Origin of the sequence: Mesorhizobium sp. M0317 (genome assembly GCF_040321555.1) — a bacterium.
Lineage (GTDB): Bacteria > Pseudomonadota > Alphaproteobacteria > Rhizobiales > Rhizobiaceae > Mesorhizobium.
Map to the genome: position 1 here is coordinate 115,344 of NZ_JAMYRV010000007.1, position 43,551 is coordinate 158,894.

Consider the following 43,551-nt stretch of genomic DNA (forward strand, 5'->3'; position numbering starts at 1 on the left):
TCTTCAGCTTGCGGGTCGCGATCCATTCGGCGTTGGCTTCCGGATTGGCCGCGAGATAGGCGGCCAGCACACGTTCGCCGTCTTCGACCATGGTGCGGAACTTGAGGCAGGGGAAAATCCGCCCACCGCGTCCGATGCGCTTGTGGCCGTAGAAGATCGAGCCGCCGTCGGAAAGCTTGACCAGAAGGGCCACCATCAGGAACAGCGGGCTAAGCGCCACCAGGCCGACAAGTGAACCGAAAATATCGAAACTGCGCTTCAGCAGCCCGCCGATGGGTGGCGGAAAATCTACGCCGACATGCGAAAATGCCGCATTAGCCGACTTGGCAACGTCCCTCATGCAAAAGCTCCATACGTTGAACGGATGGTTTATGCCACGATACCAAAAAAATGCTGCAGCGCAACACACAATTTCCCATATGGCTGAAATAGTCACGTCAGGAATTGACTAAATAATAAACCCTCCTTGCCCAAATTTTGCCCTTTATGGCGGGTTTGTGACGAATAATTAGCAACCGTAGGAAATGTAAAGCCTTTTTTCGGCGGGTTCTGGGCAAATCGTCCTTTGCCGCAGAGGGAACGGCTTTAACTGATTTTCGAATCACTGGCTTTGCTAAATTAATCAAGTAAAATACTAATCAACATTGCAGATTCTACTGTAGTATAAAGCGCATGACGAGTTAGGCCACCACCCCTGCGTGTGCATCGCAGCATGGCGGAGTCCAAGCCGCCGCCAAGCCGAAAATTATTGCTGGTTGCCCTTGCCGTCAGTTTCGCGCCTTAATAGAGTCGCAAATTATTCCTGATAGAGTCTGGATGGGTTGGGAAGGCCGGAAGCAACCGGCCGAAAAAGAGCAGCTAAATAAGCTCGCATGGCGAATGGGGAGATACTCGGGTGGGTAAGTCATCGCTTTTGCATGCTCGGGCCGGTTGACGGGCCGCCGAACATGTCATTACCAAAATTCGTCATTGGAATGGTTTTCGCCCTCGCGATCGTGGTCGCGTGGTCCTATGTCGACGGCGCGACAGTCACCACAACGGTGCTTCGCGTCATCGGCTGCGCTGTCCTCATCCAAATCGGTTATTTCCTGCTGGTGTATGTGATGATCGCCAGGAGCGCGCCGACATCGGCCGACAGGGCTCGCGACGCCGAAAGAAGCCTCGGCGCCGACAAGGCGGTTGAAGGCGAGAAGCTCTCGGCGAGGCGCAGCGTGCATTGAGCAGTCTGAAGCCGCAAGGTCGGCCTCGGATCATCTTGCAGCCGGACTCAGCCTGCTTCGGCCGGCTCGGGTTCCGATTGCTCGCCTGAAAGCATTTTCGACAGGCGGCTGCCGGCCTTCGCTTTCAACCTCTGATATTGCCCCACTTCGACGATTCGTCCGTTTTCGACTGCAACCACCCAGTCGGCGAAGGCGATCATCGATGGCCTGTGCGCAATGGTCAGGATCGTCATCGATCCGCGCAAGCCGTCGATCGACTTGGCGATCAGGGATTGGTTCTGCCAGTCGAGCGCGCTGGTCGCCTCGTCGAGAATGAGCAGCGAAGGTTTGCGCAGCAGCGCGCGCGCCAGCGCGATGCGCTGGCGTTCGCCGCCCGAGAGCCGGACGCCGCGGTCGCCGACCACCGTGTCGAGCCGCAACTCCAGCCGCTCGACGAAGTCGGCGCCATGCGCAGCGCGCAGTGCAGTCCACAGCTCCGCGTCAGTGGCTTGCGGCGCGGCAAGGCGCAGATTGGCGGCGATCGTATCGTGCAGCAGGAACACGTCTTGCGGCACATACGCCACCTGGTCGCGCCAGCGCCGGCGGTTGGCCGCGCCGATCTCGACGCCATCGGCCAGGATTTTGCCCTCGCTCGGTTCGAGCAGGCCAAGCAGCATGTCGGCAAGCGTGCTCTTGCCCGAGCCTGACGGACCGATCAGCGCCGTTACCTTGCCGGCGGGAAGGCCAAACGTCACATCGCTCACCACCGGCTTGCCGCCGGCCTCATAGGCAAAGGAGACGTTGCGGATGTTGAGCCCGACATCGAGCGACAGCTTGGCATCCGATTCGAGGTTTGCCGGCTCGCTTTCGGCATCGAAACGCGCCTGCATGTCGCGCATCGAGGCATAGGCCGGCAGATTGATCAGCACCTGCTGCGCCTGCATCTGCATGTCCATGAAACGCGGCGCGATGCGCATGAACACCAGAAGCAAGACTACGATCTCGGCCAGTGAGAGGTTGAAGCGGACCAGGGCGACATAGATGAACAGGCTCAGACCAATGACGCTGGCGACCTGGAACAGCGCGGTGCCGATGGTGCTGTTGCGCACATAGTTGATGTTGTCGGCCTTCATCTTCTCCAGCGTCGCGCGAAGCTGCGCGTAATAGGTCGCCTCGACATTCAGGCTCTTGGCCACCTTGATGCCGCCGAGGAACTCCGAGACCGTTCGGTACTGCTCCTGGCGATTGCTGGTCAAGACCCGGCCGAAGGCGCTGGCTCGTGCCCGAAACGGCTGCAGTGCCAGGAAGGTGACGATGCCGACGACAATGGCAAACGCCGTCATCACTGGCGAAATGAACAGCGAGACAACGAGATAACCCGCCAGAAGCACGGCGATCTGCACCAGCATCAGCAGCGAGAACGCCGCCGACTGCACGCGGTCGATATCGCCGGTCAGCGCATGGTCGAGATCGGAGCTGCGCATGCGCGCGAATATCCCCCACCGCGCCTTGCCGATGCTCTCGAACAGGTTCATGCGCAGGCGATTGATGAAGTCGAGCAGCAGTCGCGCCATGTAGACGGATTTATAGCGGTTGAACGCTGCCTGCAGCGCGACAAGCCCGACCAGCAGGCAAAGCACCGTGGTCAATTGCAGCGTTCCGTCCGGAGCCAGCCAGCGCACCCAGTCGCGGTCAGGCAACCTGACCGCGAAATTCTGCTCGGGTCGCCCGACCAGATGCAGCAGCGGCACCAGAAGCAGGATCGAGATGCCTTCGGTCAGGCTTCCCAGGATCAGGAACAGCAATGCCGTGAAGGTCCTGCGCCCGCCGATCCGGGCCATGGCGGCGCCGAAACCGGCGACATCGCGGTAAAACGAAAAGCGCAGGATCTGCGATGCGGACATGTCAGTCACCGCGGCCCTTTGTCGGCCGCCAGATCGTTTTCGATCAGGGCGACGGCTTCGCCGATACGGTCGAGCCCGGTGGGCACTTCGAGGCGACAGACGCCGATCTGGCTGGCCAGGGCCGCGCATTGGCGAAGATGTGTCGTGGCAAAATCGCCGACCAGGGCTGGACGGCCGAAACGCGTCACATAGGAAAATTTGATGATGGCCGGCAGGGCGCCGATGCCTGGCAGCGGCGTGATCGCTGCCTTATCGCCGCGCTCGAGGATATAGATCCGGGTCGCCGGCACCGCGTCTGCCGCAAATCCGGCGTGCAGGCGATGCTGCATCTTGTCGATCGCCGCATGCACCTGCGGGCGTATTTCTGCCTGGCGGATGGGAAACGCGGCGGCGGCATCGGCGGCGAGCTTCAACTGCGGAAAACCCGGAACGATCATCGGCCGGTCCGTGAGATCGAGCGCCACGACATCGTCGGTCAGCAATCGATGCCCGGCACGGATCATCGCGCTCGCCGTCGTCGATTTGCCGGCGCCCTTGTCGCCCATGAAGACAGCGCTCTTGCCGCCGACCGCAATGGCGCTGGCGTGCAGGATGAGCAGGCCGCGCTGGTGCAGGAGCAGTGCCATGACCGGACCGAGCAGCGGAAACGCCAGCAGTGCATCGTCGACATCAGGCGCCGGCTCCACCTCGATGCGGCAGGCATCGGTAATCAGGAACGCGCCGACCGTCTGCCATGCCAGATATTGCTGCCGCGCCTCGAAGCGGAAAGCAGTTCCGGTCTCGGGCGAGGGTTTTGGCAAGTCGATCGGGCCGACTGTAATCACCACATCGACCGCCGCCGGCGCGCTCGGCTCCAGCTCGGGCAATTCGACCTGCGAACCGATCGTCAGGCCATAAGCCCTGTAGAAGCGTTGCGCGCGAGCCTTGGGATGGCCGGCATCGCGGATCGCATCGGCGGTGAGTGGCATGTTGGCCAGTGTCATGCTTGGCTCCCGCGCTGTTGCACCTGCCTTAGCCACAGCGACAACGCGATCGAACGCCAGACATACTGGACATCGGGCAGGGTGGCTTCGTCCGGTTGCCGCGCGATGCGGCCATAGGCGGCTGTCACTTCGGGCAAATTGACATAGGGCGCGATCAGCGCCGCATCCGCTACCAGCACCTTGTCGAGGAGATCACGGTGATTGCCGAGCATGCCTTTGACCAGGTTCGAGGTGAAATCGATCTTGTCGCGCCGCCACTGCACCGCCGGGGGCAAAATTCCTTCCATGGCACGGCGCAACACCGAGCGGCCAAAGCCCTGGTTCAGCTTTTCCGCGCCGGGCAGTGCCAGGCAGAACTCGACCAGAGGCTTGTCCCAGAAGGGGTAGCGCGGCTCGACGCCGAAATTCGCCGCCGCCTTGTCGAGCACCTCGAAGGCGTGCGGCACCATGCCGTTCGACAGCAGCCAGCGATGGGTCAAGGTCTCGCTGGCGCTGACCGCGGGCGGCATATAGCCGGCCCTGCGGAACCGTTCGACGAGGTCGGTACGCATCGCCAGGTCCGGATTGATCAGGGCGCGCCAGCTCGTCGCCGGCCGCCCAGTGGGATGGCGCCGCAATTTGCCAAGCACGCGGTTCGCGAACCGCTTGATTCTCGCGATGCGCCAGGCCGGCCCGTAAAGGGTAAGGAACTGGTAGTAGAGGCCGAGCATGCCATCGCCATAGGTGTTGGAGGCGCTGCGCAGCTCGCGCCACAGCTCCATCCATTTGCCGGCATAGGCGAGTTCGTGCAGATGGCCGTGGCCCTGCGAAACCACCTCGTCGCCGCCATGGCCGTCCAGCAGCACCTTCATGCCCTTGGCGCCGGCCGTCCTGTAGATGTCGCGGGTCAGCGACAGGCCGGGGGCCAGGAACGTTTCTTCCTGCTCCTCCAGGATGCGTTCGAACTCCGCGAAAGGCGCGTAGTTGCCGACGGAAATCAAAGTGCCGTCGACCTTCTCCTGTCCAAGCACTGCCTCGATGAAAGGCCGCTCGTCCATCGGCGAACCCTTTTCGAACACCAGCGAGAAGGTCGGCAGCCTCGGCTTTCGCTGCGCGGCATTCTGCAGGCCCGCCACGCAGGCGATCGACGAGGAATCGAGGCCTCCGCTCAGCATAGCACCGACCGCAGGCGTGCCGCGCATACGGTTGCGGACCGATTGCGAAAACAGATGCCGGAATTCCTCGGCCGTATCCGATCGCATCGGCCTTGGCGAGGGTTCGATCTGCCAGTAGCGGCGCAGCACCACCTGGTTGCCGGTCACTGTCAGACTGTGGCGCGCCGGCAGGCGGAAGATATCGGCATAGGCTGTCGACTGCGGATCGTCGGGCAGCCCGGCCAGGAATCCCGAAATCTGGTGTTCGCTGATGCGCATGTCGACGCTGCCGGCATCGAGGATCGGCCCGATCTCCGAGGCAAAGACGAAGCGCCGGTCGCTCGAATGATAGTAGAACGGTTTGACGCCGAAATGGTCGCGCACGCAAAACAGCTGCCGGCGCTCGCCATCCCAGATGGCAAAGGCGAAGTCGCCTTGCAGATGCTCGGGGCAGGCTTCGCCCCAGCGCAGATAGGCGCGCATCACAAGCACGGCGTCGGCAACCGAACTGTCCCGGATGCCGAGCCTGGCCAGCAATTCGTCGCGATTGTCCAGCCGGCAGTCCGCGGTGATCGCGAGCTTGCCGCCGGCCATGGTCAGCGGGCCGGGGCCGGCTTCATCGGTGGTGTTGAGCCAGGCGTGCCCAAGAACGACGCCCTCGTCCATCCACCACGAACTGCCGTCAGGCGCGCGATGTTGCATGCGGGCAAGCATGCGCTGAATGTCGGCCGCGGCGGCCGGCTTGCCTTCCTGCCTCAGCAGAATTCCGGCGACGCCGCTCATCGCTCACTGGCCGTGGTCGACGAGATGGTTAAACCCGCCAAGCGAGCCGCCGAGCACGATGTGGTCGCCGCTGACCAGCCAGGCATGCGCCTTCAACTCGGTGCCGGTATCGCGCTCGATGCCGATGCGGATTTTTGAGGCGTTGCCCTGGCGGGCAAGCAAATACTGGCCGGAAAGCGCTTGGGTCAGACAGCTTGCGCCAGGCACCAGGCGGGCAGCCGCAGCCACGCCCCAGGCGACACGCCTGAGATCGCCGATGTCGGCCGGTTCGCGCGCGTCGAACCGGGTCACCATGCCGCGAATCCTGTTATAGGAAAGCAGCGTCAGCCCCAGCCGCACCACCACGACCACCGCAAGGCAGTGCGCGAGAAAGAGCATCTCCGGCCCGCTCAGCGAGAAAGCTCTAGACAAGTTCCTCATCATGGAGCCTCGCAAGCCCGGCGTCCGCCAAGCCCTTCAACAATCCATCGACATCGGCCTTGCAGCGTTCCGGATCGACATTGTAGCGGTCCAGCACGGCGCTGCGGATTTCGGAAATCGGCCGCGGCTCCTGGATCAGCTCCCAGATATAGGCGCCGACGCTGTTCAGGCTGTAATAGATGTTGGACCTCATATCGAGCAGCGCCAGGCCGTTGCCAAATTCGCAGGCCACGGCATCCTTGCTCGCGCTCACCCGATCATGGTCCGAGGGGTTCCAGTCCATTCCTAAACCTCACTCACAACACCAACGCTTCGGCAATTCCGGACAAAGACGCGAGAGCCGGGGTTTGACCCCCGACTCTCCTTAGTGCGCTCTGTTTGCAGAGTCCGGACTTTGTCACCCCAACGAGAGAAGACTCAGGAGAAGGTGAGTTCGCCGACCGGCGTATGTGCCGGAAACGAGGCGTCGAGTGCCGTAGTACCGCTACCGCCTTGCGTGATGGTCTCGATCGAGCCGTGGACCGTCAGGCTAGGGGTTTCGTACTCATGCTTTTCAACATTCTGTTCCAATTTACTCTCCACTTGTGGACTGGAAGCGGCCTGTCGATTGCCGGCAGCGAGCTATTGCTGCACCGCAATAGCTGCATGGCAGCATTTATGAGTCAAGCCTGATTTACCCGCCGTTAATCAATTCTCGGTTGCGGTTGCCTTCAATGGTGATCAAAACCGCTTGCATTTTCACAGCCTAGGCGATTTCAGCGCAGTGTCCGTGGTGCTTAACTAAGCAACTGATTCTATTAGATTAAATTTTCTAGTCGAATGCTCGTCATTTGGGCGCCAGCGCGTTCCCACAAGATTGTTGCTGACGTGTCGGGCAGAGGCTCCGATCAGGCGACGACTTGCATCACGTTGTACGACTGTGTCGTTAGAGGTCCAGGTTGCAGGAAAATTGTCTCCAAGGAAAAAACTGGACGCGGCGCATGAATTTGGCGATGCTTTGCTTCGCACTTGCAATATAACGCGCCTGGCGAATTTTTGCGGAGATGCTGCAGCATATGGCCTTGCAGGAAGGGACCTTCGAAAGGTTGCGCGCCGCTGGCTGCGCCGACGAAGTGGCCTATGTGCAGGCGTGCCTGCGGCTGTTCTTCGCCTCCGGGGCGAGCCCCAGCACCGCGCCTGCACCGGCCATCTCCGTTGCCGATGTTTGCGATATCGCCAGGCTGAACAAGGTCGCCACCTTCATGCTGAAGGCGCTGTCGCGCCCACCGGCGGGCGAGACGCCGCCGGGATTGCTCGAGTGGCTCGACACCTATCGCCGGCGCACGATTGCGATGAACTCGTCCGGCATCATGGATTCGATGGCCATCGACAAGGCGCTGCGCGGCAGCGGCATCGATTTCGTCTTCCTGAAGGGGCCCCTCCAGCAGCAACTGCTCTATGGCGACCATTTCATGAAGCCGTCCGGAGATGTCGACATATTGGTGTCGCCGACCGGCTTCTTTAGAGCTCGTGATGCGCTGCGCTCGATCGGCTACGAGGTCGCCGGCAAGTCCCGCTCCGTCTGGTGGGTGCGCTTTCTGGGCGAGCAGCACATGGTTCGCAGCCAAGGTCGGAAATTGTCCACCGTCGATCTCCATTACCGGCTCCAGCAGCCGGGATCGCCGAGCCCGCGCGATACGGAAGGGTTCCTGCGCCGCAAGCGCGCGCTTGCGATCGCCGGCTCCAGCGTGCCGTTCATCTCGGCCTCCGACACTTTGCTTCTGTCCTGCATCAGTGTCGCAAAGGCGCTGTTCAACCGCGAGCCATGCGCGGGCTATGTCTGCGATATCCGGGCCGCTGCCGGTCGGCTGAGCGAGGCCGAGCAGCAGACTGTGCTCGACTACGCGGCCGAGCAGGGGCTGGCTGACACCCTGCTGCTGGGCCTGCGCGCCGCCGATGTGCTGCTTGGTGGCGCCGGCACGCTGCTGTCGGATCGGGCCACCAGGATCCTGTCACGCATCGGCAATGAAGACCTGTTCCACATGGTCATCGCGCCGTGGCTGTCGTCGCTCAGATGGCCGCAACGGCGCACCGTTTTGTGGGAATTGTGCGGCCGCGAACCTGTCCGCTATCTGACCGAGGCCGGCTGGGCCGCGTCAGCCGACCTCAGCCGGCGGATTTTCGAGCGGGAAAGCCGGTGACGATGAGGGTCGTCATGCAGCAGGCAGATAACGTTCCGTCCCGATCCGCTGGGGATGGATCGGGGGATGGATCGGGGTCCGGCGCCGCGCGCCGGGAGGGCGAGGGGCCTCGCGACACTTTATGCAATCGAAAGGCCACCCTATGTCCATGACAGAATCTCGGGTCTGCGTGATCATCGCGGCGCGCAACGCGGCCCGGACCATTCCCGCAGCCATCGCCTCGGCGCTGCGCGAGCCGGAGGTGGCGGAAGTCGTCGTCGTCGACGACGCCTCCACCGATGACACCGCAAAGGTGGCCAGCGCTGCCGATGATGGCAGCGGCCGGCTTTCGGTCATCCGGCTCGACGCCAATCGCGGCCCGTCCTTCGCCCGCAATACCGCCATTGCCGGGTCGAAATCACCTTTCATCAGCATTCTCGACGCCGACGATTTCTTCCTTCAGGGACGGTTTCACCAGCTGTTTGCCGGCACCGACTGGGATTTCGCCGCCGACAACATCATGCTGATCCGTGACGATACGGCGACCGATGTCTCGAAGATCGTCGCCCCGTCCTTTTCGGCGGACCCGGAATTCCTCGACTTCGAGCGGTTCATCGACGGCAACATCTCCAGACGGCGTGTCCAGCGCGGCGAACTCGGCTTTCTCAAGCCGGTGATATCAAGAGCTTTCCTCGACAGGCATGGGCTGCGTTACGACGAGAACCTGCGTCTCGGCGAAGATTACGAACTCTACGCCCGCGCCTTTGCCCTTGGCGCACGCTTCAAGGTCATCCGTTCCTGCGGCTATGGCGCGATCGTGCGCGCCGATTCGTTGAGCGGGCGCCACAAGACACAGGATCTGAAGCGCCTCGCCGATGCGGATCTGGCACTGCTCGAGATCGACAGCCTGCCGGAAGGCTCCAAGGCCCTGCTGCGCAAGCACGAGCGGCATGTGCGTGACAAATACCGGCTGCGCAATTTTCTCGATGTGAAGGCCGAGCGCGGCATCGCGTCTGCCGCCGCCTATGCGCTGGCCAGCCAGTCGAATCTCATTCCCATCGTTGTCGGCGTGGCCGCCGACAAGCTCGATGCGTTGTTCCGCCACGCCGGTCTGCCCCCGCGGCAGCAGCCGGTGCCGCCCTTGAGCTTCCTCATGGCCGGTACCAGCACGGCGGCGGAAAAGTAGGCTTCGCCAAGTCCGGGACCGCGGCCGCAAGGCTGAAAAAATTGCCTTTCTGAAACTCGGAGGTTGCCTACACGCCCCGACGATGGCACTGTATGTTGCGGTGCAGCAATTTTGGAAGGCCAACCGGATGGCTTCAATTTTCGGCTTCAGGTCCAGGGACCCGGCACGCGACAAGCAGACCGATCTGGCGCGTTTCGACCGTCTGGCAAAGCTGTTGGATCAGATCACGGCCGAGATTGCGGCCGAGAAGACCGGGTTGGAGGCCCGCTACCGGTCGAAGTCCACCAACGCGGCCTTCCTGGTCGAGTCGATGGAGAACGGCTCGGCGTCGGCAAGCAAGCTGTCGGAAGTCGGCGAGCTGACGAAGTCCATCCTGAACTGCGAACAGCGCATCGCCGAGCTGGTGCGCCAGACGAGCCGGATGAAGGAACTGCGTCATTCACTCGACGCGATCGTCGGCGAGGATGGCCAGGGTTCTGATTCGCACGGGGAATATGTCAAACCCGCAGGTCGCTTCGGCTGAACACGGTCACACGAGACACAGAAGAGAAAGTTCGGGGACGGAGGATCGGGATCGGCCCGTTAGCAATGTGGGCCAATCGGTGACTTTGGGTTGGGGCGGAACAGCACAAAGGTGAATTGATATGAACGCAGATCCGAAGACGACGCCCATCGCGGCAATCGATGCCATGATTTCGACGCGGCCAAATCGGCCAATGCGTCTTGTAAACCCAACGCGTCTTCTATCCGTTGGTGCGCTTCTGTTGGCGGCAGCCGCAGGTCTGCTCGGCGCCGCCCACCCCTCCCGCGCCCAGGACGCCTCCCCGGAGATGCAAAGCGCACCGTCCTTCGTCGACGATTTCAAGAGTTTCGATCGTTCGCGCTGGTATGTCTCCGACGGTTGGTCGAACGGCAATCACCAGAACTGCACCTGGTCGAAAAGCCTGGTAAAATTTTCCGACAACATGCTGACGCTCGGCTTCGAAAAGCGCAAACTGAAGGACCGCGAGTTCGCCTGCGCCGAGATCCAGACCAAGCAGCGCTTCGGCTATGGGACCTATGAAGCACGGATGAAGACCGACACCGGATCCGGTCTCAACGCCGCTTTCTTCACCTATATCGGCCCTGCCGACAAACAGCCCTGGTATGAGATCGACTTCGAGGTGCTGACCAAGGATACATCCAAGGTGCAGGTCAACAGCTACATCGCCGGCAAGCCCAAGAACGAGAAGCTGGCCGAGGTCGAAGGCGGCGCCGACAAGGGCTTCAACGACTATGCCTTTATCTGGGAAAAGGACCGGCTGCGCTGGTACGTCAACGGCAAGCTGGTCCAGGAGGTGACCAATCCCGAGCAATTGCCGACCCACTCGCAGAAGATATTCTTCAGCCTCTGGGGCAGCGACACGCTGAAAAACTGGATGGGCGCCTTTTCCGACCCCGGCCGCCAGGTGACGATGCAGGTGCAGCGCGTCGCCTTCACCGCGCTCGGCCAGCCGTGCCAGTTTCCGGAATCGCTGGCATGCAGTGTAAGCAGCATAAAGTAGATCTGAACCGGCCCGGCTATATAAGGCCAAAGGGCGTGAACAGGAATTAACCCGAATGAATTTGACGGTCTTTGGAATTGGCTATGTCGGTCTCGTGCAGGCCGCGGTGCTGGCGGAGGTCGGGCACCAGGTGGTGTGCGTCGATGTCGATGAAAAGAAGGTCGAGCGGCTCAACCAGGGCCTGGTGCCGATTTTCGAACCGGGACTGGAGGCCCTGGTCAAGGAGAACCACGCCGCCGGCCGCATCAAGTTCACCACCGATGCCGCCGCCGGCGTCAAGCATGGCGAGATCCAGATGATTGCGGTCGGCACGCCACCCGGCGAAGATGGTTCGGCCGACCTCAAATATGTGCTGGCGGTGGCCGAGACCATCGGCCGCGAGATGGACAGTCCCAAGATCGTCGTCGGCAAGTCGACCGTGCCGGTCGGCACCTGCGAAAAGGTGAAGGCCAAAATCGCCGCGACGCTGAAGGCGCGCGGGCGCCAGGACCTGGCTTTCGACGTCGCTTCCAATCCTGAGTTCCTCAAGGAGGGTTCCGCCGTCGCCGACTGCATGAAGCCTGACCGCATCATTGTCGGCACCAACAGCGAGGGCACCGAGGCGGTGATGCGGGAGCTCTACGCGCCGTTCAACCGCAACCACGAGAAGATGATCGTGATGGACGTGCGCAGCGCCGAATTCACGAAGTACGCCGCCAACTGCATGCTGGCGACCAAGATCTCCTTCATGAACGAAATGGCCAATCTGGCCGAGCAGCTCGGCGCCGACATCGAGGAGGTACGCAAGGGCATCGGCTCGGATCCGCGCATCGGCTACCACTTCATCTATCCCGGCCTCGGCTATGGCGGTTCGTGCTTTCCCAAGGATGTCCGCGCGTTGATCAAGACCGCCGAAGGTGTCAAGTTCGACGCCAAGCTGCTGCGCGCCGTGGAGGAGCGCAACAATGCCCAGAAGTCGGTGCTGTTCGACAAGGTGCACCGTTATTTCAAGGGCAGTCTCAAGGGCAAGACCTTCGCGCTCTGGGGCCTCGCCTTCAAGCCCAACACCGACGACATGCGCGAGGCGCCGGCGCGCGTCCTGATGGAGGCGCTGTGGCAGGCCGGCGCCAATGTGCAGGCCTACGATCCCGAGGCGATGCAGGAATGCCAGGCCATCTACGGCCTGCGCGACGATCTGCTTTTGTGCGGCACCAAGGAGGCGGCGTTGCGCGGCGCCGACGCGTTGCTGATCGCCACCGAGTGGAAGAGTTTCCGCGCCCCGTCCTTCGACGCGGTGAAGGATGCCCTGACCACGCCGGTCATCTTCGATGGCCGCAACCTCTATGATCCCAAGGTCATCGCCCGTCACGGCATCGAGTATTTCTCGATCGGCAGGATGGCGGCGTGAAGGCAGGGCGGCACAACGCGGAGCCAGGTTCATGAAAGTTCTGTTTGCAGGCGGCACCGGCTACACGCCGCAATTCAGCGGGGGCGTCCAGTCGAGCACCCACCACTTGGTCGAGCAATTGCGCGAAAACGGTCACGAGGCATCCGTTCTGGCAGCGCTGTTCGGCGACGGCATGTTCGGCTTCCGGGCGCGCGCCAAGATGAAGCTCCTTCGTCAGCGCGCGGTCATCGACAATTTCCCGGGCTATCCGGTTGTACGGGCGTGGTTCCCCTGGGAAGCGGCCGACTTCGCCGTCAAAAAGTTGAGGCCGGATGTCGCGGTCGTGCAGTGCCACAATTCGGTGCCGATCGGCAGAGAGTTGCAGAGGCTTGGCGTGCCGCTGACCGTCTATCTGAGGAATGTCGAATTCGACGAATTGGCCGGCGATCTGCGTGAGCTCCATTCGGCGGTCTATATCGCCAACTCCGAGTTCACCGCGCGCGCCTATAAGGCAAAATTCGATATCGATTCGACGGTTATTCCGCCGACCATCAATCCCGCGTTCTACAGCACACCGACGACCGGTGAATTTGTCACGCTCATCAATCCATATGAGGAAAAAGGCTTCGATCTTGCGGTGCGCATTGCTGCCGCCTGTCCCGAGATCCCGTTCCTGTTCGTCGAAAGCTGGAAGCTCGACGACGATCATCGAGCCCGGATCGAAGCAACAATCTCTCCCCTCCAGAACGTCAAGCTGGAAAGCCGCACCAGCGACATGAAGACGGTCTACGGCCGCACGAAAATCCTGCTTGCGCCCAGCAAATGGGAAGAAGCCTGGGGCCGGGTGGCCTCGGAAGCGCATTGTAGTGGCATTCCCGTGGTCGGCTCGCGGCGCGGCGGTCTGCCGGAAGCGATCGGCGCCGGCGGCGTGGTACTGGACTACGACGCCCCGCTCGCCGACTGGGTCGCAACGGTCAGGCGGCTGTGGAGCGATGAGGCCGAGTACAAGCGGCTGTCAGCGACAGCACGTCAGTTTTCGGAGCGGCGGCAAATGAACCCCGACAGCCAGTTCGCAACGTTCATGGGCGTTCTCGACCGCGCAAGACGTGTCGGTTTGGAGCGCGCAGCCTAAACGCGTCGTGTTGCAGTTCAGCTGAGACGCTGCACGACCGTGGTCGCGCAAAGTTCCCGTTAGCCAGGTCCAGGCGTCGTGCGCCCGTCCGGATCACTTTTAATTGCTGCAGTGCAATATTTTGTGGCACTGCAGCAATCAACGTGTATTCTGCCTGTCTACATTAGGGCTTGTGCGATATGGACCGCTTGGTCCGAGCAAGCCCCAACCTTATGGGCGGGTCATGCGCGTGGGCTTTGTCGTCGGCGAATTCCCTCTGCTTTCGGAAACCTTCGTCGTGGACCAGATGGCTGGGCTGCTGGCGCGGGGCTTTCAGGTCGAAGTGGTCTGCGAAAAGATGCAAGGTGACCACCGAATTGACCGGCAAAGCGAGCCGATGGCGACGCTGCTCGCCAGAACCCGACATTGGTGGCGATGGGCCGCTGTAATCAGCAAATTTGTACAGCGTCTGCCGCCGCGTCTGCGATACAAGGCCTCGACCGTTCTCGACATCGCCTTTGCACGCCGCCTGAACCGCTGCGACGTGATTGTCGCCCACTTCGGACAGAACGGCGAGAGAGCAGCCGCACTGAAGAAATGGAAGGTGCTCAAACCACCGATCATAACCATCTTTCACGGCGCGGACGTGGCGATCCCGGCGCGGCAGGCAGTGCTCGCGACACAATATGCCGGGCTGACCAGGCATGGGACCCTGAACCTGCCCGTCAACGATTACTTCCGCACGATGCTGCTGGAAGCCGGCCTGTCCCAGGCGAGCACGACGGTCCACCATATGGGAATTGACACCCGCGAAATCGGCTATCGCTGGGAATCGTGGGAAGGCACCCAACTGGTCGTGACGACGGTTTGCCGCCTGGTCGAAAAGAAAGGCGTCGAGTTCGCCTTGCGAGCCCTGGCCTCCCTCAAGGCCTCCCAGCCGCAGCTAGACTGGCGTTACGACATTGTTGGCGACGGTCCTCTGCGGATGAATTTGGAAAAGCTGGCCGTAGAGCTGGGCTTGGCTGGTCGCGTAACATTCCTTGGCAGCCTCCCTCACGCAGAGGTGAAACGACGGCTTCGCATGGCGCATCTCTTTTTGCTGCCAAGTATCACTGCCAGCGACGGGGATATGGAAGGCATTCCGGTCGCGCTCATGGAGGCCATGGCCGCCGGATTGATTGCGGTCAGCACGTATCATTCGGGAATCCCGGAGCTCATCAAGGATGGGGAGACGGGGTTGCTTGCGCCCGAGCGAGATATTTCAGCGCTTGCCGGCAAGCTTGCCTGGGCCGGGGAGCACCCGACCGAATGCGAGCGTATCGCGCTTGCCGCACGCCGCAAAGTCGAGGAGGACTTCAACGCAGATGTTCTGAATGAACGTTTTGCGCAGATCGTTACCCAACTGGTCACATCGAGCCCTGCGCATGAACCTGCCGGTCATGTCGGCGTTTCCGATGGCTTGGCGGATCCTTCCTCTGCCGGCTGACACTGCTCCTCTGCGTTTGATCGGCAGGCACGCCAAGTCGAGAGAAATCTTGCTACACTGCACCAAAAATGTTGCAGTGCAGCAAGACCTGTACTAACGTTCCTGCGGGTGGGCCAACAGCGGTAGAGTTCCATGCTGCATGTCTTGTGCTTCCGCCACCCTGTCTTCGGCCCGGCTTTTGTCAAAGGGACACCGGCTCCCCGGACGAGCGCATCCTGCCGATGAAGATCTGCTTTGTAGTCGACAAGTTTCCCTCATTGTCCGAAACCTTTGTTCTCGACCAGATAGCCGGATGCCTTGAGCGCGGCATGGAAGTCGGCGTCGTCTGCAACGAGACGTCCTTCGGCAGGGACAGCAACATCGATGATCCGCGCTGGCAGGCGTTGCCAGGAAAGGTCGTATGCTGGTGGGGTGGCCTGGGTCGCTATCGCCCGCTGCTCAGGAAGTGGTCCGGCAGGTTCTGGGACAAGCTCTCGACCGCCATCGACATTGCTCATGCGCGAAAACTGCAGGGCGCCGACGTCATCGTTGCCCATTTCGGCAACAACGGCATGCGCGTGGCCCGCGCCATCAAGCGCGGGAGGATTTCCGCTCCCCTGGTGACGATATTTCACGGCCGTGATGTCGGCGAACCGCTGCATGACGATACGCTCGCGCGCTACAAAGTTGTGTTCGAAAAGGGCGTTCTTCAACTGCCGGTGAATGCGTTTTTCCGCGACGCCTTGATTGAGGTCGGTGCATCACCGGAGCAGGTTGTGGTTCACCACATGGGGGTGCGGCCGAGTGAGATCGACTATCGGTGGCGTTCATGGGAGCAGGCCACGCTCTCTTTCATCTCGGTCTGCCGCCTGACTGAAAAGAAGGGCATCGAATATGCGCTTCGCGCGCTTGCTGGCCTGCCGCGGCGAGACTGGATCTACTCGGTGATCGGCGGCGGAGAACTTCTCGAGGAGCTGAAGGGGATCGCCGCAGAGCTCGGCATTGCCGACAGGGTGAATTTTCTTGGGCCCCGGCCGCACAGCGAAGTCAAACAGCGTCTGCGCGACGCGCATGTGTTCCTGCTGCCCAGCGTCGGCGCCCGCGATGGCGATCTGGAAGGCATTCCGGTTTCCCTGATGGAAGCGATGGCCGCCGGCCTGACGGTGGTCAGCACGTATCATTCCGGGATCCCTGAACTGATCGATGATCACAAGACGGGTTTTCTCGTGGCTGAGCGGGACGTTGCGGCGCTGACCGGCAAGCTTGCCTGGATCGCCGAGAATCCGAAGCCGTGTGAAGGGATCGCTCTCGCGGCGCGCAAGAAGATCGAGGCCGAGTTCAACTCCGATCTGCTGAACCAACATTTCGTGGAAATCGCCATGCGGCTTGGCGAAACGAGGTCGCTTGCATGAACGCCAATCCGCCCCCCCAGTTCGGTCGTGTCGCCCTGCGCGGCGGGCTGGTAACCATCGGCGCCCAGGGCTTCAAGATGGCGATCCAGTTTCTCTCCGTCATCGTGCTGGCCCGTCTGCTGGTCCCCGAGGATTTCGGTCTGGTGGCTTCCGTCGGGCCGATCGTGGCCTTCGTCGGGCTGCTTCAGAATCTGGGCCTGCAGCAGGCTGTGGTTCAGCGCAAGGACATCAGCAACCAGCAGCTCAACCAGGTGTTCTGGATCAGCGCGCTCGTCGGGCTGGGTAGTGCCGTGGTAGTGGCCGGCCTGGCGCCTGCCATCGCCGCGTTCTATGGCGATCAACGTATGTCCGGCATCACCCTTGGCTCCGCCCTGCCGCTGCTTCTCGGCAGTCTCGCCGCAGTGCCGCTGGCGTTGATGAACCGGCACCTGCAGTTCGGCCAGCTCGCACTGAACGACGTGATAAGCGCCGCCGCCGGACTTCTGGCCGCCGCGATCGCGGCCTATGCGGGGTTGGGCTACTGGTCGCTGGTCATCGGCCCGGCGGTTTCGGCAGCTATCGCCCTGGCTGCCGCCTGGCTGGTGGCGCGTTGGACGCCTTTGCGGCCGGACCTGAAGGTCGATGCCGATATATTGTCGTTCGGCGCCAACCTGACCGGCTTCAACCTAGCCAACTTCTTCTCGCGCAATCTCGACAACATTCTCATCGGAAAATATTCCGGTGCGATCGAACTCGGCTATTACGACCGCGCCTACAAGCTCCTGTTGTTCCCGCTGCAGAACATCAACCAGCCGCTGACACGGGTCATGGTGCCGCTGCTCAGCCGCATCCACGATGATAAGGCCCGCTTTCGCGATATCTATGTGCGCACCAACTGGATGCTGGCGGCCGTCACCATGCCTGGCATCGCGGCGCTGACGCTGACCTCCAATCAGATCGTCGGACTTCTCTTCGGCGCGGGCTGGGCACCGGTCGCACCGATCTTTGCCTGGCTGGGCATCGCCAGCCTGGTCCAGTCCGTTTCAAGCACGACGGGATGGATATTCATCTGTCAGGGCAAGACGAAGACCATGTTCCATTGGGGCATCTATTCGTCGCTGACGACCGTCGCTGCCTTCGTCGTTGGCCTGCACTGGGGCGCCGTCGGCGTTGCCGCGGCCTATGCCATCAGCGGTTACGTGCTGCGCGTTCCCGTGCTGGCGCTACTGGTCCATCGCGTCGGTCCGGTGACCGCCGCCGACTTCCTGCTCATGCAGGGGCTTTTCATCGCCTCGTCCCTGCTTGCCTGGTTCCTGTACCTGTGGTTGCCGGCGTCTCTAACGGGCCAGTCAGACCTGCTCGCGGTCTTTTTGGCGCTTGCCCTCAACTACGGCATCGGTCTCGTTTTCATGCTTGCCGTCCCGCAGTCGCGACGCGCTTTGTTCACCACCCTGTCCAACGCCGCGCGCAATATCCGCTGAGCGGCCGGCGATCAGCGGCGCCAGCAGGTTTGTGGCCGACATTGCCGAAGCATGTTCTTCGAGCACGGCCTGAAGGCTTGTCTTGCGATAGCGGTCAAGATTTCCCGCAAACCGGCCGAGCTTTTCGCGCGCCTCTTCGGGCGTCACGGTGTCGATGTCGAGCAGCACATCGTCGACACCGATTCGCTTGGCCACTTCCTTGGTTTTGAACTCGTAGGCGATCGGCAGCACCGGCGTGCCGACGCAAAGCGACATGATCATCATATGCATGCGCGTCGCGACGACGAAGTCGAAGCCCTTCACCAGCGCCATCAACTGGTCCGGCGTGTGGAACGAAGCGTCCACCGTTACGTGGCTGGCGATCTCAGGATCGAGCTCGGCAACGATGGCCTGCGCGGTCTTGGAATCGTCATGGGCATATTCCGGCACGCCCTGACACGTGGAGACGAAGGTCACCTCCTTGCCAAGGTCCCTGACAAGAATTGTGGCGATCTCGCGGACCGAATCCAGATAGCGGCGCATGCCGCCCTCACCGTCGCTGACGTAGTTCCAGTGGCGGACCGAAATAGCGACGCGGCCCGTCGACGCCGGCGGCTGGCTGGAAGCGAGACGCTTGCCGATCCTGTCGGTATCCGCCAAGGCGAATACGGCATCGGCCACCACGTGGCACTTGCCGAGATCCTTCACCAAATCCCGGATATGGGTCCGCGACCGTTCGTCGCGCAGCAGGATGAGCGGGCTGCGGTCGAAGATCGGGCCGAGCTCCTGGCGGTTGTAACTTTTGTCGAACGGGCCGAGGGATTGCGTGAAGAAGACCGGATCCTTGCCAAATACGGCATCGAGCCTGAACTGATTGAGGCGTCGTTCGAGATTGTAGTTCTCGACGAGATAGGTTCCCCCTGTGGTGACCACCACGTCCGCGTCGGCGTAGATATCGAGACCGCGCCGAACGCGATGGCTGAAAAAATTGCCTAGCGCGCTGCTGCCAAACCAGCGCAGGGCCTGGAGAACGAGCCGATTGTAGATCGGCTTGAACCGGTCCCTCAGCCCGCTGCCATTCTTGTATCGGAACAGGGATTCCGACAGCAGCTTATGAAATTCGAGGTCGGGATAATCCGTCTTCGGATAGAGTCGTTCCGCAACCTTGGGCTGGCTGTCGAAGACGGCAAACCGCACGTCGCCTTGCACGATCGTCTTGAGAATGTGGCGGATCGCCAGCAGAATCGCCGCATCCCCGGTATTCAGGCAGACTGTGTTTTCAACGACGATCTTCATGGGATACCTCATTTCGTCAGCAGATTCCGCGGCGGGGCCTGCGGTGCCTAGGACGGGCATGGTGACCGAAAACACCAACGCCAGGACGATCCCGATGCGGCTCGCGTCACAATTCATCGCTGCATCGGGCTGGGTGACCAGTCAGAGCGGCGCTCAAGCCCGACGGAGGGTAACGCATCAATTTTGCAGTGCAACAAAAAACGTGCATTTATGCTACGGCGCACCAAAAATGTTGCGATGCAGCAAAAGCTGGGTTAGCATTCCCGTGGGTGGGCCAACAGCGGTCGAGTTTTCATGCTGCATGTCTTGTACCTTGTGCACGATGTTTCCGACCCGGCGGTGCGCCGGCGGATCATAATGCTCAAGGCAGGCGGCGCGCGGGTCACGTTGGCCGGCTTCCGTCGGACCACAAATGCTGTTCCCGACGTCGAGGGGCTGCAGCCGGTCGACCTCGGCGCGACGCGTGACGGCCGATTCGGCCAGCGTCTGGCGGCGGTCGCCAAGGCGGCGCTGTCGATAGGCTCGAAGCTTGCGGCGATGCCGAAGCCCGACCTCATCATCGCGCGCAATCTGGAAATGCTGGCGCTGGCCAGGCGCGCCAAGGCCGCCTTTCGCCGCGGCGTGCCGATCGTCTACGAATGCCTCGACATCCATCGCCTGGTGCTGCGCAATGACATGCTGGGCAAAGCACTGCGCACAGCGGAGCGTTATCTCGCCCGCGACGTGAAGCTTCTGGTGACGAGCTCACCGGCCTTCATCGCCAATTATTTCAAGCCGTTCGGGCAGGTCGCCGCACCGGTGGAACTGGTCGAAAACAAATACTTCGAAACCGCGCCGATCGCCTTGGATGACAGGTCAAAGGCCGAACACCCTGCAGCACCCCCGTGGCGCATCGGCTGGTTCGGCGCGCTGCGCTGCCGCCGCTCGCTGGAGCTGCTGGCCGACTTCACACGCCGTCAGGGCGGGCGCTTCGAGGTCGTCCTCCGGGGCCGTCCGGCACTCTCGGAATTCCCGGATTTCCATGCTTTTGTCGAGGCCGAACCCTATCTCTCCTTTCGTGGCCCCTACCGCAACCCGGAAGACATGGCCGCGATCTACGGCGAAGTGCATTTTTCCTGGGCGATCGATTTCTTCGAGGAAGGGCAGAATTCGGAATGGTTGCTGCCCAACCGCCTCTATGAGGGCTGCCGCTTCGGCGCCGTACCGATCTCGATGGGCAATACCGAGACCGGGCGCTTTCTCGACCAGCAGGACATTGGCGTCCTGCTTTCCGATGCCACGCCCGAAATCCTGGAAACCGCGCTCGGCCGCATGGACCAGGAGCACTTCGGCAAGGCCAAGGCGCGTGTGCTGGCCCGCAACCCACGAACCTGGAGCTACGACCGCAGCGACTGCCGCGCCTTTGTCGACAGGCTGCGCGGCTTTGCGGTTGCCCCTGGTTCGTTCGCCACCGAGGCAATGGCCTGATGGATGACCAATGACAAAAGTGCAGTTCATGGAAAGGCGCCGATGACGCAAACCGAAGCGCTGCCGCCAAGCCTGATCGTCATTCCGTGCCTGAATGAGGCAGCCCATATCGGCGCGTTGCTCGAGCAGCTCAGGCCGGCAGCGCTAAGGCTCGGCGCCCGCATCGTCGTTGCCGATGGCGGCAGCACCGATGGTACTTTGGCCATTGTCGAAGCGGTTGCGGCCATGGACCCTCAGGTCGTCCTCCTGCACAACCCAAAACGTATCCAGAGCGCGGCGATCAATCTCGCCGTCGCCAGCCTCGGTGACGGCGCCGAATACCTGATCCGCATCGATGCCCATGGCGGCTATCCCGCCGATTATTGCGACCGGCTGGTCGAGGAGGCGCTCGCCACTTCAGCCGATTCGGTCGTCGTCTCGATGCTGACCAGCGGCAGCGGCGCGGTGCAGAAAGCGGTCGCGGCGGCGCAGAATTCCAAGCTCGGCACCGGCGGCTCCAAGCATCGGCACTTCTCGGCCGGCGAATGGGTGGACCATGGCCATCACGCGCTGATCCGGATCTCGGCCTTCACCGCGGTCGGCGGCTATGACGAGACCTTCAGCCACAATGAGGATGCCGAACTCGACTACCGCCTGCGCCGGGCAGGCTACCGCATCTGGATGAGCGGCAAGACGCAGATGGTCTACTATCCGCGTTCGTCGCTGAAGGGCCTGTATTTCCAATATCTCGGCTATGGCCGCGGCCGCGCCAAGAATGTGCTCAAGCACCGCATGATCCCGAAAGTTCGGCAGATGATCCCGCTGCTGGTGGCGCCGGTCGTCCTTCTCGCGGTATTTTCCTTTATCCACTGGCTGGCGGCGGTGCCGCTGCTGGTCTGGGCTTCGGTCTGTCTGGGCTACGGCGCTGTGACCGCCATCAGCCAGCGCAATCCCAACAATGTGCTGGCGGGCATTTCGGCGATGGTCATGCATTTCGGCTGGTCGCTCGGGTTTTGGCTGCAACTGCTCGGCTCGCGATCGCAGCGTGGGGTGGCATGATGGTCGCCGACAGCCGCCGAATCGACATCTGCGTCTGCACGTTCCGGCGGCCGGAACTGGCCGACACGCTGCGGTCGCTCGCTGCCATGGATATGCCTGCCGGTTTCGGCATCGGCGTCATCGTTGCCGACAATGACGACGAGCCGACCGCCGAGCCGCTGGTGACCGCGCTGGCGAGCGAATTGAAGCTCGTGGCCCGCTACCGGCACGCTCCGGCGCGCAACATCTCGGTTGCCCGCAACGCCTGTCTTGATGCCAGCACGGCCGATTTTGTCGCCTTCATCGACGACGATGAAACCGCTTCCCGGCAATGGCTGGCCGAACTGATTGCTATCGCGGAGACAAGCGGCGCCGAGGCCGTGCTCGGTCCGGTGCGGGCGCTCTACCGCCCGGATGCGCCGGACTGGATGCGCAAGGGCGATTTCCATTCGACCTTGCCGGTCTGGGTGCAGGGCGAAATCCGCACCGGCTACACCTGCAACGTCCTTTTGAGGATGAGCGCCGACAGCTTGCGCGACCGTCGTTTCAGCCTGGCGCGCGGCCAGAGCGGCGGCGAGGACACCGAATTCTTCGACCGCATGGTCAAGGCAGGCGGTCGCATCGCCTTTGCGCCGGAGGCGTGGGTCGAGGAAGTCGTGCCGCGTTCGCGAGCCGCTTTCGACTGGCTGCGCCGCCGCCGCTTCCGCTTCGGCCAGACGCATGGCCACCTCATCGGCCATGACGCAGGCGTGATAGAGCGTGCGAAGGCTGTCGGCCTTGCCTCGGCCAAGGCCGTCTATTGCTTCGGCATGGCGGCGTTGACCGCGATTAGCCCGGTCCGCCGCAACCGCAGCGTGCTGCGCGGTATCATGCATGTCGGCGTCGTCAGCGGCCTGGTCGGTATCAGCGAAATTCGCCAATACGGACTGTCTTCCCCGCAGCAAGGAGGCAAGCGTGCAGCCTGACGTCTCCTTTGTCATCGCAGCCCACAATGCCGCGGCCACGCTCGACCGGGCGATCGCAAGCGCCATGGCCCAGCGCGATGTCAGCGTCGAAATCATCGTCGCCGATGACCAGTCGCGCGACAACACGCTCGACGTCGCAAGAGCCTATCCAAAAGATGTCGTCAAAGTGGTTGCGCTGCCGGCAAATCGTGGCCCTGGCGGCGCCAGGAATGCCGGCCTCGACCTCGCCACAGGCCGCTGGGTCGCGGTGCTCGATTCCGACGATGCCGTCCTGCCCGGGCGGCTCGCCGCCATGATCGCGCGAGCCGAAAGTGCGGGCGCTGTAATCGCCGTCGACAACCTCCAGGTGGTGCGCGAGGACGGCATTGCCGAAGCGACGATGTTTCCCGCCAAATATCTGGAGGGCCTGCGTGAAATCACGCTCGCCGACTACATCGCTGGCAACATCGTTTTCGAATCCACGTTCAACCTTGGCTATCTCAAGCCGATCTTCCAGCGCCGTTTCCTGATCGAAAACGGGCTTCGCTATGATGAAAGTCTGAGCATAGGCGAGGATTACATCCTGCTCGCCAACGCGCTGGCCAAGAGCGGAAAATGCGTCGTCGAGCCGACGACCGGCTATATCTACCACATCCGCACGGGCTCGATCTCGCGCGTGCTCGAGCTTCGCCATATCGAGGCGATGCGCAAGGCCGACGCGGTCTTCGCCGAGACCAATTCCATGGACGCTGCTGCTGCGGCCGCCTTCGCCAAACGCGCCCGCAGCCTGCGCAAGGCGGCATCGTTCCTGTCGCTGGTCCAGCACATCAAGGCGCGTTCGCCGTTGAAAGCGATACGCACCGCGCTAAGTGATCCGGCGGCTGTCAGGCACATGTCGATGCCGATCGCCGTCCGCCTCAAAAGGGTGGCGGCGCAGTTTGCCGTCGGCGCGGAGAGGTAAGGAGGGCGAGTACATGAAGACGTTTGTTCGTGGCCTGCAACAGGCTGAAATCGATCTGCTCAGAAGGAATTTGCGATGAAGAAAATCAGGAAGGCAGTCATCCCTGTGGCGGGGCTTGGAACACGGTTCCTGCCGGCAACCAAGTCGATTCCGAAGGAGATGCTGCCCGTGGTCGACCGGCCGGTCGTCCAATATGCGGTGGACGAGGCCTTCGAAGCCGGCATCGAGCACATCGTGTTCGTCACCGGCCGCAACAAGGCTGTCATCGAGGACTACTTCGACCTGCACCCCGAACTGATTGGAACGCTCGAACAAACCGGCAAGAAGACCCAGCTGGAGGCGCTCGAAAGCATGCTGCCCGTGGCCGGCGCCACCAGCTTCATCCGCCAGCAGTCGCCACATGGTCTCGGCCATGCGGTGTGGTGCGCACGCGAAGTCATCGGCGACGAGCCCTTCGCGCTGCTGCTCCCCGATATGGTGTCGTTCGGCCGCCGAGGTTGCCTGGCTGAAACAGTCGATCTCTATCAGCAGACCGGCGGCAATGTGATCGCCGTCGAGCGCTGTGATCCCAGCGAGACCAGCAAATACGGCATCGTCGGGCGCGGCGCCGAGACAGGCAGCGGCTTCGAGGTGACGGCCATGGTCGAAAAGCCGGCGCCGGCCAATGCGCCGTCGAACTATTACATCAACGGCCGCTACATCCTGCAGCCCGAGATCTTCTCGCTGCTGGGCAACCAGCAGCGCGGCGCCGGCAACGAAATCCAGCTTACCGATGCCATGGTGCGGCTGGCGAAAAGCCAGTCTTTCTTTGCCCAGCCTTTCAATGGCCGCATGTTCGACTGCGGCTCCAAGGAAGGCTTCATAGAGGCGACCATCGCCTTCGCGCTGGCGCGCGACGACATGAAGGGACCTGTGCTGGAAATGCTGCAGGCGTTCGTGCGGTCGCATGAGCGTCAGGAAGTGGCCGCATAATGCCCATCTTTCGAGGGCATATGCGTTTGGACGATGGCGCGGCTCATGCCTGCACGCCTGGCCGCTCAGGCCCGGCGCCGGATGGCATGAAGCTTGCGTTGCATATCTTGCCCCCGATCTCCGCAGCTTCGGACGAGGTGGGACCTGACCCGTCTCGCTCCGGCGCCTGTAACCTAGAATTGGATCGAAGATGAATTATGCCAGCTTTCCTCTCGACAAGAGGATGCCATTGCCCAACCCCGATCAGGAAAAGGGTGAAGACTTCATCGACGTCGAGCGCCTGCTTGGCATGGCGGCGCGTCAGGTCAAGGTGGTGGCGGTCTGCGCCATCATCGGCCTGTTCCTGGGGTTGCTCTATCTGCAGACCACGCCCAAGCAATACATGTCGGTCGCCAGCGTGCTGATCGACGAAGGCCTCAACAAGGTCATCGACGACATCTCGGCTGCATCCGTCACCATGCAGACCGACGCCGCCCTGCTCAGCCAGATCGAAATCATCACCTCGGCGCGGCTGGCCTCGGTGGTGGTCGACAAGCTGAAACTCGACCAGAACGCAGAGTTCATGAACCCGCCGCAATCGGCGCTGGTCAAGGGCATCGGCTTCGTGCGCGGCGTGATCGGCTATTTCCGCTCAAGTTCCGCCGAGCAGATTCCCGGCATGGAAAACGTCGATGAGGCGACACGCCAGGCCATGATGCAGACGGCGCGCCACGACTATGCCGTGCTGAAGCTGCAGAGCGAGGTGCTGGCGCAGCGCAACGGCCGCTCCTATGTGCTCGCCATCGGTTACCAGTCGACCAATCCGGCGCTCGCCACCGCCATCACCAAGGCCTATGCCGACGCCTATCTCGCCGACCAGCTCAACGCCAGTTTCGACGCCACCGAACGCGCTGCGGTCTGGCTGCAGGGCCGGCTGACCGAGCTTCGTCAGAACTCACAGGCGGCCGCTATGGCGGTCGAGAAATTCAGGGCCGAGCATGGTCTGGCCGCCAACAGCGACGGCCAGCTGATCAGCGACAAGCAGATTGCCGATCTCACCGCGCAACTGATCGTCGCGCAGGCCGATACGGCGCGCGCCAGCGCCCGCTATCAGCAATACAAGACCATCGTCGAAAGCGGCTCGGACAATGCCTTCAACGATTCCGCCATCTCAAGCGATCAGCCGGCAAGCTCGGTCATTGCAACGCTCAAGACCCGCTATCTCACAGTCGCCAAGCGGCTGCAGGACGTGACGGCCAATTTCGGCGCCGACCATCCGCAGGCGGTGGCGCTGGCCAAGGAGAAGGCCGACCTGTCGACCCAGATTTTCGGCGAGTTGAAGCAGCTGACCGAAAGCTATCGCAATGAATATGAAGTCGCGCTTTCACGCGAGACCTCACTGAGGCAGAAGATCGCCGACGCGGCCGGCAAGAGCTCCATCGACAACCAGAGCCAGGTCAAACTGCGCGAGCTCGACCAGCAGGCGCAGGCGCTGACCACGCTCTACCAGACCTTCCTTAGCCGCTACGAGGAGGCCTCGCAGCAGCAATCCTTCCCGGTCGGCAAGGTCCGCATCATCTCGGATGCCTCAACGCCGCTTTCCGCCTCAAGCCCGCGCACCTCCAGGGTGCTGGCGCTGTCGCTGGTGCTTGGCGTGCTGCTTGGCGCCGGCTTTGGGGGCCTGAATGAGTTCAACGAGCGCTTCTTCAGGACCGGCGAGGACATTCGCGATCGCGTCGGCCTCAAATTCCTCGGCTATTTGCCGATGATCGGCGGCAGGCTCGGCAAGGACGCCGACGACGGTGCGGCGGATGCCAAAGGCGCCAACACATTGTCGGCGGCCGAGAAACGGGCGCGCTTGCGGGTCAGCGTCGATGCGCCGGCATCGATGTTCTCCGAAACGCTGCGCAACGCCAAGATCGCCTTCGACGTTGTCATGGAAGGGCAGGGCAGCCGGGTCATAGGCGTGGTCTCGATCCTGCCCGGCGAAGGCAAATCGACGGTCGCCGCCAATCTCGCCGGATTGCTGGCCGCCAACGGCTCGAAGACGCTTTTGATCGATGCAGATCTGCGCAATCCTGGCCTCAGCCGCAACCTCGGCATGGAGGCCGAGCAGGGATTGATGGAAGCCGTGGTCAACGGCCAGACCTGGCAGTCGGTCGGCAAGGTCGACCGCCAGACCAAGCTGGCGATCATCCCGGCCGTGCTGCGTGGCCAGTTCTCGCATACCAGCGAGCTGCTGTCGTCGGCCGGCATGCGGCGCTTCATCGACAACGCCAAGGAGACGTTCGAGTACATCATCGTCGACCTGCCGCCGCTCGGCCCCGTGGTCGACGCCAAGGCGTTTGCGCCGCTGGTCGACGGCTTCGTGCTAGTTGCCGAATGGGGCCGCACGCCGCGCGCCATGGTGCGCTCGCTGCTGGAGCAGGAACCCTACGTCGCAAGCAAGGTCGTCGGCGCCGTGCTCAACAAGGTCGATCTGAAGAAGCTGCCGAAATACGGCTCGCTCGGCGGCTCGGAAAAGTTCTTCGACCGCTATTCGACCTACTATCTGGAGAAATCGGACGTGCGGGCCAAGACCGCCGCCTGAACGGAGCGCGATCCTGAAAAGGAGCGTGATCCGGAAAAGCGGATCCGGTTTTCGGAAAGGATCACGCTCAAACGAAGAAGCACGGCAGGTCAGGAAAAGATCAGCTTGCCGAATTTACCGGCGATCCTGAGCGCTGTCAGCCGGCCGCTTTGAAAGGCGCCGGTGTCGATGCCGAGCCTTCGCCCGTCAAGCCTGGGGATATCGACCGGCGTGTGCCCATGCACCACAAAGCGGTCGAGCAGATAGGCGGCGTTGAAGAACTCGTCGCGGATGTTGAGCAGGTCCTGCTCATCCTGTGCGACCAGGTCGATACCCGGCCTGATACCGGCATGGACGAAGACGAATTTATCCGAACAGAGCAGCACCGGCAGGCTGCGCAGAAAGTCGATATGGCTGGCCGGAATGACTTCCTTCACGCGCCGGTCGACCTCGTCGCTCGAGGCATAGAGGCTGGCAAGCCGCGCCGGATCGACCCCATAGGAAAACAGCGTCTCGCGGCCGCCGACCGCCAGCCAGCGGTCCCGCGACAGATAGCCGTCGAGATAGTTCAGCATCACCACTTCGTGGTTTCCCGCCAGGCAGACGCGCAGGAACCCTGTTGGCGGTAGCGCCAAGACATGGTCGAGCACGCGCGCCGATTGCGGCCCGCGATCGATATAGTCGCCGAGCATGACGATAATCTTGCGGCCGCGAAATTGCAGCGCGTCGAGCTGGATCTTCTGCTCCAGCGACAGCAATTCCTTGTAGCAGCCATGCACGTCGCCGATCGCGTAGACGACGGTGTCGTCCATATCCATCTCCAGGCGCTCGCGCGGCGCCGGCCGGGGGGGCCTGGATCGCTGGAACAACGCCACTGGGGCCGTCAGACCCCGATGCCGCGGGCTTTGAGCGCCGCGGTGATCTCGTCAAGAATGGCGGGATCGTCGATGGTCGCCGGCATCGTCCATTCTTCCTTGTCGGCGATCTTCTGCATGGTGCCGCGCAGGATCTTGCCGGAGCGCGTCTTGGGCAGGCGCTTGATCGTCACCACGGTCTTGAAGGCCGCGACCGGGCCGATCCGTTCGCGCACCAGCCCCACCACTTCGCCTTCGATGGCAGCGGTATCGCGCGACACACCGGCATTGAGCACGACGAAGCCGAGCGGGACCTGGCCCTTCATAGCGTCAGCGACGCCGATGACGGCGCATTCGGCAACATCGGGATGCGCTGAAAGCACCTCCTCCATGGCCCCGGTCGACAGCCGGTGTCCGGCGACATTGATGATGTCGTCTGTGCGCGCCATGACATAGAGGTAGCCGTCGTCGTCGATCATGCCGGCATCGGCCGTCTTGTAGAAGCCGGGAAATTCCTCGAGATAGGCTTGCCGGAAACGCTCGTCGGCATTCCACAGCGTCGGCAGGCAGCCGGCCGGCAGCGGCAGTTTCACCACCACATTGCCAAGCGTGCCGCGCGGCACTTCATGGCCGGCATCGTCGAGCACGCGAATGTCGTAGCCCGGCATTGGCACGCCGGGCGAGCCGTATTTCACCGGCAGCAGGCCGAGGCCCGCCGGGTTGATGGTCATCGGCGAGCCGGTCTCGGTCTGCCACCAATGATCGACCACCGGCACGTTGAGTTTCTGCTCCGCCCATTTGATGGTTTCCGGGTCTGCGCGTTCGCCGGCCAGGAACAGAGTGCGGAATTTCGACAGATCGTATTTCGGCACGAATTCGCCCTTGGGGTCCTGCCCCTTGATGGCGCGGAAGGCCGTCGGCGCGGTGAACAGCGCGACCACGCCGTGTTCTGCGATCACCCGCCAATAGGTGCCGGCGTCGGGTGTGCCGATCGGCTTGCCCTCGAACAGCACGCTTGTCGCACCATGCAGCAGCGGTCCGTAAACGATGTAGGAATGGCCGACCACCCAGCCGACATCGGAGGCCGCCCAGAATACTTCGCCCGGTCTGACGCCGAACTCGTTTTCCATCGTCCATTTGAGCGCGACCATGTGGCCGCCATTGTCGCGCACGATGCCCTTAGGCTGGCCGGTCGTGCCGGAGGTGTAGATGATGTAGAGCGGGTCGGTGGCGAGCACCGGAACGCAATCGACGTTGGCGCCCGCGGCGCGCTCGCGGGCAACGGCGTCGGCAAAATCGATATCGTAATGCTCCCTCAGATCGCAGCGCAGCTGGTCGCGCTGCAGGATCAGGCAGGCGTCCGGCTTGTGGCGGGACATTTCGATCGCCTTGTCGAGCAGCGGCTTGTAGGCCACGACACGTCCAGGCTCCAGGCCGCAGGACGCGGAGATGACCAGCTTCGGCTTGGCGTCGTCGATGCGGGTGGCGAGCTCGTGCGAGGCAAAGCCGCCGAACACCACCGAATGCACCGCGCCGATGCGGGCACAGGCAAGCATCGCGACCGCCGCTTCGGCCACCATCGGCATGTAGATGATGACGCGGTCGCCTTTGTGAATGCCGCGGTTCTTGAGCACCGAAGTCAGCGCTACCACTTCGCGCTTCAATTCGGCATAGGTGAATTTCTTGACCGTGCCGGTGATCGCGCTGTCGTAGATAAGTGCGATCTGGTCGGCGCGGCCGCTTGCGACATGGCGATCGAGAGCGTTGAAGCAGGTGTTGCAGCTGGCGCCGTTGAACCAGCGCCCGTAAACGCCCGCCTTGGCATCGAAGACGCTGGTCCACGGCGAATACCAGTCGATCGCCTCGGCGGCAGCGGCCCAGAATTGTTCCGGGTCGCGTTTCCAGCCGTCATAGACCTCGTGGTAGCGTGACGCCATTCATCCCTCCTCGGGAAAACTCTCTATCTTGCAATAGCCTATGCGGGTTTTCCCGGCCACGTCTTTCCCCAAATGCCATGTCTTTCCCGAAATTTGGGGCTTGGCCGATCTCGCCTTGGCCATAAATTGCAGGCACCATGGCCGGGTTTGAAATCGGGGCAGGGCGCGCAATGACGGTACGATACGGGGTTGGATCTGCCGTTGGAGCAGCGCTGCTGTTGACGATCGTTTCCGCCGCCCAGGCCGGCGATGCCGCCGCGCGGCGCATCATCGGCTTTTCCCCCGACGGCAAATATTTCGCCTTCGAGCAATATGGCGAGCTAGACGCTGCCGTTTCCGGCTGGTCGCAGATCGACATCATCGACACAAGCACAGACGAGTTCGTCGGCGGCAAGCCGATCCTTGTCCTCGACGAATCGGAAGAGGCGACCACGACGGTGGAGCAGGCACGGGCGCAGGCCGCAAAGCAGGCCGCGCCAATCCTGGCCAAATACGGCATCGCCGAGCGCGGCACGCGCACGGCCTCCGACAGGTTCACCTTCCCGGACGACACGGTCGAGTACAACGACATCCCCCGCCTCGAGCAGGCCGCGCAGAAATGGCTGTCGCCGTTCTATGGCGAAACACCGATTTCGACCATCCAGCTCGATGAGATCCTTGCCGACAGCAAGGAGGATTGCTTGGCAAGCTTCGATGACGCCAAGCCAAGCGACCAAGTTCTTCCGGGCGACAAGACACTTCAGGGCGACAAGACACTTCAAGGGGACAAGACGGGCAAGGCGCGCGGCTTCCGCCTGTCGCTGCAGGGGCAGGACGGCAAGCCGTTCAAGGTATTGCACGAGGACAAGGCTGTGCCGGGCTCGCGCAACTGCCCGACCTCCTACAGCCTGTCGGAATCCTACGAATACGCCCCGCCCGGCAGGCCGGCGGTACTGGCCGTGCTGGTGCAGTGCTTCAGCCAGGGCTTCGAAGGACGCGACCGCCGCTTCATCGCCGTAACCGGCCAGGCACGCTAAGCCGCGGCCCGTCTTGTGGCAGGCAGAAAAAGCTCATGCGCCCGGAGAAAGCAGGGCGTTCGTGTCGAATCAGTCTTAAAGCGGCAAGGCCGCCAGCATCAGCCCGACGCCACCGGCAATCAATATGGCGGCTGCCAACGCTTTTCGATGACGTTCGAACGCGGTCGGCGCCCGCTCCCAATTGTAACGCATACCCAATGCTCTCCCAAAACCCCGCGACTGCATAGCTTACTTTAGGTAAGAAAAGCAAGACCTTGACCCTGCGAGATAGCCGGCTTGACGGTTTGCGGCGGTCATTACCAGCTGCAATCACCGACTATTTCTGGGGTGCTTCCCTGTTTTAAGACCCTGAATAATGTGGAAGTTACCACAGCTCAGGATTGGATGTCTCCGCCGTCTTCGGTTGCGTGTGTCGTGAGGATTTTGGCGTTGCCGGATTGCCACAGAACGGTCGGGCCTGCCTGTTCTCCCTCTCGCCCGCGCAATGGACAGACCCGCATCGCCGCGCTATCTGCTCTCCAGGAAAATGGTGGAGGGGCTCCATGGCCCAAATCGGTTCTGAAATGGTTCTGCGGCTGGCGGACGACGCCTCGGTCCAGCATGTCGGCGATGGCGCCGTCGTGCTCTTGGCGCGCAGCGGCCAGCTTTACACCTGCAACGGCACCACCGAAGCCTTTCTCGACAAGGTGGACGGCGCCCGCAGCCTCGACCAGATCGTCGTCCTGTTGTCCGACGAGTTCGAGGTCGACAAGGGCACGCTCGACCAGGACATGGCGGCGCTGGCCGCCGAACTGGTGAGCGAAGGCATTCTCGCCGACCCGGCTCCCTGATGGTGGACGGCGTTCTCCTGCGCGCTTTGTTTCGTGTCCATTTATGGGCAAGCGCGCGGCTGATGCCGACCCTGATCGGCCGCCGCAGCTTCGAATCGGTGCTGAAATGGGCGCCGCTCAGCGCACCCACCCCTTATCGCGGCCTGTCGTCAGCCTACATCGTCGCTGCCGTCAACCGGACCGTCCGGCACCCCTGGCTGATGCGCGACCGCAGATGCCTGCGCGAGGGCCTGCTCGCCCACCGCTTCCTGCGCTTTGCCGGCTTCGATCCGGATCTGCGCTTCGGCGTCGATCCGAAGTCGATGCAGGCGCCGCGTATGTCTGCCCATTGCTGGGTCTGTCTCGATGGCCGCCCAGTGGTCTCGGACAGCCTCCCCGGCATGGTGCAGATCTATCGCCATCACGCCGATGCCGGAAAGGCGCACGCTGCTTGACCGGTCCGGCGACCACCTTCTGCTATGATCTCCAGGGCCAGGTCATCAGCATATCGGCCTCGCGGGCCGATCTCTGGCCGAGCTTCGACCTCATGCTCGGCACGTTGCGCGTGAGCGGGCCGGCCGAGCCCGATTTCCGCGTCGACATCGTCGAGACGCGGGAGTTACCGGAATTGCCTGCCGGAAAACTCGCTTTCGACGGCGACGTGCCGGAGGACGGCCATTGCCGGCTGATCGACGGTGGCGCCACCGTTCATCTGGTCTTTCCCGGCCTGCAGACCGTCTCGATCAATGCCGATGGAGGCTGGGCCGAGATACGAGTCCATCCCGATGCCAAGGTCAAATGGACGGTGCTGATGATGGTGCTGGATGCAGCACTTGATGCCGGCGACCAGCACATGCTGCACACCGCCGGCCTGACATTGCCCGGCCGCGAGGCGCTCGTGCTGATCCATGCGCCGAGCGGCACCGGCAAGTCGACGACGTCGCTGGCGCTGGCGTCGCAAGGTTTCGGCCTGTGCTCGGATGACGCCATGATCCTCAAGGTTTTGGCCGGTGGCGGCATCACGGCCTGGGGCTTGCCGCGCAAGGTGAAGGTCCACCGCCACACCGTGGCAATGCTGCCCTTCGTGGCGCCTTGCCTTGGCGACAAATGGGACGCCAATGGCGAGCAGGCCGTCTCGCTGGAACGTCTCGCCGAGATCATCCGCATCGAGGAAACTGTCGGCAGACCGGTTGCGGCACTGTTTCATCTCGCCCGCTCGGCGGACGCGCAAACCCGGCTCGTGCCCATGACCAGGACAGACGCCATGGTGGCGCTTGCCACCGACAATGTCAGGACCGGCATGACCGGCCTTTTGCCGGCGCAGAAGCGCCGCATGGCAACCATCGCAACGCTGGTCAAAGCCGTCCCGACATTTACCCTGGAAGTCGGCGAAAAACCGGCCGAGGCGTCACCGTTGATCCGCGCCGCGCTGCCGGCGCCGGACTGACGGCCGGCGCGGCAAGTTCAGGCAAAACGTGACTTTGGCCTGGCGAGCCGCTGGATCCAGCGGAAGGCGTCGCGGCGCAGGCGCGAATGCATCTTGTCCCTGGAATTGACGCCGAGCAGCGTATCGCCGGTGATCAGCCATTTGGCCAAAAATATCGAGAGGTCGGGCTTGATGCGGTCGGCCAGTTCGATCGCGCGCGGTGCATCAAACAGCCGCCCCGTCACATTGAGAACCGTCGCCAGTTCGAGCTCGATGCCGCTGATGCGCGCCGCCTCGAAAAGCCGGTCTTCATCCGCGGGCGACCGCAGCGCGCGCACGCCCTGCAGCACATCGACGCAAAGCTGCAGCCGGTGGAATTTGTGCCCGCCGGCGGCGTGGACAATGGCGATGGTCAGCAGCGCGGCCGGCGTGTCGGCCTCGCTGCCGTCGATGATCTGCAATTCGCGAAAGCCCAGCGACAGCCGCCGCCGCATGCCGGAATCATGCACCAGGTTGCCGTGCAGTTCGATCAGCAGGCTGGTATTCTCCTTCTCCAGCCACTTGAACTCCTGCAGATCCTGCGACTGCGCCTCGCCGCTCCAGAGCTCGAAGCCGCATCCGGCAATCACCGTGTTGGCTTCAATGATGCTGGCCGGCTCGACCAGAATGTCGATGTCGGTGAACGGCCGGTCAGCGGCGTGGCGGTAAAGTTTGCGTGCGAAGACCGGACCCTTGACGATGCGGGCCGGAACATTTTTCGCCGCCAATGCCTTCATGATGCGGTCGCCATGATATTGCAGCAGCATCGATTGGCCGGTCGCCAGCGTCGAGCGATCACGCAGTTCCGACAGCTTTTGCCGCAAGGCTGCGTCCGCAGGCAGTTGGGCGTCGCCGATCTCGCTGAGCTTGCGCAGCATGATCGGCAGCACGCCGTGGAACTCGGCATTGGCGAGCAGTGCCAGCAAGCTTTCGGCAGCAACGTCACGGCCAACGGCAACCGTCGCCTCCGGGTCGGCGAAGGTCAGCAGCAGTTTTTCATCGGCAGGCGCAAGAGATGGCAGCATCAACCCGGATTGCGTTCGCCCACATCAGCAATTCCCGTCCGGAATTGCGTCAAACAACCAACTCAGAGGAGCGTATGTTGCAGAAAAGCATGCATGAAGCCAGCGTGTGGTGGCAGAACCAGCTCATGAATTGACTTTCCACGGTTTCGGTCCATTCTTTTGCACTGGACTGAAAAGGGTGTTTGGAATGGCCAAGAAAAAGTATGAAGCGCCCGTGCTGCGCAAGGCAGGAAAGTTGTCCAGCGTGGTGGCCGGGCCGTCGCTGCCGATACCGCGATAAGACTTCTACGGCTTCGGTTTGGATGAAGCCGGAGCGGTCGGCCGCAAGGCAAGCCGCGCTGCAGGCGGGCAATCTGTCGGCGTGACTGCGGGTAACGGTCCGTCCGGTCCCGCAGGCTAAGGCAAGTTCATAAGCCGCCTGTTCGGGATATGGGCAAGGCCCCTCCGTTACAGTCCCCAGCGCAGCGCGGCTGTTTGCACCGGCGCGTCCCACATTGACGTTGCCTCGTCATCCAGCATGGTCAGCGTGATCGAGCAGCCGGCCATGTCGAGCGATGTCACGTAGGACCCGACCAGCGAGCGGGTCACCGTCACGCCCTGTTTTTCGAAGATGTTTCGGGCGCTGTTGTACATCAGATAGAGCTCCATCAGCGGCGTGCCGCCAAAGCCGTTGATGAACAACAGTGCCGGGCCTTTCGCCCTGTCGCCGAGATCGCCCAGGATCGCGGCGCAAATCTCTTCGGCGATCGCATCGGCGCTTTTCAACGTGTCGCGACGCCGGCCGGGCTCGCCATGAATGCCGACGCCGAATTCCATCTCGCCATCACCAATCTCGAAGGTCGGCCTGCCGGCCGCCGGCACCGTGCAACTGGTCAGCGCCACGCCCATCGAACGCGTCGCGCTGTTGATGCGACCGCCGAGCGCCTTGAGATTCGCCAGCGCCATGCCTTGCTCGGCGGCGGCGCCGACGATCTTCTCCACCACCAGCGTGCCGGCGACGCCGCGCCGGCCGGTCGTAAAGGACGAATTCTCGACGGCGACGTCATCATTGATCACCACCTGCAGGACGCCGTCGGCCATTTCGCCGGCCATGTCGAAATTCATCACGTCGCCTTCATAGTTCTTGACGATGAACAGGCAGCCGGCGCCGGTATCGACGGGGGCGGCCGCCCCCAGTATCTGGGCCGGCGTTGGCGAGGTGAAGACCTGGCCGGGGCAGGCGGCGTCCAGCATGCCGTGACCGACAAAGCCGGCATGCAACGGCTCGTGGCCGGAACCGCCGCCCGAGATCAGCGCCACCTTCCCCGGCTTTATCACCTTGCGGCGAATGAATTTGTGCTCCTCGCCCAGCACCAGGATGTCGGCATGAGCTGCAACGAAGCCGTTGAGGCTTTCGGTCAGCACCGTGTCGACGGAATTCATAAACTTCTTCATGTGTCCTCCCGACACAACACGATCAGCCGCCACTCCTGCCGGTGATGCTGGTGATCTTCTGGATGAATTCGTTGATCGCCTTGTCGAGCGCTGCATTCTGCTTGTCGTCGCCGAAATCGGGCACGATCAGCGAGACATGCCGGGTCTTGCGCATGCCTGCCGCAACCGACATCTTGCCGGGATGCGCCAGATGATAGGCAGCCAGAAACTGATCGCGCTCGGCCGGACTGAAATGGCAGACCGAAAAAATAGCCGGCAGATGTTTTGACGGGATCGGGGTCGAATAGGCCGCGCTGGAAATCTGGGTGACGAAGCTGCGGTGCTTGCCAAGCGCGTCGGCAAGGCGTTGTCGCATACCCGACGGTCGCTGGTCGATGACCTGCGACAGGATCGTCTTGTAGGCGCGGATCGCCTCTTCGGAGCCGGCTTCTGGTGTCTTGTCGGCCATCTCAGTCATCCTAGACCGATGCATCCGAGATGGCCGCCTTGGCCATGGCGAGTTGGGCGGGAGCCACCGAGAGATCCCGCAGGCCGGCCTCGAGCAGGGCCGGGATCGATGCCGGATCGCCGCCGGCATCGCCGCACAGGCTGACTGGGATTTTCGCACGCAGGCCAAAAGCGGCAACCGAGCCGATCAGCCGCAACACGGCGGGATGGCGGACAGAATTAAGATGCGCCACGGCTGCGTTATCGCGGGCAGCCGCCATTACATATTGGGTCAGATCGTTCGAACCGATCGAGAAGAAGGCGACATCGGCGAACGCCTCCGGCGCGATCGCCACCGAAGGCACCTCGACCATGATGCCGAGCGGCGGCATTTTTTGCGCGATGCCGCGCGCGGCAAGCCCGGCCTGCTCCTCCACGAACAGAGCGGCGGCGCGTTGGTATTCCTCCGCGACGGCGATCATCGGAAACATCACCTTCAGATTGCCGTGCACCGCCGCGCGCAGCAGCGCCCTGATCTGTGCGCGAAACACCTCCGGCCTTGCCAGCGACAGCCTGATGCCGCGCAGGCCGAGGAACGGGTTGCTCTCCTCGACGGTGAAGCCCGGCACCGGCTTGTCGCCGCCGGCATCGACGGTGCGGATGGCCACCGGCTTGTCGCCTGCCCATTCCAGCACCTTGCGATAGGCCTCGTATTGCGTCTCCTCGTCCGGCGGCGCCTTGCCGAACAGGAATTCGGTGCGCATCAGCCCGACGCCATCACAGGTCGAGATGTCGATGCCATCGACCTCGGACGGATCGGCGATGTTGACCTGCACGCGCACCGTCGTGCCGGCCCGGGTTACCGCCGGTTTCGCGAGATAGGCTCCGGCCTTGTCTAGATGTGCCACAAACGAGGACGAGGACCGGTGGAACGCTTCGATCTCGGTCATCGTCGGCGAAACCACGATACCGCCATGCTCCGCATCGAGCAGAGCCAGACCGACGGGATTAGCCGGCGAAGCGCCAAGCCCCACCACCATCGGCACACCGCGCGAGCGCGCCAGCATGGCGACGTGGCTGGCGGCGCTGCCGGCCCTCAGCGCGATGCCTCCGCCGGTGCTCCAGTCGGTCTCGAGAAAGCGCGTCGGCGCGATGTCCTCGCCATAGAGAATGGCGCCCGCTGGTGGAGCGCTCTCCTGCTCCTCGGTAAGGGCGCGCAGCACGCGGTCGCGGATATCGCTGATATCGGCGGCGCGAGCCCGGAAATAGTCCTGGTCTGACGTTTCGTAGCCGGAGATCTCGGCGTCCAGCGCCTGTCGCCAGGCCATGTCAGCCGGCATGCCGGACGCGATCGCGGCAAAAGCCGGGCCGGTCAGTGCCTCGTCCCCAAGCATGGCGAGCTGGAATTCGAGAATTCCGGCGGCCTCGTCATCGGCGGTTTCGATCAGGGTCGCGAGCCGGTCCGTCGCGCTGGCGATAGCTGCTTCCAATGCGGCCTTCTCGTCCGCGGCGCTCGCCTTGCCCGTGTAGTGCGCGGTGCCGTTGTCGAGGTTGAACAACGGCCCCTCGGCATAGCCGGCCGACGCCGAAATGCCTTGCAGCCTAAGCGGTTCGGGCATGGCCCGCATCCTCGTCGAAACCGCGTCGCACCAGCTCGGCCAGCGCTCTCACGGCATCATCGGCGCCGTCGCCTGTGGCCCGGATGTGCAGCATGGTGCCTTTCGGCGCCCTGGCCGCCATCACCTTGACGATGCTCTTGGCGTCGAACCATGGGCCGTTGGCGGCAAGCGCAATCTCCACCTCGGCGGCAAAGCTCTTGGCAAGCTTGGTGAACTTCACCGAAGGGCGCGCGTGCAGACCTACCTCGTGGGTGATCAGGACGGCGGCCTCGGCAAATGCGGACATGCGCTCAAAATTCCCGTTCGCTCACGACGGCGACAATTCATGCGCCGTCGCCACCACTTCCTTCAGTGAGGCCCCGCCGGACGCCTCCGTCGCAGCCATCACCGCGCCTTCGACGATCGGCGCGTTGCAGACGACGATCTTCTGCGCCCGCGGCTCGCCGATCATTTCCACCGCCATTTCCGAATTGGTCTCGGCGCCGCCGAGATCGACCAGTATGGCGACGCCCGCCTCCGACCACGCCTTGTCGATGGCGCCCATGATCGCTTCGACGCTGGTGCCGAGCCCGCCATGGCCGTTTCCGCCGCACCATGCAAGCGGCACTTCGTCGCCCACCATCTGCCGCACCATGTCGGCCGTGCCTTCGGCAACCAGCGGCGAATGCGAGACGATGACGATGCCGACATTGCTCATGCTTCGACCTCGACGGTTTCGGCGACGGTCCGCACCAGCAGCGCGACCGAGCGTCCGCCGGCATCCATGTGGCCGATAGAACGGTCGCCGAGGAATGAAGCGCGACCGCGTGTTGCCTTCATCGGCACGGTCGCTTCGGCAGCCGCGTCGGCGACATCTGCGATTTCCATGGCCGTCTTTCCTTTGACCAATGCGTCATGCACGGGTTGCAGCACATCGAGCATGGTCTTTTGACCAACCTGGGATTTGCCTCTAGCGGCCACCGCCTCGATTGCCTTGCCGAAAGCAGCCGTCAGCTTGGGGCGATCCGGCTCTCCTGAAATCTCCTTGCCCAGCGCCAGGAACAATGTACCGAACAGCGGCCCGGACGCACCGCCAACCGTCATCACCAGCTTGGTGCCGATCGCCTTCAGCGCCTCGGGCAGCGGCTTTGCAGCGAACGCCCCGGCATCGGCGCGCACAGCCTCGAAGCCGCGCTTCATGTTCAGCCCATGGTCACCATCGCCGATCGCCTGGTCGAGCGCGGTCAACTCTTCCGAGTGAGCGGCGATCGTGTCCGCGGCGGCGGTGATCAGCCTGGCAAGGTCGAACGCTGCCATGTCCAGATTCCCGGTTTCGATCCTGCCGGCAGTATCGCAAGAGTTTTCATTCGACAATCGAAGCATGCCGTCAGGCCGTTGCATGCAGCGCGGCGGCGGCCGCGAACACTTCGGCCACGGCATGGGCGCCAGGGTCGACTACGCCCTGCAATTTGGTGCCAACATAGGCGGAGCGTCCGGCCTTCGCCTTCTCCATGGCAGCGGTCGCCTCGGCGCCGTGCCGTGCCGCTGTAGCCGCGGCATCCAGCCCCTTGGCATCGAGCGCCTTCAGCGCCGGCTCCAAGGCATCGACCATGGTGCGGTCGCCGACCTTGGCGCCACCGTAAAAAGTCACGCGGTCAAGCCCGGCAAGCAGCGCCTTGGACAGGGTTGCTCCGCCGTTCGAAGCCTGAGCCGCCGCCGTGAAGAAGATCGACAGCAAGACGCCTGAGGAGCCGCCCATTGCGACGCCCAGACTATCGCCTATAGCCGCGAGCGTGGCGGCAGGGTCGGCCAGCGGCAGTGTATCGAGCTTCTCCAGCACGCTGCGCGCGCCGGTCGCCACCGTCGAACCGGTATCGCCGTCGCCCGCCTTGGCGTCGAGCCCGTTCAGTGTCTCTTCGAGCTCGATCAGCCGTTCGCAGACCGTGACGATCAAACGCCTGGTGCCGGAATCCTGGCTGGCCCTTTGGGCTGCGCTGTTTCCAGCCGCTTTCGCCATAGGCACGATAGCCGGCGCGACGACGGTTTTGGCCGGCATCCAGGCATGTGGGCCGACAGGCGCCAGCAAGGCTGCCTCGCGCGCCGCATCGAGCTTGATCAGCGACAGCGAAAAACCGTTCATGTTGAGCGCCGTCATCAGCGGTCCGGGGCCGATCGCAAGCTTCACGGTCTTGGCCAGCGGCGAGGCCAGCACGGCATTGGCGACCAGCGACATTTCGAGCGGCGGCACCGAGCCGAGATTGTTGATGAGCAACGCGTGGCTGGCGTTCGGGTCGAGCCGCACCGCCAGCCGCTCCGCCATGATCGCCACAAGTCTGTCGGCGCTCTGCACGGCGATGCGCTCGACGCCCGGCTCGCCATGGATGCCGAGGCCGAGTTCGCCGTCATTTTCGCCGAACCGCTCTTCATGTGGCTGGCCGGGGATCGAGCAGGACGACAGCGACATGCCGAGCGAGATGATGTCCTTCGCCGCCACGCGAGCGGCTGTAGCAACGGCTGCCAGGTCCTGACCGGTCTCCGACAAATGGCCGGCGATCTTGTGTACGAACAAGGTGCCGGCGACGCCGCGCGGCTGGTTGATATCCGGCAGGGCGATGTCGTCGGCGACGATCGCCATCTCGACGCGAAACCCTTCGGCGCGCGCTTTCTCGGCCGCCAGGCCGAAATTGAGCCGGTCGCCGGTGTAGTTCTTGACGATCAGCAGGCAGCCGGCCGGGCCGGTCACCGCGCGGATGGCGGCCAGCACCGCCTCGACGCTGGGCGAGGCGAAGATCTCGCCCGAAACCGCCGCCGTCAGCATGCCCTTGCCGACAAAGCCGGCATGGGACGGTTCGTGTCCGGCGCCGCCACCGGAGACGACGGCAACTTTCGCCTTGTCCCAGTCGGCGCGCAGCACGACCTTGATCTCGGGATAACCGTCGAGGCGCGCGAGATCGCCGGAACCGATGGTCCGCAACAGGCCATCCAGCGCCTCGGTGACGATCGTTTCCCTGCGGTTGAAAAAGTGCTTCATCGAGTTCGTCCCGTATTCGCAATCGTCAGTCAGAAGCCGGCGTCTAGACCGCCGAAATCTTCACACCAGCCTTTGTCCGTCGGCGCCGAAATACAGCGGCGAGCGGTAGCGGATCACCACTTTGTCGCCCTCGGCCAGATCCGTATCGGGGTCGGTGAGCGTCACCAGTTTCTTCGGGCCGACCGTAACATGCAGATGGTTCTGGTCCCCGAGATGTTCGACCCAGTCGACGACGCCGTCGGCATGGCCGTTTGCGGTCTTCTCGATCGACAGATGCTCGGTGCGCGCGCCGATGGTCTTGGTTCCGGTCGGCGCCCCACCATCAGGCAGCAGCCCGGCCGGCAGCAGGTTGATCGCCGGCTGGCCGAGGCGGGCCGCGACATGAAGGTTTGCCGGCTCCGAATAGATCATGCGCGGCGTGCCGATCTGCACCAGCACGCCGTCATTGAGGATGCCGATGCGGTCGGCCATGGTCATCGCCTCGATCTGATCGTGGGTGACGTACAGCATGGTGGCGCCGAGTTCGGCCTGGATACGCTTGAGTTCGAGCCTGAGATCGGCGCGCAATTTGGCATCCAGCGACGACAGCGGTTCGTCCATCAGATAGATCGATGGTTTGCGCACCAACGCTCGGCCGATGGCGACGCGCTGCATCTCGCCGCCCGACAGCTTGGTCGAGCGGTTGTTCAGCTTGTGGTGGATGCGCACCATCTTCGCCACCTCTTCGACGCGGCGGCGAATCTGGTCCTCCGGTACTTTCCGCGCTGGCGAACGCAGCGGGAAGGCGAGGTTGTCGTAGACCGACAGATGCGGGTAGAGCGAATATTGCTGGAACACGAAGGCGGTGTCGCGCTCGGCCGGCGACAGCGTCGTCGCATCGTGGCCGCCAATATGGATCGTGCCGCCATCCGGCCGCTCCAGTCCGGCGATCAATCTCAGCGTCGTCGTCTTGCCGGCGCCGGTCGGGCCGAGCAGCACGACGAATTCGCCATCGGCGATGTTAAGGTCGAGGCCATCGACGGCGACATGGTCGCCGAAGCTTTTGGTCACGCCCTTGATGTGCACGTCAGCCATGCTGCGCTCTCCCTTGAGAGGCGGTAGTATCGTGGATCGCGGTGCGCCCCGCCCGACCCGAGCCCTTGTCGAACAGCGACAGCCGCGCGCTGTTCAACGTCAGCCCGACATGATCGCCGGCAGCGAGCCGGATTTCGGCCGGCACCCGCGCCTTGATGATGCCGTCCGCCGTCTCCACCGCCACGATCTGCGTCGTGCCGAGATATTCGGTGCCGTAGATGGCGCCGCGCAGTTTCGACGCATCGTCGAAACGGATGTGCTCGGGACGGATGCCGAGCGCCATGTCGGCGGGCGCAATTTCCTCGCGCACTTCCGGCACCGCCACCTTGGCGCCCTGGACGACGATTTCCTTCGCCCCCTTCGCCAGCCCGCCACCGAAGCCCAGGAAATTCATCGGCGGCGAGCCGATGAAGTCGGCGACGAACATGGTTGCCGGGCGGTCGTAGATTTCGCGCGGGCTGCCGAACTGTTCGATGACGCCATGGTTCATCACCGCGATCTTGTCGGCCATCGACATTGCTTCCATCTGGTCGTGGGTGACATAGACCGTGGTGGCGTGGATGCGGTTGTGCAGCTCGCGCAGCTCATGCACCATCAGATCGCGGAATTCGGTGTCGAGCGTGCCGAGCGGCTCGTCCATCAGGAAGCATTTTGGCCGTCGCACGATGGCGCGACCGAGCGCCACGCGCTGGCGGTCGCCGCCGGCAAGGCCCGAGACCGATTTGTTGAGCAGATGGTCGATGCGCAGCAGCTTCGCCGTTTCCTTGACACGGCTTCGAATCTCGCCCGAGGGCATGCCTTGCGCGAGAAGCGGGAAGCCAATGTTCTTGCGCACATTCATATGCGGATAGAGCGCGAACAGCTGGAACACGAAGGCGATGTCCCGCTCCCGCGCCCGGCGCATGGTGACATCCTCGCCGCCGAGCAGGATCTGGCCGCCCGTAGGCAGTTCCAGCCCGGCGATCATGCGCAGCGTCGTGGTCTTGCCGCAGCCCGACGGGCCAAGCATGACGAAGAACTCGCCATCCTCGACGATGAAGCTGGAATCCTGCACGGCGACGAAATCGCCGAAGGCCTTTCTCAAATGTTGGACGCGGATTTCGGCCATGATTATTCCGGGAATTTCGAGACGATGATGAACATCACTGTGCCGGCGAGCATGGTGATGAAGGAGTAGGTGTAGAGCGCGAGCGCGAAAGGCTGGAACAGCATCAGGAAGCCGACGGCGATGAGCGCCGTCGCAATGTTTTCCATGAGGCCGCGCCGGGCCCAGCGAGGCCAGGATGACTTTTTGGAGATGGCTGGGCGCGTCATGCGTAGCTGCCTTCCTTCTGCCCGGCAACGGGGCGAGACGGTTGCCAGGTGGTTCCCCCACTCCGTCGCTGCTTCGCAGCGTCACCTCTCCCCCCTCCGAAGGGAGAGGAAGGCAGCCTGCCTGAATGAAGTTCGCGTCCTTCCTCTACCCCGTCGATGGGGGGAGAGGTGGGGGGGGGGGGCGGGGGCGGGGGGGGGGGGGGGGGTCCCCCACAACAAAATGGGAAGCGCCGCCGGGGGGGTCGGGCCCGCCCAGTTT

The 43,551-nt window shown here is 62.9% G+C and carries 40 protein-coding genes and 1 pseudogene (1 of these 41 cut by a window edge); 20 read left to right on the plus strand and 21 right to left on the minus strand.

Annotated features, from left to right (window positions below):
- On the minus strand, positions 1–340 hold the 5' portion of the coding sequence (locus NKI88_RS08565) for a sugar transferase (protein WP_023668816.1). It extends 338 nt beyond the left edge of the window; the window shows 340 of its 678 coding nt (coding positions 1–340); its start codon is at positions 338–340; the stop codon falls past the left edge of the window.
- Between the two features lie 607 nt (positions 341–947).
- Between NKI88_RS08565 and NKI88_RS08570 the strand changes: the two genes are divergently transcribed.
- Positions 948–1,220: an exopolysaccharide production repressor protein gene (locus tag NKI88_RS08570; RefSeq protein ID WP_023668815.1), complete on the plus strand. Its 273-nt coding sequence runs from the start codon at positions 948–950 to the stop codon at positions 1,218–1,220.
- 47 nt (positions 1,221–1,267) lie between these two features.
- Here NKI88_RS08570 and NKI88_RS08575 read toward each other — a convergent pair whose 3' ends face one another.
- From NKI88_RS08575 to NKI88_RS08600, 6 genes are all read right to left on the minus strand, one after another.
- The gene (locus NKI88_RS08575) at positions 1,268–3,103 is read right to left on the minus strand and encodes an ABC transporter ATP-binding protein (protein ID WP_352654626.1); all 1,836 of its coding nucleotides are present in this window, start codon (positions 3,101–3,103) and stop codon (positions 1,268–1,270) included.
- Positions 3,104–3,108: 5 nt separating this feature from the next.
- Positions 3,109–4,071 carry a phosphoenolpyruvate carboxykinase (ATP) gene (locus NKI88_RS08580; RefSeq protein WP_502909441.1) on the minus strand — a complete coding sequence of 321 codons (963 nt, stop codon included), beginning with the start codon at positions 4,069–4,071 and terminating at the stop codon, positions 3,109–3,111.
- 11 nt (positions 4,072–4,082) lie between these two features.
- Positions 4,083–6,002, minus strand: coding sequence for a lasso peptide isopeptide bond-forming cyclase (locus tag NKI88_RS08585; RefSeq protein WP_352654630.1), 1,920 nt, complete (start codon positions 6,000–6,002; stop codon positions 4,083–4,085).
- A gap of 3 nt (positions 6,003–6,005) precedes the next feature.
- Positions 6,006–6,380 carry a lasso peptide biosynthesis B2 protein gene (locus NKI88_RS08590; RefSeq protein WP_023684235.1) on the minus strand — a complete coding sequence of 125 codons (375 nt, stop codon included), beginning with the start codon at positions 6,378–6,380 and terminating at the stop codon, positions 6,006–6,008.
- Positions 6,381–6,405: 25 nt separating this feature from the next.
- Positions 6,406–6,705 (minus strand): PqqD family protein, encoded by a 300-nt coding sequence (locus NKI88_RS08595; protein ID WP_352654632.1) that lies wholly within the window; start codon positions 6,703–6,705, stop codon positions 6,406–6,408.
- 134 nt (positions 6,706–6,839) lie between these two features.
- On the minus strand, positions 6,840–6,992 hold the full coding sequence (locus tag NKI88_RS08600; RefSeq protein WP_023684233.1) for a lasso RiPP family leader peptide-containing protein: 153 nt from the start codon (positions 6,990–6,992) through the stop codon (positions 6,840–6,842).
- Positions 6,993–7,477: 485 nt separating this feature from the next.
- Between NKI88_RS08600 and NKI88_RS08605 the strand changes: the two genes are divergently transcribed.
- The 9 genes from NKI88_RS08605 to NKI88_RS08645 all read left to right on the plus strand — a co-directional run bounded on the left by NKI88_RS08605 (position 7,478) and on the right by NKI88_RS08645 (position 18,125).
- Entirely contained in the window at positions 7,478–8,602 is a 1,125-nt protein-coding gene (locus tag NKI88_RS08605) for a nucleotidyltransferase family protein (protein ID WP_352654634.1), read from the plus strand.
- A 142-nt stretch (positions 8,603–8,744) separates the two neighbouring features.
- Complete coding sequence (locus NKI88_RS08610; protein WP_352654636.1) at positions 8,745–9,767, plus strand: glycosyltransferase family 2 protein; 1,023 nt, start codon at positions 8,745–8,747, stop codon at positions 9,765–9,767.
- Between the two features lie 214 nt (positions 9,768–9,981).
- On the plus strand, positions 9,982–10,290 hold the full coding sequence (locus NKI88_RS08615; RefSeq protein WP_502898766.1) for a hypothetical protein: 309 nt from the start codon (positions 9,982–9,984) through the stop codon (positions 10,288–10,290).
- Between the two features lie 121 nt (positions 10,291–10,411).
- The gene (exoK, locus tag NKI88_RS08620; RefSeq protein WP_352654638.1) at positions 10,412–11,311 is read left to right on the plus strand and encodes an endo-1,3-1,4-beta-glycanase ExoK; all 900 of its coding nucleotides are present in this window, start codon (positions 10,412–10,414) and stop codon (positions 11,309–11,311) included.
- 55 nt (positions 11,312–11,366) lie between these two features.
- Positions 11,367–12,698 carry a UDP-glucose dehydrogenase family protein gene (locus tag NKI88_RS08625; RefSeq protein WP_352445205.1) on the plus strand — a complete coding sequence of 444 codons (1,332 nt, stop codon included), beginning with the start codon at positions 11,367–11,369 and terminating at the stop codon, positions 12,696–12,698.
- Between the two features lie 31 nt (positions 12,699–12,729).
- Positions 12,730–13,809, plus strand: a complete 1,080-nt coding sequence (locus tag NKI88_RS08630; protein ID WP_023711257.1) for a glycosyltransferase — start codon at positions 12,730–12,732, stop codon at positions 13,807–13,809.
- 223 nt (positions 13,810–14,032) lie between these two features.
- Positions 14,033–15,274 carry a glycosyltransferase gene (locus NKI88_RS08635; protein ID WP_352654640.1) on the plus strand — a complete coding sequence of 414 codons (1,242 nt, stop codon included), beginning with the start codon at positions 14,033–14,035 and terminating at the stop codon, positions 15,272–15,274.
- A 221-nt stretch (positions 15,275–15,495) separates the two neighbouring features.
- Positions 15,496–16,665: a glycosyltransferase gene (locus tag NKI88_RS08640; RefSeq protein WP_023738095.1), complete on the plus strand. Its 1,170-nt coding sequence runs from the start codon at positions 15,496–15,498 to the stop codon at positions 16,663–16,665.
- Complete coding sequence (locus NKI88_RS08645) at positions 16,662–18,125, plus strand: lipopolysaccharide biosynthesis protein (RefSeq protein ID WP_023684224.1); 1,464 nt, start codon at positions 16,662–16,664, stop codon at positions 18,123–18,125. The genes NKI88_RS08640 and NKI88_RS08645 overlap by 4 nt, the downstream gene beginning before the upstream one ends.
- A gap of 225 nt (positions 18,126–18,350) precedes the next feature.
- Here NKI88_RS08645 and NKI88_RS08650 read toward each other — a convergent pair.
- Positions 18,351–19,517, minus strand: a pseudogene (locus NKI88_RS08650) (polysaccharide pyruvyl transferase family protein); the annotation flags it as partial.
- A 177-nt stretch (positions 19,518–19,694) separates the two neighbouring features.
- Here NKI88_RS08650 and NKI88_RS08655 point away from each other — a divergent pair.
- From NKI88_RS08655 to NKI88_RS08680, 6 genes are all read left to right on the plus strand, one after another.
- On the plus strand, positions 19,695–20,867 hold the full coding sequence (locus NKI88_RS08655) for a glycosyltransferase (protein ID WP_352654643.1): 1,173 nt from the start codon (positions 19,695–19,697) through the stop codon (positions 20,865–20,867).
- A 42-nt stretch (positions 20,868–20,909) separates the two neighbouring features.
- A complete protein-coding gene (locus NKI88_RS08660) occupies positions 20,910–21,905 on the plus strand; it encodes a glycosyltransferase family 2 protein (protein WP_352654645.1) in 996 nt (331 codons plus the stop codon).
- Positions 21,905–22,849 carry a glycosyltransferase family A protein gene (locus tag NKI88_RS08665; RefSeq protein WP_196815068.1) on the plus strand — a complete coding sequence of 315 codons (945 nt, stop codon included), beginning with the start codon at positions 21,905–21,907 and terminating at the stop codon, positions 22,847–22,849. The genes NKI88_RS08660 and NKI88_RS08665 overlap by 1 nt, the downstream gene beginning before the upstream one ends.
- Positions 22,839–23,789: a glycosyltransferase family 2 protein gene (locus NKI88_RS08670; RefSeq protein ID WP_352654647.1), complete on the plus strand. Its 951-nt coding sequence runs from the start codon at positions 22,839–22,841 to the stop codon at positions 23,787–23,789. Before NKI88_RS08665 ends, NKI88_RS08670 begins: the two co-directional genes overlap by 11 nt.
- A 75-nt stretch (positions 23,790–23,864) precedes the next feature.
- The gene (gene galU, locus NKI88_RS08675) at positions 23,865–24,761 is read left to right on the plus strand and encodes a UTP--glucose-1-phosphate uridylyltransferase GalU (protein WP_023668795.1); all 897 of its coding nucleotides are present in this window, start codon (positions 23,865–23,867) and stop codon (positions 24,759–24,761) included.
- A gap of 190 nt (positions 24,762–24,951) precedes the next feature.
- The gene (locus NKI88_RS08680) at positions 24,952–27,330 is read left to right on the plus strand and encodes a polysaccharide biosynthesis tyrosine autokinase (protein WP_023742523.1); all 2,379 of its coding nucleotides are present in this window, start codon (positions 24,952–24,954) and stop codon (positions 27,328–27,330) included.
- Positions 27,331–27,419: 89 nt separating this feature from the next.
- Here the strand turns inward: NKI88_RS08680 and NKI88_RS08685 are convergent, their stop codons facing one another.
- Both NKI88_RS08685 and NKI88_RS08690 read right to left on the minus strand, forming a co-directional pair.
- Positions 27,420–28,121, minus strand: a complete 702-nt coding sequence (locus NKI88_RS08685; RefSeq protein ID WP_352654649.1) for a metallophosphoesterase family protein — start codon at positions 28,119–28,121, stop codon at positions 27,420–27,422.
- 71 nt (positions 28,122–28,192) lie between these two features.
- Positions 28,193–30,100 (minus strand): propionyl-CoA synthetase, encoded by a 1,908-nt coding sequence (locus NKI88_RS08690; RefSeq protein WP_352654651.1) that lies wholly within the window; start codon positions 30,098–30,100, stop codon positions 28,193–28,195.
- A gap of 218 nt (positions 30,101–30,318) precedes the next feature.
- Between NKI88_RS08690 and NKI88_RS08695 the strand changes: the two genes are divergently transcribed.
- The 4 genes from NKI88_RS08695 to NKI88_RS08710 all read left to right on the plus strand — a co-directional run bounded on the left by NKI88_RS08695 (position 30,319) and on the right by NKI88_RS08710 (position 33,372).
- Positions 30,319–31,116 carry a DUF2259 domain-containing protein gene (locus tag NKI88_RS08695; RefSeq protein ID WP_245263116.1) on the plus strand — a complete coding sequence of 266 codons (798 nt, stop codon included), beginning with the start codon at positions 30,319–30,321 and terminating at the stop codon, positions 31,114–31,116.
- A gap of 542 nt (positions 31,117–31,658) precedes the next feature.
- On the plus strand, positions 31,659–31,946 hold the full coding sequence (locus NKI88_RS08700) for a PqqD family protein (protein ID WP_023684213.1): 288 nt from the start codon (positions 31,659–31,661) through the stop codon (positions 31,944–31,946).
- Positions 31,946–32,380, plus strand: coding sequence for a lasso peptide biosynthesis B2 protein (locus NKI88_RS08705; protein ID WP_023668789.1), 435 nt, complete (start codon positions 31,946–31,948; stop codon positions 32,378–32,380). Before NKI88_RS08700 ends, NKI88_RS08705 begins: the two co-directional genes overlap by 1 nt.
- Positions 32,377–33,372, plus strand: coding sequence for a serine kinase (locus NKI88_RS08710; RefSeq protein WP_352654653.1), 996 nt, complete (start codon positions 32,377–32,379; stop codon positions 33,370–33,372). The genes NKI88_RS08705 and NKI88_RS08710 overlap by 4 nt, the downstream gene beginning before the upstream one ends.
- Positions 33,373–33,389: 17 nt before the next feature.
- Here the strand turns inward: NKI88_RS08710 and NKI88_RS08715 are convergent, their stop codons facing one another.
- The 11 genes from NKI88_RS08715 to NKI88_RS08765 all read right to left on the minus strand — a co-directional run bounded on the left by NKI88_RS08715 (position 33,390) and on the right by NKI88_RS08765 (position 43,292).
- Positions 33,390–34,415, minus strand: a complete 1,026-nt coding sequence (locus NKI88_RS08715) for a nucleotidyltransferase family protein (protein WP_023696979.1) — start codon at positions 34,413–34,415, stop codon at positions 33,390–33,392.
- Between the two features lie 447 nt (positions 34,416–34,862).
- Complete coding sequence (gene dhaK, locus NKI88_RS08720) at positions 34,863–35,849, minus strand: dihydroxyacetone kinase subunit DhaK (protein ID WP_352654655.1); 987 nt, start codon at positions 35,847–35,849, stop codon at positions 34,863–34,865.
- Positions 35,850–35,871: 22 nt separating this feature from the next.
- Complete coding sequence (locus NKI88_RS08725; RefSeq protein ID WP_023668784.1) at positions 35,872–36,297, minus strand: hypothetical protein; 426 nt, start codon at positions 36,295–36,297, stop codon at positions 35,872–35,874.
- A gap of 10 nt (positions 36,298–36,307) precedes the next feature.
- Positions 36,308–37,894, minus strand: a complete 1,587-nt coding sequence (gene ptsP, locus NKI88_RS08730) for a phosphoenolpyruvate--protein phosphotransferase (protein WP_023742519.1) — start codon at positions 37,892–37,894, stop codon at positions 36,308–36,310.
- Positions 37,878–38,180 carry an HPr family phosphocarrier protein gene (locus tag NKI88_RS08735; protein ID WP_023738107.1) on the minus strand — a complete coding sequence of 101 codons (303 nt, stop codon included), beginning with the start codon at positions 38,178–38,180 and terminating at the stop codon, positions 37,878–37,880. The genes ptsP and NKI88_RS08735 overlap by 17 nt, the downstream gene beginning before the upstream one ends.
- Positions 38,181–38,201: 21 nt before the next feature.
- The gene (dhaM, locus tag NKI88_RS08740) at positions 38,202–38,591 is read right to left on the minus strand and encodes a dihydroxyacetone kinase phosphoryl donor subunit DhaM (RefSeq protein WP_023690004.1); all 390 of its coding nucleotides are present in this window, start codon (positions 38,589–38,591) and stop codon (positions 38,202–38,204) included.
- Positions 38,588–39,190, minus strand: a complete 603-nt coding sequence (dhaL, locus tag NKI88_RS08745) for a dihydroxyacetone kinase subunit DhaL (RefSeq protein ID WP_023742518.1) — start codon at positions 39,188–39,190, stop codon at positions 38,588–38,590. Before dhaL ends, dhaM begins: the two co-directional genes overlap by 4 nt.
- 70 nt (positions 39,191–39,260) lie before the next feature.
- Complete coding sequence (locus NKI88_RS08750; RefSeq protein WP_352654658.1) at positions 39,261–40,904, minus strand: dihydroxyacetone kinase subunit DhaK; 1,644 nt, start codon at positions 40,902–40,904, stop codon at positions 39,261–39,263.
- 60 nt (positions 40,905–40,964) lie between these two features.
- Entirely contained in the window at positions 40,965–41,978 is a 1,014-nt protein-coding gene (locus NKI88_RS08755; protein ID WP_352654660.1) for an ABC transporter ATP-binding protein, read from the minus strand.
- Positions 41,971–43,086 carry an ABC transporter ATP-binding protein gene (locus NKI88_RS08760; RefSeq protein WP_352654662.1) on the minus strand — a complete coding sequence of 372 codons (1,116 nt, stop codon included), beginning with the start codon at positions 43,084–43,086 and terminating at the stop codon, positions 41,971–41,973. Before NKI88_RS08760 ends, NKI88_RS08755 begins: the two co-directional genes overlap by 8 nt.
- Positions 43,087–43,088: 2 nt before the next feature.
- Complete coding sequence (locus NKI88_RS08765) at positions 43,089–43,292, minus strand: hypothetical protein (RefSeq protein ID WP_023694181.1); 204 nt, start codon at positions 43,290–43,292, stop codon at positions 43,089–43,091.
- Positions 43,293–43,551 lie beyond the last annotated feature (259 nt).

Bases quoted from the DNA above. Each gene is read 5' to 3' on its own strand.
- NKI88_RS08575 (WP_352654626.1), bottom strand. From the start codon at position 3,103: ATGTCCGCATCGCAGATCCTGCGCTTTTCGTTTTACCGCGATGTCGCC.
- ptsP (WP_023742519.1), bottom strand. From the start codon at position 37,894: ATGCCCGAACCGCTTAGGCTGCAAGGCATTTCGGCGTCGGCCGGCTAT.
- NKI88_RS08610 (WP_352654636.1), top strand. From the start codon at position 8,745: ATGTCCATGACAGAATCTCGGGTCTGCGTGATCATCGCGGCGCGCAAC.
- NKI88_RS08580 (WP_502909441.1), bottom strand. From the start codon at position 4,071: ATGCCACTCACCGCCGATGCGATCCGCGATGCCGGCCATCCCAAGGCT.
- NKI88_RS08655 (WP_352654643.1), top strand. From the start codon at position 19,695: ATGCTGCATGTCTTGTACCTTGTGCACGATGTTTCCGACCCGGCGGTG.
- NKI88_RS08735 (WP_023738107.1), bottom strand. From the start codon at position 38,180: ATGTCCGCATTTGCCGAGGCCGCCGTCCTGATCACCCACGAGGTAGGT.
- dhaK (WP_352654655.1), bottom strand. From the start codon at position 35,849: ATGAAGAAGTTTATGAATTCCGTCGACACGGTGCTGACCGAAAGCCTC.
- dhaM (WP_023690004.1), bottom strand. From the start codon at position 38,591: ATGAGCAATGTCGGCATCGTCATCGTCTCGCATTCGCCGCTGGTTGCC.
- NKI88_RS08605 (WP_352654634.1), top strand. From the start codon at position 7,478: ATGGCCTTGCAGGAAGGGACCTTCGAAAGGTTGCGCGCCGCTGGCTGC.
- exoK (WP_352654638.1), top strand. From the start codon at position 10,412: ATGAACGCAGATCCGAAGACGACGCCCATCGCGGCAATCGATGCCATG.
- galU (WP_023668795.1), top strand. From the start codon at position 23,865: ATGAAGAAAATCAGGAAGGCAGTCATCCCTGTGGCGGGGCTTGGAACA.
- NKI88_RS08645 (WP_023684224.1), top strand. From the start codon at position 16,662: ATGAACGCCAATCCGCCCCCCCAGTTCGGTCGTGTCGCCCTGCGCGGC.
- NKI88_RS08680 (WP_023742523.1), top strand. From the start codon at position 24,952: ATGAATTATGCCAGCTTTCCTCTCGACAAGAGGATGCCATTGCCCAAC.
- NKI88_RS08635 (WP_352654640.1), top strand. From the start codon at position 14,033: ATGCGCGTGGGCTTTGTCGTCGGCGAATTCCCTCTGCTTTCGGAAACC.
- NKI88_RS08570 (WP_023668815.1), top strand. From the start codon at position 948: ATGTCATTACCAAAATTCGTCATTGGAATGGTTTTCGCCCTCGCGATC.
- NKI88_RS08750 (WP_352654658.1), bottom strand. From the start codon at position 40,904: ATGAAGCACTTTTTCAACCGCAGGGAAACGATCGTCACCGAGGCGCTG.
- NKI88_RS08590 (WP_023684235.1), bottom strand. From the start codon at position 6,380: ATGCTCTTTCTCGCGCACTGCCTTGCGGTGGTCGTGGTGGTGCGGCTG.
- NKI88_RS08690 (WP_352654651.1), bottom strand. From the start codon at position 30,100: ATGGCGTCACGCTACCACGAGGTCTATGACGGCTGGAAACGCGACCCG.
- dhaL (WP_023742518.1), bottom strand. From the start codon at position 39,190: ATGGCAGCGTTCGACCTTGCCAGGCTGATCACCGCCGCCGCGGACACG.
- NKI88_RS08725 (WP_023668784.1), bottom strand. From the start codon at position 36,297: ATGGCCGACAAGACACCAGAAGCCGGCTCCGAAGAGGCGATCCGCGCC.
- NKI88_RS08640 (WP_023738095.1), top strand. From the start codon at position 15,496: ATGAAGATCTGCTTTGTAGTCGACAAGTTTCCCTCATTGTCCGAAACC.
- NKI88_RS08625 (WP_352445205.1), top strand. From the start codon at position 11,367: ATGAATTTGACGGTCTTTGGAATTGGCTATGTCGGTCTCGTGCAGGCC.
- NKI88_RS08705 (WP_023668789.1), top strand. From the start codon at position 31,946: ATGGTGGACGGCGTTCTCCTGCGCGCTTTGTTTCGTGTCCATTTATGG.
- NKI88_RS08585 (WP_352654630.1), bottom strand. From the start codon at position 6,002: ATGAGCGGCGTCGCCGGAATTCTGCTGAGGCAGGAAGGCAAGCCGGCC.
- NKI88_RS08665 (WP_196815068.1), top strand. From the start codon at position 21,905: ATGGTCGCCGACAGCCGCCGAATCGACATCTGCGTCTGCACGTTCCGG.
- NKI88_RS08660 (WP_352654645.1), top strand. From the start codon at position 20,910: ATGACGCAAACCGAAGCGCTGCCGCCAAGCCTGATCGTCATTCCGTGC.
- NKI88_RS08700 (WP_023684213.1), top strand. From the start codon at position 31,659: ATGGCCCAAATCGGTTCTGAAATGGTTCTGCGGCTGGCGGACGACGCC.
- NKI88_RS08715 (WP_023696979.1), bottom strand. From the start codon at position 34,415: ATGCTGCCATCTCTTGCGCCTGCCGATGAAAAACTGCTGCTGACCTTC.
- NKI88_RS08685 (WP_352654649.1), bottom strand. From the start codon at position 28,121: ATGGACGACACCGTCGTCTACGCGATCGGCGACGTGCATGGCTGCTAC.
- NKI88_RS08765 (WP_023694181.1), bottom strand. From the start codon at position 43,292: ATGACGCGCCCAGCCATCTCCAAAAAGTCATCCTGGCCTCGCTGGGCC.
- NKI88_RS08760 (WP_352654662.1), bottom strand. From the start codon at position 43,086: ATGGCCGAAATCCGCGTCCAACATTTGAGAAAGGCCTTCGGCGATTTC.
- NKI88_RS08755 (WP_352654660.1), bottom strand. From the start codon at position 41,978: ATGGCTGACGTGCACATCAAGGGCGTGACCAAAAGCTTCGGCGACCAT.
- NKI88_RS08595 (WP_352654632.1), bottom strand. From the start codon at position 6,705: ATGGACTGGAACCCCTCGGACCATGATCGGGTGAGCGCGAGCAAGGAT.
- NKI88_RS08630 (WP_023711257.1), top strand. From the start codon at position 12,730: ATGAAAGTTCTGTTTGCAGGCGGCACCGGCTACACGCCGCAATTCAGC.